This window comes from Streptomyces sp. NPDC007095 (assembly GCF_040634475.1).
Lineage (GTDB): Bacteria > Actinomycetota > Actinomycetes > Streptomycetales > Streptomycetaceae > Streptomyces.
Genome location: NZ_JBEYFS010000075.1, coordinates 1 through 48,165 on the forward strand (window position 1 = coordinate 1; position 48,165 = coordinate 48,165).

Consider the following 48,165-nt stretch of genomic DNA (forward strand, 5'->3'; position numbering starts at 1 on the left):
CCCGGCGGTGGTTGTCCCGGGGTAATGGTGTAGGGCCGGCGCACCGGGTCGTCAGCCGTTGACCCCGGAGTAGTGGCCGAGGCTCCAGCGCCACAGGAGCCGCGCGCCCAGATAGGCGAGCAGCCCCACCAGCGGTGAGGCCGCCGCCAGCCAGTACGGCACCCCCGAGTCGCCGCCGTGGCCGGTCAGCACGGCGGCCGGGAAGTAGGCGACGAAGGCCAGCGGCAGCCCGAAGGTGAGGAAACCGCCGACCGCGCGCGGCAGCACATTGAGCGGATAGCTGCCGAACGTGCCGAGCAGTTCCTCCAGCCAGCGCCCCCAGTAGTCGGCGGCCGGGAAGCGCAGCGAGGCGCAGGCCACCGCCGTGAACAGGGCCGCCTCCAGGAGCATCCCGCCCAGGACGCAGACGACGAGGTACGAGATCCGGGCCGCGTTCCAGTCCAGCTGGCTGCGGGTCAGCGCGCCCACCATCAGACCGGTCGCCACCGTCAGGTCGCCGATCGCGTTCGTGGGGAAGACGGAGAGCTGGAGTTGCCGGTGGACCGGCATCGGGCGGACCAGGTACGTGTCGATCACGCCCTCCTGGATGTGCCGGGCCAGTCCGTGCACCCGGCCCAGGAAGAGCACGAACAGACCGTGCGCCAGCATCCGCGTCGCCGCGATCAGCAGCACGTCCTGGCTCGCCCAGCCGCCCATCCCGGTGAACCGGGTGAGCAGCACCGTCGCGAACACGATCACCGACACCTGCCAGATCGCGCCGATCGCGATCATCAGCAGGAACTCGGAGCGGTACTCCAGCTGTGCGCGGAAGTTGAGACGCGTGATCCGCCACACGATCCGCAGGGATTTCAGTGATGTGCTGAGCTTGTCCGTCCTGTTCAGCCGGTCCGTCACGTTCAGTCCGTCCGTCATGCTCAGCCTCCCTGCGAGATCACGCGCCGGGCGGCCCGGCGCCACAGCAGCCGGGTGAACAGGGCGAGAGCCACCACCCACGCGGCCTGCAGGGCGAGTTGGGGACCCGCCTGCGACACCGGGATCCGGCCCACGTACAGCGACAGCGGCACACTCAGCGTCGCCTGGAAGGGCAGGAAGCGGCTGAGCGTGATGAACCAGTCGGGGAAGAACCACAGCGGCGCGTACACCCCGGACAGCAGGTTCTGCGCGAAGACCAGGATCAGGATCGCGGCGCCGTTGCGGAGCGTCCAGAAGCACAGCTGGTCGATCACCAGCATCACGTAGTACAGGACCCACTGGCCGAGCAGCACGCTCAGCCCGAACACCGCAGCCACGGCGGCCGATCCGGGCGGCTGGACGACCCCGGCGGCCAGACACACCGCGTATCCGGTCGACGCCCAGAGGAATCCGTAGAGTTGCTCGCCGAGCGCCCGCAGCGCGTAGTAGCGCTGCGGGGACAGCGGGCGCAGATACCAGTACACGATGGTGCCGAAGTGCATGTGCTGCTGGACGGTGTCCCGGCCCGAGTACTGGTCCAACGCCCGGATCCGGGTGGCCAGTACCGCGAGCACGGCATAGGTGACGGCCTGGTCGCGGGTGAGGCCCGCGGTGGTGCCGGTCGTCGCGTACAGGCCGCGCCACAGCGAGGCCACCAGCACCACCTGCACGACGAGGCGCAGCAGCGCGGCGGTCATCCGGGGCGGGGTGTGCAGCTCACCGAGCGGGGTGACCCGGGCGGCCCGCCAGCCCCCGGGGACGGTCGCGCTCACGCGGCCTCCGCCTGGACGTACGCCGCCCGCATCACGTCCTCCAGGTCCGCCTCGTCGATCGCGAGGTCGGTCACCTCGTACCGCTCGACGACCTGCTTGAGCGCCTGGTGGACCGTCGGGGCGCCCGGCCCGTCCGGCCCGAACACCACCTGGGGGCCCTCGCGGCGCAGCAGAGCGATGCCCGGCGGAGGGGCGATCGCCGCCTGCGGATCGGCGAGGGTGGCCCGCACCTGCCAGGTCGAGCCGAACCTGCGCCTGATCTCGTCCAGGGTGCCGTCGAGGACGAGCCGCCCGTGGTTGATGAGGACGACCCGCTCGGCGAGCCGCTCGACCTCCGTCATGTCGTGCGTGGTGAGCAGCACGGTCCGGCCGCGCTCCTCCACCTGGTGCTTGAGGAAGCCGCGCACCTGTTCCTTGACGACCACGTCCATCCCGATGGTGGGCTCGTCGAGGAACACCACGCGCGGGTCGTGCAGCAGCGCGGCGGCGAGGTCGCAGCGCACCCGCTGGCCGAGGGAGAGATGGCGTACGCGGGTGTCCCAGAAGGAGGAGAGGGCGAGCAGCTCGTCGAACTCGCCAAGCCGGACGCGGTGTTCTCGCTCCGGCACCCCGTAGATGTCCCGCAGGATCGCGAAGGACTCGCGCACCGGCAGGTCCCACCACAGCTGCGTGCGCTGTCCGAAGACCGCCCCGATGCTGCGCGCGTTGCGCTCGCGCTCCCGGTACGGGACGACGCCCGCGACGCGCGCCTCGCCGGAGGTCGGGGTGAGGATGCCGGTGAGCATTTTGATGGTGGTGGACTTGCCGGCACCGTTCGGGCCGAGCAGCGCGAGCAGTTCGCCGGGCGCCACCTCGAAGGTGACGTCGCAGACGGCCTCCTTCGCGACCCGCTCGGGCCTGACGAGGGACTTGAGCGCGCCCGCGAAGCCCGGGCGGCGCACGGTGGTGTGAAAGGTCCGGGAGAGCCCCCGGACCTGGATGCTGCCGCTCATACGGACGCCTTCCGGGTCAGTGCGATCAGCCACACGGTGGCCACGAGCGAGGCCGCGGACAAGGTGGTCAGCAGCCAGGGGACGGCGTGGATGCCCGACGCCTCGATGCCCACGCCGAGCAGCGGGGGAGCCGCCACCCCACCGATCATCGAGGCCGCGATCACCCATGCCCCGGCCCGCTTCGCCCGGGGGAGGGCCCGGTTGAGCCACGGCAGGCCGGTCGGGAAGACAGGCGCGATGAACAGACCCACACCGGCGTACGCCACCGGAGCCGCGCCCGGTATCAGCGCCAGCAGCAGGCAGGCGGTCATCCCGGCCGCGCAGACGGCGAGGATGCGCTCGGGTGCGTACCGCAGGGTGAGGGGGACGACGAGGAAGCGGCCCGCGGTCATCATCAGCCAGTAGAGGGAGGTGGCGGAGGCGGCGACCGTCGCGCTGTAGCCGACGGTCTCCAGGTGGGTGGGTTCCCAGCCGCCGACGCCCGCTTCGACGCCGACGTTCAGGATGTAGAGGAGCAGGAAGCCCACCAGGACGCGGGAGAGCAGGCCACCGGAAGCGGCGGGCCGCTCGGCCGGGGAGACGGGCGGTGACTCGCCGCGTACCCCTCCCGTGCACAGGACCAGCGCCCCGGCGAGCACCGCGCACAACCCGAAGGCGTACGGGTAGTCGCCGGGGCCCAGCCACGCGACCAGCGCCGGGCCGAGGACCGCGCCGATGCCGAAGTGCGCGTTGAGGACGTTCAGCATGGCCGTCGACCGGTCGCCGAATCCGACCGCGAACAGCTGGTTGAGTCCGTAGTCGATACCGCCGAAGCCGAGGCCGCCGAGGAAGGCGGCGGTGAGCGCGAGCGGCCAGTTCGGAGCGAGCGCGAAGCCCGCGCCACCCGCCGCCATCAGCGTGTAACTTGCCGACAGGAGCACCCTGTTGGAGATCCGGGAGTGGATCGCGTTGAAGGCGATGACGCCCGCGACACCACCGGTGAAGTGCAGGCTCAGACCGAGGCCCGCCGCCGAGGGGGAGAGGCCGTACTCCGCGCGCAGGCCCGGGACCGCCGGGCCGTAGAGCGCTTGCAGCATGCCGATGAGGACGAATCCGATACACGACGCGACCGCGGCCGGTCGGCTGCACCTCTTTCCGGGGGACACCCCCAGACCCCCGTGCCGACCGGCCGCGGTCCTCGTGAGCGTGTCAGCCATGGATCTCCGAGAAGAGGAACGTGAATTCGGCGGGAGCGGGCCGCAGTTGGTACTGCGGAAGCGCGCCCGGACCGCACGACTGCGAGCCGATGCCCTGCTGCCCGTGGTCGAGATTGACCCAGACCGTGTCCCCGGTCCTCAGATCGGTCGGATGCCCGGCCGCGTCGAGCTGCTCCGACGTCCAGCGGCGCGCGGTGAACCAGAACTCCGGCTCGCCCTCGACCCGCAGCCCGCCGATCTCCACCCAGCGGACGTCGGCCCGGGCGCCGTTCTCCTGCGGACGGACGTACGGCGTCTGGAGTCCGTCGATGGTCGACTCCCAACGCCCCACCATGGAGGCCGACTTGGTGTCCGGGTAGGCCTCGCCGGGGCCGCCGCCGAACCACCTCGCCCCGTCGACCGAGCCGGCGAGCCCCAGCCTGATCCCGAGCCGGGGCAGCGGCAGCGTCCAGTCGCCCTCGGGCGCCACGGAGACGGTCAGCCGCAGCCGCGTCCCGTCGGACGTCCACCGGTAGACCGTGCGCAGGGCCACCTCGCGGGCGGCGGGCGCCACCCGGGTCCGTACGGTCAGGGCGTCGTCGCCCAACTCCACCGACTCCAGCCGGTGCTGCATCCGGTGCAGGCCCAGCTCGCGCCAGAGCGGGCCGTAGCGCAGATCCGGCTGCCAGGCCGCCCCGTTGTCGTTGTCGGTCGGCGCACGCCACACGTCCAGGCGCAGCCCCCTGACATCGACCCCGCCGATCGACCGCAGCGCACCCGTACGGGCGTCGAAGGCCGCCGGGCCCAGGGTGATCTGCCCCTCGCCGAGGACCGGACCGTCGCTCTGCGCCACGGCGGTCAAGGGCCGCGCCGAGAGCGGGAACTGTGCCCAGGCCACCAGGTGGTCCTTCGGCCCCCACGCGGTGTCGGCCGCGAGCGTCGCCCGTACCGTCCACTGGGTCTCCCTGCCCCGTGAGCCGGCCGGCGGGTCCGGCAGTTTCACGTCGGCCGACGCGCCCGGGGCGAGTTCCGGCACCGACAGGACGCCGGCCTCGACCGTCTCCCCGTCGACCTGGTAGGACCACTCGAAGGCCAGCGCGGAGAGATCGGCGAAGTCGTACGCGTTGGTGACCCGCACGGTCCCGTCCGCCACTCCCCCAAGCTCTCGGCTCCGCTCGAGCAGGGGGGAGCCCCATCCGACGATCCGGACGGGCTCGATCACCTTCTTGTACTCGACCAGGCCGGGGGACGGGGTCCGGTCGGGGAAGAGCAGCCCGTCGCAGACGAAGTTCCCGTCGTGCAGCTCCTCGCCGAAGTCGCCGCCGTACGCGAACCCGAACCGCTCGTCCTTGATGCCGTGGTCGATCCACTCCCAGATGAAGCCGCCCTGGATGCGGTCGTACGACTCGAACAGGTGCTGGTAGTCGGCGATCCCGCCGGGCCCGTTGCCCATGGCGTGCCCGTACTCACAGAGGATGAAGGGGAGTTCGCGGCGCTTGTGGGTGCCGCCGTCCAACCCGCGGCCTATCCTCTCGACCTCGGCGTGGTCGGCGTACATCCGCGAGTAGACGTCCGTGTCACGGCAGTCGATGTCACCCTCGTAGTGGATGAGCCGTGAGCCGTCCCGGCCGCGGATCCACTCGGCCATCGCGGTCAGTCCCCGCCCGGTGCCGGCTTCGTTGCCGAGGGACCAGATGACGACGGAGGGGTGGTTCTTGTCGCGCTCGACCATGCGGGCCGCGCGGTCGAGCAGGGCCGGGGTCCAGCGCTCGTCGTCGACCGGGTTGTCGCGCCAGGCCTGCTCGGTGAAGCCGTGCGTCTCGAGGTCGCACTCGTCGACGACCCACAGGCCGTACTCGTCGCACAGGTCGAGGAAGGCGGGGTGCGGCGGATAGTGCGAGGTGCGCACCGCGTTGATGTTGTGCCGCTTCATCAGCAGCACGTCCTCGCGCATGGTCTCCAGGTCGAGGGCGCGGCCCCGTTCCGGGTGCCATTCGTGCCGGTTGACGCCCTTGAAGAGGAGAGCCGTGCCGTTGACCTTGATCAGGCCGTCCTCCAGGGCGACCGTGCGGAAGCCCACGCGCAGCGGGACGCGCTCGCCCTCGGTCGCGAGCACACCGTCGTACAGCCGGGGTGTCTCGGCCGTCCACGGCCGCACCGGGACGGTGACCGACTCGCCGGTCGCGACATCGATGTCGAGGGCGGGCACGGTGACCCGGCCGTCGACGTCGGAGTCGACGCGCAGGGTCCCCAGGCCTTCGACGTGGTCGTAGGAGGCGTGCACGAAGAAGTCGAGGACGCCGCCCGCCGGGCGGTGCAGGAGCGTGACGTCCCGGAAGATGCCCGGCAGCCACCACTGGTCCTGGTCTTCCAGGTACGAGCCCGCCGACCACTGGTGGACACGGACCGCCAGCACATTGCCGCCCGGTTTCAGCAGATGGCCGACCGCGAACTCGTGCGGCAGCCGCGACCCCTTGAACTCCCCGATGTCCGTGCCGTTCAGCCAGACCCGGGCACAGGACTCGACCCCGTCGAAGCGCAGCACCGCCCCGCCGTCCGAGGGCCAGTCGGACGGCAGGTCGAAGGTGTGCAGATGATCGCCGGTCGGGTTCCCGGTCGGCACGCGCGGCGGGTCGACCGGGAACGGGTAGAGGTGGTTGGTGTAGATCGGTGAGCCGTGCCCCTGGAGGACCCAGTGGCCGGGGACGGACACCCCGGCCCAGTCCCCGGCGTCGAACCCCTCCGCCGCGAACGAGTCGTCCTCGGCGTCGGCGGTGGGGGACAGACGAAAGCGCCAACTGCCGTTCAGTGACAAGGACCGCGCGTCCGAGGACGCGTACCGGGCGCGCGGCGGGAGCGCCCCGCTGCCCGGCGAGACGTCCTCGACGTAGTCAATGGCGGAAGTCGTGCGGAAAGACATCGGTCTCCTAGATCGTCCCTTGGTACCCGTCGAGCTTGTCGATCAGCCCTTGATGCCGGTCTGCGCGACCCCCTGCACCAGCCAGCGCTGGAGGAAGAGGAACACGAACACCAGGGGCAGGATGGAAATGGCGGTGGCCATGAAGATCAGGTGGTAGTTGACGGTCTGGTTGGTCATGTACGAGGAGAGCGCGATCTGCACGGTCCAGGCGCTCGGGTCCTGGCCGATGACCAGCGGCCACAGGAAGGCGTTCCAGCCGCTGATGAAGGTGATGGTCGCGATCGCGGCGAAGAAGTTCAGGGAGTTCGGTACGACGATGCGCCAGTACGCGCCCCAGTAGCCGAGCCCGTCCACGCGCGCCGCCTCCTCCAGCTCCTTGGGGAACCCCAGGAAGTACTGCCGGAAGAGGAAGCAGGCGAAACCACTGAAGAGCACCGGAATGACGAGACCCCGGTAACTGTCCACCCAGCCCAGTGAGGAGACCAGCACGAAGCTCGGCACGAAGGTGACGGCGGGCGGCACCATCAGGGTCCCCAGGACCATGTAGAAGATCTTGTTGGCGTGCTTGTACGGGATACGGGCCAGGCCGTAGCCGGCGAGCGAGCAGACCAGCAGGGTGCCCACGGTGATCAGTACGGCGACGACCGCCGAGTTGAACAGCGAACGGCCGAAATCGACCGTCGTGTCGTGGAACAGCTCGGTGAAGTTGCTCCACTGGGGGTTCGTGGGGAAGAACTTCCAGTTCTCGCCGGTGATTTCGGGATCCGTCGACAGCGCGTTGCGGGCGATCAGATAGAAGGGGACCAGGAAGAGCAGGGCGGCGACGCCGATGGAGACGTACAGGCCGGTGTTGCCGATGACGCTGCCGCGCTTGACACGGCGTGGCTTGTCGACGGGAGTGACTGGAGGCATGGCGGCGGTCACTTGTCGTCACCCCTTCCGAAGCCCAGGAACTTGCCCTGCGCCAGTGTCACGATGAGGATCAGCAGGGTGAGGATCACCGCGCCCGCGCTGCCCTCGCCGTAGTCCTGGCTCTCGCCCAGCGCGGTGTAGTACAGCTCGACGAGCGGCGGCCGGCCCCAGGTCGTCTTCGCCAGCAGGTTGAAGAACTCGTCGAAGGCCTGGTAGGCGGCGATGACCAGCAGCAGGATCACCGCGGTCGAGGTGGCCCGCAGCTGCGGCAGGGTGATGTGGCGGAAGGTCTGCCAGCCGGGCTTGGCGCCGTCGATGGCGGCGGCCTCGTACAGCTCGGGCGGGATGTTCTGCAGCGCCGCGAGGAACAGGATCATGTAGAAACCGGCCTGCAGCCACAGCCGCAGCGTCACGATGACCAGCCAGTACCAGGGCGGATCGGGGTTGGCGAGCCAGGCGATGTTCTCGACGCCGAACCAGCCGAGGATCGTGTTCATCAGGCCGAAGCGGACACCGCTGAACATCGACATCTTCCAGATCAGCGCGGCGGCGACATAACTGCACGCGGTCGGCAGGAAGAAGACGGAGCGGAAGAACGCCTTCATGAAGCGCAGCCGGTTCACCAGCAGGGCGAGACCCAGCGACAGTGCCCAGGTGGCGGGCACAATGAAGACGGCGAACACGGTGAAGGTGACGAGCGAACCGGTGAATTTGCTGTCCTGCAGCATCTGCCAGTAGTTGTCGAAGCCGACGAACTTGCTCGGCGTCACCGTGAAGCGCGCCTCGAAGAAGCTCAGCCAGAGGCTCCAGCCGATCGGCACATAGACGAAGACGGTCAGGCCGATGAGGAAAGGGCTCGTGAAGAGCCAGAAGTTGAAGGTGCTGCTGCCCCGCAGCCCCCGCCGCGGCCTGGCCGGTGAGGCCTTGGCCGAGGCGGGGCGCGCGACACCGCGCGTGGTGGTGGTCGACATGTCGCTACCCGTCCGCCTGTCTCCGTCCCGGCCTATCCGAAGAGCTTCTTGAGCTCGCGGTTGACGGTGGTGTCGGCCTTGGAGAGCTCGGCCTCCGGGTCACCGTTCTTGCGGACGCAGTTGGCGAAGACGTCCTCCAGCGCGGTGATCATGGCCTGGGTCCAGCCGATGTTGTCGAAGTGCCCGAAGTCGTTGAAGAGCTTGACGCCCTCAGCGGGCAGGCCCGTCTTGAGCTTGGTGGCGGACGCGGCGATCGAGGCGCGTGGCGGGATGTGGAAGCCGTACGACAGCGCGAAGTCCTCCTGGTACTTCTTCTGGTCGATCCACAGCCACTTCACGTACTCCTTGGCCAGGTCGACGTTCTTGCCCTTGGCGTTGACGAACATCGACCAGCCGCCGTTGACGACCGACTGCTTGCCGGAGTCGGTGACCTTCGGGAAGGGGAAGATCCCGAGGTCGTCGCCGAGCGCCTTCTGCATGACCGGCATGGCCCACATACCGCAGAACTGGATGGGGGTCAGACCCTGCACGATGGCGGAGGGGTCCCAGTAGTCGGTCGGGGCGTCGAGGAGAAGGTGGCCGCTGGTGAACAGCCGGCGCATCTTCTTGATGCCCTCCTTGACGCCCTCCGTGTGGTACGCGATCTGGTTCTTCGCGTCGAGGGTGTCGGCGCCGGACGACCAGATCAGCGGGTTGATGACGGCGTGCAGGTCGTTGCCGATGAACAGGCCCTTGACCTTGCCGGTGGTGAGCTTCGCCGCGGCCTCGATCAGCTCGTCCAGCGTGGTCGGCGGCTGGATCTTCGCCTTCTCCAGCACGGACTTGCGGTAGAAGAAGAACTGCGGGTCGTCGATCATCCGGACGCCGTATATCTTCCCGTCCACCGTGTGCGAGGCGATGTCGGCCGGGTTGAAGTCGGACTTGACCGGATCGATGATGTCGCTCAGGTCCGCCACCTGACCGCTCTTGATGAGCTGGATCTGCGGGTGGAACTCGAACACGTCGGGGGCGTTGTCGGTGAGCAGCGCGGAGAAGAGCTTGCTCTCGTAGTCCGCGCTGGTGATCCACTGCGTGTTCACCGCGGCCTTGTCGTAGCCCTTCGCATACCGCTTGAGGGCGTCCTCGACGCCGGCCTCCCCGTACGCGTGGAAGTACTGCTTGATGGACTTGCCCGAACTCCCGCCCCCGGACCGCCCGTTGTTGCTTCCACACGCGGCCAGCGGCCCCAGCGCGGCCAGCCCCGCGGCGGCCCGCAGGACGGATCGACGGTCCCAGTTGCTGCTCATTGCCGACATGGTGACGTCCTTGTCTCTTGTACGGCTGCGGCTCGAAATCGCCGTGCGGTGCGGGACGCTAACCTTCCGTTAAGGCTTCGGCAAGGGGTTGGACGAAGTCTGTTCGAAGCGTTGTCTGCGGTTCGGCGGACCGAACAGAGGTGTGGGCAGGGCGAGTTGGCGGCCCACGGCCCGGCGGCCCACGGCCCCCTAGAGGGCGGTGCGGCGCGGGACGCTCCTGCCGCCGGCGGGCTTGTGGCCCACCGAGTTCAGGGCGCCCTCCAGGGCGAAGGTCGCGGCGCCCAGGCAGACCGGGTCGGTGGGGATGGGGGAGAGGACGATCTCGGTGGCGGCCAGCGGCCGGCGCAGCGCGTGCCGGGCGACGGCCTCGCGCACCTCGCGCAGCAGCGGCTCGCCGAGCGTGGCGGCCACCCAGCTGCTGAGCACGACGACTTCGGGGTTGAGGAGGTTGATCAGGTCCGCGATGCTCGCGCCGAGATAGCGGGCGGTGTCCCGGACGACTTGGAGCGCCGCCGGGTCGCCGGCGGCGACCCCGTGGGACAGGGCGTCGATGGTGGCGGTCTGGTCGTCCGGATGCAGCAGCGGGCTGCCTGGGCTCGACTCCCGCAGGTTACGCATGATTCCGGGCGCCCCGACGTACGTCTCCACACAGCCGTGATTGCCGCAGTGGCACGGCCGCCCGTCAAGGACCAGCGTCGTATGGCCCCATTCGCCCGCGCTGTTGCTCACCCCGCGGTGCAGCCCGCCGCCGAGCGCGAGCCCGGCGCCGACCCCAGTGCCCAGGTTGACGACGACGGCGTCCCCGCGACCGCGGGCCGCGCCGAACCACAGCTCGGCGACCGCGCAGGCGCGCAGCGGGTTGTCGAGGTAGAGGGGGTAGGCGATGTACTCGGCCAGCAGGTCGAGCAGCGGCACGTCGTGCCAGTCCCAGTTCGGCGCGTACTCGGAGATGCCGGTGTCGCGGTCCACCTGGCCCGGCACGCTGACCCCGACGCCCAGGACGCGCGCGCCCTCGATCCCGGCCTGCGTGACCACCGAGCCGACGGCCGCGGCGACATGCCCGACGACCTGCTCCGGGCGGCTCTCGCCGGGGCGCATGTCCTCGGCGGCGCGGGCGAGCACGTTCAGCGCGAGGTCGAACAGCTCCACGCGGACGTACGTCTCCGCGATGTCGACGCCGATCAATGCGCCCCCCGACGCGTTGACGGCCACGAGTCCGCGGGGGCGGCCCCCCGCGGAGTCCTCGAACCCGACCTCGGTCAGCATCCCGAGGTCGAGCAGTTCACCGACGAGCGTGGCGACCGTGGCCAGGCTCAGCCCGGTGGCCGCCGCCAACTCCTGTCGTGAGGTGGGGGACGCGGCGATGATCTGACGCAGCACCTCATAGCGGTTCGCGGTGCGGATGTCGCGCGACGTCCGCTTCGCCTGCTTGGCCACCTCGGTCCTCCGTACCGCACAGCGGGGCTAGGCCCTGTCGTCAAATTCCCGTCTGCCCTGCGACGCCATGCACGCACTCTCACCGCACCAGGCACAGACCCGAGTACGTCCAGTACGAGGGCCTGTGCCCGGCACGCCGAGAGCACGCACCTGACGCCGCAGGTCCCGACCTCCGGGCGGACGACGGGAATTTGACGACAGGACCCAGGGCCTGTCCGGCGGAGCATGCCGCAGACGTGGGGATTGGCGCACATCTGCGGCGTTGTCGTCGGTTGCCGACTCCCCCGAGCTCTCGGCTTCGCTCGAGCAGGGGGGACCCCCATCGCGTCGACGCCCTCCTCCGCCTTGCAGCTGCACGCACCGATCCCCGCTCGCCGGCGTCGATGAGGCACCGCCCGTTTCCTGCGACCTGATCCGCCGGACAGGCCCTAGGCCGTCCCGGCGCGCCGCAAGGCTATGGCCTGGCGAGGAGGTTCGACAAGGGGTTAGGAAAGGGGGTGAACAAAGTCCCGGACGAAGGGGTTGGTGAACTTGCCCGCCGGGTCCATGGTTTCGGCCAGGGCCCGGAAGTCGTCCAGTCGCGGACAGCGCCCGCGCAGCACCTCCCCGGGCGTGGTGAACACCTTGCCCCAGTGCGGCCGGGGGTCGAACGGCTCCAACGCCTCCTCGACCCGACGCACCACCGGCAGGACGGCCGCCGTGTCCTCGACCCAGGTGAAGTGCAGGGCCACGGTGTCCCGGCCGTAGGCGGGGCTCAGCCACTGCCGGTCGGCGGCCACGGTGCGCACCTCGCAGATCTGGAGCAGCGGCGCGATGTGCTCGCGGATCGCGTCGAGGGCGCCCAGCGCCGCGAGCGCGTGCGGGCGTGGCAGCAGGTACTCGGACTGCAGCTCGGCCCCGCTGCTCGGGGTGAACTCCGCCCGGAAGTGCGGCAGCCGCTCGTGCCACGGTCCGGGTACTCCGAACTGCTGGGTGCAGTTCTCCGCGGGCATGCCCGGCACGGGGTGCATCGCCTCGGTGGCGGGCGCGGCCCAGGGGAAGTCGGGCAGCGGCTGGTCGGTGCGGCGCTTGAGCCACACCTGCCGGAAGCCCGGGCGCCCCCAGTCGGTGAAGAGACTCACGCTGTACGCCGTCGCCGCCACCGTCTCGAAGTCAAGTCCCGCGAGGGGGAGTTCGGTGAAGACGTGCTGGCTCACCTCGAAGTCCGGCTCCAGGTCGAGGGTGAGGGCGGTGACGACACCGAGTGCGCCGAGGGAGGTCACGGCGCCGTCGAAGCGGGTGTCGTCGCGGCCGATCGTGACGGTCGAGCCGTCCGCCGTGACGATCTCGACCTCGCGCACGGCGGAGGCGAGGGAGCCGTTCGTGACGCCTGAGCCGTGGGTGCCGGTCGCCACCGAGCCCGCCACGGAGATGTGCGGGAGGGAGGCCATGTTGTGCAGGGCGAACCCGTGCTCGTGCACCTGGCGGGCGAGTTCGGCGTACCGGACGCCGCCCGCGACCCGTACCGTACGGGCGGTCGAGTCGACGTCCACGGTCGGGGGCAGCGCGGTGAGCGAGACCAGTACGCCGTCGTCGCCGGGCTCGGCGATCTTGTTGAACGAGTGCCCGCTGCCGAGGACGCGGAGGCGTGCGCTCTGCGCGACGAGCGCCGCGAGGGCGTCGTGCGTGTGCGGGCGGTGCAGTTCCTCGGCGGTGTACGTGATGTTGCCGGCCCAGTTGGTCAGGGTCTCTGTCATCCCTGTCGTCCCTCCCCGGGAAGTCGCCGTGCGTGGCCGTGCGGTGGCCACTGCTGGAAACTACCTCGGGCGTCCTTCGGTCTGGTGTCCCGGCCCTGGCCACGCCCATCGTGGCGGTCCCACCCACGGCCTCTGTCGCGTGGTGACACCCGACGGTTACGGTAGAGAGCGCTTGCTGTTGCCGCGTCCGTAGTCACCTAGCCGGAGGGTTGACTCCTTGCCCGAGCGTCCCGTGGCGATGTTCGCCATGTCCGCCGAGAACGTGCCGCAGGTCTTTCCGCCCGAGGTCATGGCCCGACTGCGCGAGGTCGTGGACATCGATCCCGCGCTGGTGGCAGAGGACTTCTCGGAACCGCGTGTCCGTGAGGCGCTCGGCGGGACGGAGATCCTGATCACCGGCTGGGGCTGCCCGCGGCTGGATGCGGCCACGCTGGACGCGGCGCCGAAACTGCGTGCCGTGCTGCACTCCGCGGGCTCGGTGAAGGGCTTCACCACACCGGCGGTCTGGGACCGCGGCCTCCTGGTGTCCTCGGCCGCCGATGCCAACGCGCTGCCCGTGGCCGAGTACACCCTCGCCATGATCCTTCTCGCCGGCAAGGACCTCTTCGGCCACCGCGACCGCCTGCGCGCGCGGCGCTCGCTGCCCGGCTGGGCCCTCGTTCCCGGCATCGGCAACTACGGCCGCCGCGTGGGCGTCATCGGAGCGTCCCGCATCGGCCGCCGCGTGATCGAACTGCTGCGCCCCTTCGATCTGAGGGTGAGTCTCACCGACCCGTACGTCGACGAGGCCGGGGCGGCCGAGCTCGGGGTTCCGCTCCTCCCGCTCGACGACCTGCTCGCCACCAGCGACATCGTCACCGTCCACGCCCCTCAGACCCCCGAGACCCGGCACCTGCTCGGCCGCCGCGAACTCGGCCTGATGCCGGCCGGGTCGGTCCTCATCAACACCGCGCGGGGTTCGCTCGTCGACCATGACGCGCTGACCGAGGAACTGCGGGCCGAGCGGCTGAGCGCGATCCTCGACGTCACGGATCCCGAGCCGCTGCCGCCCGATTCCCCTCTCTACGACCTCCCCAACGCCTTCATCACCCCCCACCTCGCCGGCTCCCAGGGCAACGAACTCACCCGCCTGGGCCTCACGGTCCTCTCGGAGGCGGAGCGGGTCGCTGCGGGGGAGGGGGTGGAGTTCGGGGTGGATGTGGGGGTGTTGGGACGGGGGGCTTGATGTGCATTTGGGGGTGATGGGACGGGGGCGTGATGTGGATGTGGAGGGGTGTTGCAACGGGGGGCGTGACGTGGATGTGGGGGTGTTGGAACGGGGCGTGACGCGCACGCCGGGTTTTCCGCGCCCCCGCCGCCCCTACCCGTCCCATCCCCCGGGGGCTGCGCCCCCGCCCCCCGCCCCCCGCTCGGGGCTGCGCCCGTGGGACCTCGTCCGGGGCTGCGCCCCGGCCCCCGCGCTGCCGCCGGACGTGGCTCCTCCCGGGTGCGTCGCGCGCCGCGAGGGGACCCGGCACGACTGACGCGCAGGCAGGGGCATACCGTGAGGAGTCGAGCACGGAGACTTGAACGAGTCGGGAACGGGTCGGGAGCGAGGAGAACGGGATGGTCGGCAGCCGCACCGCGTTGGTCGAGGATCTGATGGAGCGGTTCCCGCACGTACCGCGGGAGGCCGTCTTCAAGGAGGACCTGCTCCGCGGAGGTGTGGCCTTCGACGAGTCGGCGCTCTCCGACAACGAGGATGGTGACGTCAAGCCGAAGTCGTACTTCATCTTCTCCTTCGACCACGGCACCCTGCCCGAGCTCGGCGAGGCCGCGCTGCGCCGCCCGCCCGAGGAGATCATCCTCACCGGCGGGCCGTACGACCTGCGGCGGACGGTCGTCTCCGTGCGGGTCAACCCCGCCTCGCCCTATCGCGTCGCCGCCGACGAGGAGGGGATGCTCGGGCTCTACCTCGACGGGAAGCGCATCGCCGACGTCGGCGTGCCGCCGATGCCCGAGTACTACCGGCACACGCTCTCCAACGGGAAGTCCGTGATGGAGGTCGCTCCCACTATCCAGTGGGGCTATCTGATCTACCTCACCGTCTTCCGGGTCTGCCAGTACTTCGGTGCCAAGGAGGAGTGCCAGTACTGCGACATCAACCACAACTGGCGCCAGCACAAGGCGGCGGGGCGCCCGTACACCGGGGTGAAGGACGTCGAGGAGGTCCTCGAAGCCCTGGAGATCATCGACCGGTACGACACGGCGAAGGTCTCCACCGCGTACACCCTCACCGGCGGTGCGATCACCTCGAAGCTGCAGGGGCGCGACGAGGCCGACTTCTACGGGCACTACGCCAAGGCCATCGAGGAGCGCTTCCCGGGGCGCTGGATCGGCAAGGTCGTCGCGCAGGCGCTGCCGCGCGACGACGTACAGCGGTTCAAGGACTACGGGGTGCAGATCTACCACCCCAACTACGAGGTGTGGGACCGGCGGCTCTTCGAGCTGTACTGCCCGGGCAAGGAGCGTTACGTCGGCCGTGACGAGTGGCACAAGCGCATCCTCGACTCCGCGGAGGTCTTCGGCGCGCGCAACGTGATCCCCAACTTCGTGGCGGGCGTGGAGATGGCGGAGCCGTTCGGCTTCACGACCGTCGACGAGGCCATCGCCTCCACCACCGAGGGGCTGCGCTTCTTCATGTCGCACGGCATCACGCCCCGCTTCACCACCTGGTGCCCGGAGCCCACGACCCCGCTCGGCAAGGCCAACCCCCAGGGCGCGCCGCTGGAGTACCACATCCGGCTGCTGGAGGCCTACCGTTCGACCATGGAGGACTTCGGGCTGTCCTCCCCGCCCGGATACGGCCCGCCCGGACCCGGCCACGCGGTCTTCTCGGTGAGCTCCTTCATGGACAGCCTCCCGGCGCGGGAACCCGCGGTGGCGGAAGCGGCCGGACCGAAGGTTCCGTAGAACCTCTTAAAAGTCGAGGGCGATCGAGACGTATCGGCCTCCCTTCCGTATCACCTTCCATACGGCGGGAGGGAGGCTGCGCGCGCTCGGACGAACGGCGAACGGCGCCGCAACCGCTTGCCACGCCGCTCGGACGAACGGCGAACGGCGCCGCAACCGCTTGCCACGCTAATTGAATACCTCGCTTGTCAGTTGTGTGGAAAGCGTGAAAGGCTCGGGCCCCGTCGTTGAGGCGGCCTCAACTCCCTTGTACAGAGCGTGAGTTGACGATCACGTTGTTCAGATGTTTCTAGACGTTGCACCTGGAAGCAGTTGATGCAGGAGCCCCCCATGCCCGACCTGCCGACCCCCCAGAACGCCGCCGAGGCCGCGCTGCTCTCGGAGTGCTGGGACGCGGTCCTGTCCTACGCCGATCTGTGCACGTCCGGTTCGGCCGCGGCCACGCTGCTGGCGACCGAGGCTTTCACGCACGGCATCGACGAACTGCGCGCCGCCACCGCGGCATCGAAGAGTACCGGTACCGGACGCAGGGCGCTCAGGCTGCCCCGCATTCCGCTGCTGCTGGCCTCGGTCCGCACCGTGGCCGGCGCCTGGGAGACGAACGGACTCGGCCACCGGCTCGACCCCGACCTGCGCCTGTGGCTCCACTCCGACAAGGCCGCCCGCTACATCGGACCGCCGCTGCACCGCCCGCTCGCGCTGCGTGGCCTCAGGGACATGCAGGAGCCGGACGCCGTTCTGCTGTGGCTGGCCGAGGTCGAGTCGCTGCCGCTGTCCGCGGTGGCCCGGCGGCTCGGTCTCGACCCGGCGGCCGCGTCCTCCGAACTCGCCCAGGTGCGGGCGCTGTTCCGGGACCGCTGCCACCGCAACCACATCGACACGCCGATGGACGCCTACTGCCGCAGCTACGCGCGGCTCCTCGACGCGGTCACCCGCTCGCCCACCGCCGAGACACCCGAGGACCTCTCCCGGCACCTGGCGCGCTGCGTCGAGTGCGCGGAGGCCGCCGCCTGTCTGCGGCTGCACGGAGGCGGGCTGCCCGCGGCGCTCTCCAGCGGTGTGATCGGCTGGGGCGGCCTCGCGTATCTCGAACGACGGCGCCGGGCCGCCGAGGCCGGCATGATCGGCGGACGCACGGACGCGGCGGTGGACACGGGGCTGAACGAGGGCAAGCCGGTCCGGCCCCGGATCGGCCGCACCGGGATCCTGGTCACGGCCGTCCTCGTGTCCGCACTGGCCCTTACGGTCTCGCTGATGCCCTTCGGCGGCTCGAAGGGCGGCGGCGTGAGCGCCGCGCAGGGCGAGTCGACGGACGGGCAGCCCGTGGCGGACCCGGGCCCCTCCTTCCCCTCGGGGTCGGAATCGGGGTCAGGGGCGGGGTCGGGGTCGAGGTCGGCGGGCTCGCCCGCGGTGGCGGACTCGACCTCGCGTCCGGCGGGCAACTCCGATCCGGAGGCCCAGGGCGAGTCCTCGTCGCCCGCCGGGAGGCAGGGCGGGGCGAAGGGCTCCACGAAGAGCGCCTCGCCCGACTGCCGGGTGAAGTACGAGATCGTCAGCGAGTGGCCGGACGGCTTCCAGGCCGCCGTCACTGTCACCTCCACCAAGGCCCTCGCCACCTGGAGCCTCGGCTGGACCTTCAAGGACGGCCAGCGCGTGGGCCAGATGTGGGACGGCACCTTCATCCAGAACGACTCCCACGTCACGGCCACCGCCGCCGACTACAACAGGACCGTCGCCGCGAACGGCACCTTCACCTTCGGCTTCCTCGGTTCCTGGACCGGCTCCAACTCGCCCGCGCGCAACTTCACCCTCAACAAGGCCAGTTGCCAGGCCGTCGGCTGAGCATCCGGCCGACCGGTGTGACGCGTGAAGAGCCGGTGTGACGCGCGAAGAAGCAGACACCGTGCCCTCACCCCGTCACCACCTCGTCAGCACCCCTCCGGCGGCGGAAACCTGATTTTTCGCCAAGTCCGCCGCCCTGGCCGGGCCCCTCATCGACGGGGCCGGCCGTTCGAGCGCCGGTCCTGACCTCAAGGTCGTCGGCGGGGCGGGAGTCGGGGCGGACGGTTCGGCCGCCGTCACTGGTGGTCGGGGGCGTCACGGGGGACGGTCCCCCGGGGTGACCCACCTGGCACTTCGTCACTTACCGGCCAGTACTGCCGATCTGGCGTAATTCACTCGCCTCAATGCTTCGCTCTGCCACCATCAACGCCTCTGAAAAGTCAGGCGGCATGATTGCGGCGGGGGGCGTGGCCATGGGACTGCTCGGCAATGAGCTGGCTTTCGCGCGCGCTCTGACCGCTCAGGAGCGCGAGAGCGTGATGGCTCTCGGCAGCCGGAAGCACTACGCGGCCGATGCCCATCTTCTGACGGAAGGTGACCGGTCAAGTCATGTCCTGATCATCATTCAGGGCTGGGTAACCGTTTCCGTGGTGACGGACCGGGGTGCCACCCGGCTGATACTCGGACTGCGGGGTCCCGGTGAACTGCTCGGCGAGATGGCCGCCCTGGACCCGCATCCCCGCAGCGCCACCGTGCGCGCGCTGGGTCCGACCGAGACCCAGGTCATATCCGGGGACGCGTTCCGCCGTTTCCTCGCCCTGCACCCCCGCGTCAGCGGTCTGGTGATCCGCCAGCTCACCTTCCGGCTGCGCAGCGCCGACCAGGAGCGGTCCGCGCTCGCCTCGCTCACCGTGCTGCAGCGGCTGGCCAGCCGGCTCACCGAACTCTCGAGAGCCGAGCCCTCCGGCCCCTACAACCCGGCCGTACCGGGCGTCACGCACACGGGCACCGTCGTCCAGCTGGCCCAGGACGAACTGGCCGCCACCATCGGAGCCACCCGGGAAGCCGTCGCCAAGGCACTGAAGCTGCTGCGCACCCAGCACGTCGTGCGCACCGGCAACCGGATGGTGGAGATCCTCGACCCCGAGCTGCTCGCCCTCCTCGCGGACGGTCATCAGGAGTAGACCCACGCCTTGTCGTAACCCACGCCTCGTCGTGTGTAAACGGCTACAGACGGCCTTCGTCCCGGGCCCGACGCTGAGGGGGACGGCAAGCGGAGAGAACAAGGGGGCACGGGGTGGACCACGACGCGATGGATCTCACCGAAGCACGCTACGAGTTGGTGATCAGCGTCGACGCCCGGCGTTCCGGGGAGTACGACGACGTCGACAAACAGCGCATGCGCGAGCGGATCTACCGGGTGCTGGAAGCGGCTTTCACCCACGCCAAGGTGGCGCGGGACGCCGTACACATGGAGGACCGCGGCGACGGTGTGCTGCTGTCGGTGGCCGGCCGGATCGCGGTCACCCGGCTGCTCGGCCTGTGGATGGTCGAGGTGCACGAGAACCTGCGGGACGAGAACCGCGGCCTGCGCGTCCCCCTCGGGCTTCGGGTGGGCATGCACGTCGGGCCTGTCCGGCACGACGGCCGGGGCATCAGCGGGCGCGCGGTCGACCTCGCGTGCCGGCTGGCCGACTCGCCCCTCGCCCGGCGGCTGCTGGACGCCGAGCGGGCCGACCTCGTGCTGGTGACCTCCCAGTCGCTCTACGAGGACGTGGTCAGCAGCGGCGGCAAGTTCATCGAGCCCGCGCACTACTCCTCCGCCCGCCTGGAGCTCAAGGAGGGCGAGGTCACCGCCTGGTTCCACCTTCCCGGCCGACCCGCTCCCGAGATCCCCGCCGCCGCACCGCCAGCACCAGACGCCGACCGCGCCGATGACGCCCGTGATGTCAATGACGCCCGTGGTGGCGATGACGTCCGTGACGTCGATGCCCCCCATGGCGCCCACGGCGAGGACCGGGCCGACGGCTCCGGTGCCCGGTACACCGTCCACGGCGACATGTCGCAGCACAGCGACAACGTCTACCAGCAGCCCGTGCACATCGGGCGGATCACCGGCGACGCCGGCCGACGGAAGGGCTGATCGCGGTGACCGACGATCAGCAGGCGGGCGGCGCCGCCGAGCCCGCACCCCAGAAGGGGGCCGACGCCCGTTCGCCCGAGGCCGACGGGAAGGCCAGGAACGACCCGCCCCGTGCCGACGAGGGCAAGGCCGGCGGCGACGAGGGTGCCGCCGGGAACGACGCCCCGGAAGAGGGCGACGTCAAGAAGGACCAGGAGAAGAAGCAGGAGGAGGAACGCGAACGCGCCGCGGGGCGGTTCAAGGAGCACACCCGCGACCCCCTCGCCGAGGAGCAGGGCGAGGACGGGACCACCGACCTCGCCGCCGCCTCACGGGCCCGCCGGGCCACCCGGATGCTGTTCGACACCGGCCGGGACCTGAACAGCTTCGACCGCTCGTTCTTCCAGAGCGCCCACATCGGCGACATCCACCTGCGGATGGACGCCCGCCACTCCGGTGCGGGGATGCGCAGCGGACCCGTGCCCGACGAGGAACTGCGCAGGCTCCGCCGCGTCCATGTGGAACCGCGGGGATACGTACAGCTGCGCAAGGCCCTCGGCACCCGTCGGCTGCTGGTGCTCGTCGCCGCCCCCGGCACCGGACGCACCAGCACCGCACTCTCGCTCCTCGACGAGGTCACCGGCCCCGCGGCGGACGCCACGGGCACGGAGCCCGGGGCCGGATCCCGGGTGCGCCGGGTCGACCCGGACGGTGGGGTGAGGAAGCTGGCGGGTTCCCTGGCCGGCGAGGGCGAGGAGGCGCGGCGCGGCACCGGGTACCTGCTGGAGCTCTCCCTCACCGGGCCCGTTGCGCTGCCACCGGACGAGATGGACCTCGACGGGCTCGCCGCGGTCCTGGCCCGGTGCGATTCGTACGCGGTGGTCGTCGTCACGGTCGGGTCGGCGGCCAACCCGCTGCTGGCCGGGCGGTACGGCAAGCTCTGCCCTCCCGCGCCCACTCAGGAACTGCTCACCACCCGGTTACGGGAGCGGCTGGAGGAGCATGTCGCCGCCGCCCCGGACGCCGGTGTCCGGCTGGAGGACCTGCTCGCAGGGGCGGAGGAACTGGCGGTCCGCCAGGACGTCAAGGACGCGGTCGGGCTGGAGGATCTGCGCCCCGCCGAGGCCGAGTTGCTCGCCTCGCTGCTGGCCGCACACCAGCTGGGGGAGGTCTCCCGGGACGAGCTGCTGGCCGGATGCCGCAGCCTCGCCGCCGACCAGGCCCAGGAGTGGTTCGCCGGGGTGGACCGGGCGCTGACGGCGCCGCCCGCCGAGCCGGAGGGCGGCGCGGGACGGCCGGGTACGGCGGCCCTGTTCCACCCGGTGGCGTTCCGTATCGCGCTCGCCGTACTGGGCGGCGCCTCGCACAGCGCCGTGGCCGCCGCCGCCCATCTGCTGACCTGGGAACTGTCCGTACAGTGCGATCCGGACCACACCCCGGCCCGCCCGCTGTTCTGCGACGACCCGGAAGCCGATCTCGCCCTCTCGCGCGCCGAGCTGACCGACGGCCGGCTCGAGGTGGCCGGGACCGAGGTTCCGGCCCGGCTGATCTGGTACCGGGGGTCGGCCCTGCCTTCGGCGGTGCTGACGGAGATCTGGGACCGGCACTTCCCCGTCCGGGCACCGATCGTGCGCTGGCTGCGGCTGCTCGCGGACGATCCCCGCCCCCAGGTGTGGATGCGCGCCGCGGTGGCCGCCGGGGAGCTGTGCGCACGGGACTTCGACCACGGATACGCGGAACTGATCCGGCCGCTCGCCGAGGCGGCCACGCCCCGCCGCAGGATCTTCGCGGCCACCACGCTGGACCAGGCGGCCGGTCACGCATCGCACCGCAAGGCGGTGCGCAAACTGGTCGACGACTGGAGCAGGTACGGGACGAAGTCGCTGCGCTGGACCGCGGCGATGGCTCTGGGCTACGGGAACGCCGCGGACACGACGGAAGACGCCCTGGACGCCCTGGCCCGGATCGGGGCCCGCGACGACGGGGAGCAGCTGGCGGTCGCCTCGTTCAACGCCGTACGGCTGCTGGCGCTCCCGGACGGTGCCAAGGTGCTGCGGCGGATGGCCGAGTGGACCCACCACAAGCGCGAGGCGTACCAGGACCTCGGTCTGGTCACCTCCGTGCGGCTCGCCCTGACCTCGGTGGACGAGGTGCTGTCCGACGAGCCCGACTCCCCGTTGGCCGACCGCGCCGACTGGCCGCTGCCGCTCGCCCTCGCCGTCACCCGCCCCGAACTCGTGCTCCCCATGGCCGACTTGATGTGGACCGCGCTGAACACGGCGCGCTCGAAGGACGTGGCCCTGGACGCGCTGGAGTCCCTGCTGCGTTCGGCGGTGCGCAGGGACGGCGCCGAAGGGACCCGGCCGGGGCTGGCGGCGCTGCTGCCCGCGCTGGCGACCGAGCAGAACGACCGGCGGCGGCTGGACTGGCTGCTGCGCCGAATGATGAACGATCCGGAGAATCCGCTCCCCGACGCGCAGGCGCGCTCCCTGTGGTGGCTCGCCGTCCCGCCGAAGGAGAGGACGGGCGAGGAGGACAGCCATGGCTGAGGACCAGGACGCGAGGGCGAAGGCGAGGGAGCGGCTGAGGGCGCGGAAGGCGGCCGCGGGGCCCGCGGGTCCCTTCCTGCGGGAGTACGCGCCGACGGGCGGGTTCCCGCAGGTGAGCGCCCAGAAGGCCTCGGTGCTGTTCTACCGCAACGGCGGCTACAGCGTGGTCACCGTCTCCGGTGTCCGGCACGTCGACAAGCGGGCGCTGGCCCGGCCGTACACCGTCTGCGAGGTCGCGCTCGGCACCTATGTGACGACGCTTCAGATGGAGCTGCCGGCCGCCGGCGGCACCACCTTCTTCAAGGCCGAGGTGGACATCCACTGGACGGTGACCGATCCCCATCTGGCCGCCACCGAGGTCGTCACCGACGTCGCCCAGCGGCTCACCGCCCCGGTGCTGGAGCGGCTGCGCGAGGTGTCCTCGGCCTACCGGGTGACCCAGGCCGAGCAGGCCGACCGCGCCATCACCCTGGAGTGTGCCGGCGGACGCTGGGCGGAGCTGGGCACCGAACTCGGCCTGCGGGTGCGGCTGTACGTCCGCCTGCGGGTGGACGACCGGACGATCGAGCACATGGACGGCATCCGGGACGCGCACGCCTCGGCCGAGGTGACCCGGGTGCATCAGGCCGCGTTCCGCAAGATGCTGCAGGGCGGCGAGCTGGAACAGCTCAGCTACATGCTGGCGGCCGAGCCCGAGGCGGCCAAGGACTTCCTGGAGAAGATCCGTCAGGAAGGGCGGCAGGACGAGAAGGAACGCGTCGACCGGCTCTTCGCCATGGTCGCCAGCGGCCAGATCCAGTCCAACGACATGGAGACACAGGCCCTGAACCTCCTCAACCAGGGCCGCCACCCCCTCCAGGGGCCCATCGGCTCGCTGCCCGCCCGCCGCGAGACCCCGCAGCTGGCTCCGGCCGCCGACGAGCCGTTCACCCCGGACTGGGTGGCGGACGAACCGGCCTCCAGGGCGGACCGGGGGCCACGCGTGAGAGAGCCCTACCCAGGCGACCCCCAGGACGCCGAACCCGAACCGCCGCGCCGCCGCACACGCTCCCGGGACGACGGATGGTCCTGGGCGGAGGAGGACCGGTGACCGGCGACGGCCCGGCGCGCACCTCCTGCGACCCGGTCGGGCCCGTGCCGGACGGGGGTCCGCACGGGTCCGACCGGGGGGAGCGCATCGCCGAACGACTGCTGAGCACGGTCAGGGAGGACCTCGGCCGCGCCGACGCGAAGGCGGCCGTACTGCTCTCCGGAACGCTGGCGCTGCCCGCTTTCCTGATCGGGCGGCACGGCCCGCCCGACTGGCGCGGGCTCGCCGACGTGACACTGATCCTCGCGAGCGTGCTCTGGGCGGTCGCGGTGACCGCGCTGGTCGGGGCGCTCATGCCGCGCACCCGCACGGTCCGCGGCCGGGACGGGGTGACGTACTTCGGCGACCTGCTGGCCCCCCGCGACCTCGCGGGGCTGTCCGCCGACGTCACCGACGCCGGACGCGATCCCGCCGGATGGCTGCTCGTCCAGGCCGTGGACGTCAGCTCGATCCTGTCCGCCAAGTACCGGGCCATCCGCTGGGGAGTGGGCTCGCTCGCCCCTTCGACGGCGCTGGCCCTGGCCTGGAGCCTGACCGCCCGCTGACACGCGGCACAGCACGTACCGACACAGAGACGAACCAAGAAAGCAGGGGGACGGCCGTGGGAAGAGTCAGGGCAAGAGGGCGGACAGGAAAGGGACGGGTGCGCCGCGCCGCGGTCGGCGCGCTCGGCGGCATGGCGGTGCTCGTGTCCCTGCTGGCACCCGTCGGTCATGATCCGGTGCCGGCGGCGGATTCCGAACCCGCCTTCCCGGCGGTCAACTACTCCATCGCCGTGGACGAGTCCGCCAGCCTCGCGCCCGAGGACATGAAGGCCGAGAAGGCCGCCGCCGCACGCATCGCGCTCGGCGACGTCTCCTCGTCCTCCCACGCCACCGTCTTCGGGTTCGCCGCCGCCGAGTCCGCCGCACAGCGAGCGGTGGACCCGGTCTGTCCGCGCACCACGCTGGACGCGGCGGGCCGCGAGACGATCGGCACCTGTGTCGGCAAGCTGCGCAGCCGCACGAAGAACGAGGGCACCGGCACCGACTTCCCGAGCGCGATACGCCAGGGAGTCCACGACCTCACCACCGGCACCGACGCTTCGCAGCCCCGCGTGCTGTTCCTGCTCACCGACGGAAAGCTGGACGTCCAGGACAGCCCCAAGTACGGCGACCCCGCGCACCGCAAGGACGAGGGCGAACGGCAGCTGACGCAGGAGCTCGAGAACGCCGCCACCCAGCACGTACAGATCTGGCCGCTCGGCTTCGGATCCGACCCGGACAAGGCGCAGCTCGACCGGATCGCCGCCGGTGGATACCAGAAGGGCTGCGTCGAACTGCCCTCCGCCCGCCCGAGCGCGGGCAAGGTCTCCGGGGCCGAGGACGTCGGCCCCATGCTGGAGAAGATCTTCGCCGCCGCCCACTGCCTGCGCCACGAACAGGGCCCCAGCAAGCGGCCGCCCGCCACCCTGGAGATCGGCATCTCCCCGCTGGCGACCGTGGGCAGCATCGTCGTCGACAAGGGCGACCCCCAGGTGAAGATCACCTACCTCGACCCCAACGGCCACCAGGTCCCCACCACGGGGACGTACCGCAAGTCGAGTTTCGAGCTGGCGGGCGGCAGCGGCACGGTCGAGGCGCTGAAGATCGTCGACCCGGTGCCCGGCACCTGGCGCGTGAAGGCCGAGGCCCCGGAAGGCCACCGTTCCCTGCCCGTCGCCGTCAGTGTGCTGTGGCAGGGCGAGTTGCGCGGCGCGATCACCATGGACCCGCCGTCCCCGCAGGCCGGCGACAAGGTCACGGTGACCATGCGCCTGCAGACCCGCGAGGGCTACGAGATCAAGGACGCGCGCGACTACGAGGGGCTGCGCGTCCGCAGCGAACTGACCGGCGACGGGTTCGACCCGCTGGCGCTGCGCCTCACCGACGACGGCCAGGGGCCCGACTCCAAGGCGAGCGACGGCTCCTTCACCGGTTCCGTCGAGATCCCCAAGAGCGCCGACGGGGCACTGAAGGTGAGCGGCACACTGACGGCCTCGGGGCTGAGCGCCGACACCCGCAGCGAGGGCGGCCAGATCGCGCCCGGCGCACTCCCGGTCACCACCGCGCTCGAACTGCCCACCGCGAACACCCACCCCGGCTCCACCGTCACCGGCACGCTGGCCGTCCACAACGCCAGCGACACCGCACACACCCTGCGGCTGTCCGTCACCGACCTCAAATCCGGGCTGCTCACGGTCACCCCGGCCGAGATCCAGGTGAAGCCCGGCGAGTCCGGCACCCGGAAGATCACGGTCGAAGTCGCCCCCCGCGACGTCTTCGGCGACCGCCTCGGCGACGGCGGACTACGACTCGGCGGCACCGTCACGGTCGCCGACACCACCGACCACGACCGGACGCTCGTGCGCACCCCGCTCTCGGTGCGGGTGACACCCGAGCCGGGCATCTGGGCGAAGTACTGGTGGGCGTTCGTGTCCACTGCCGCACTGATCGCGCTGGTCACCGCGGCGGTACTCGCCTGGCTGCGCCAGCGCCGCACCCGCAGGGACCCGTTCGGCCTGGTGCTGCGGCTGGTCTCCGCGGAGGGCGACGTCCTCGGCGAGCACCTCGCCGGACACGGACACAAGCAGTGGTACGAGTTCGCCGTCGCCGAACCCCACCGCAGCCCGCGCATCGAGCGGCGCGCCCACGGCCCGTACGCCGTCCAGCGCAGCCCCGAGGGCGGAGCGGTCCTGCGCAAGCGCGGCGGCGGCCGGACCCCGCTGCCCGCCCGCGGCCAGGTCCAGCTGACCGACACGCTGAGCCTGGCCCTGGGCGAGGACACCCGCGCCTCGAAGGTCCGCCGACCGCGGCCCTCCGCGCGGACGACCGCGGGCTCCACCACCTCCGCGACCGGTACCGGCGAGAGCGGGAGCTCGTACGGGTCGTACCTGTGACGCCAGGGGGCGGGCCCGAGGCGCCACCGGGCCGCCCCCACGCACCGCAGCGCGGCCGTGCCGCGCGCACTCCACGGACGTACCGAGCACGCACCGGCCGCCGCGACGGCCGTAAGCGGGGAGGAAACCCATGAAGATCTTCCAGCCGATGCTCTTCGTCGGCCTGGGCGGCACCGGTGGTCTGGTCGGCGCCGAACTCGAACGCAAACTGCGCGCCGAGCTGTGCGGGCCGGACGGCGTCGCGCTCAGCCACCTCAGCGGACACGCCCCCTACCAGCTGCCCGACTGCCTCCAGTTCGTCTACGCGGACTACAGCGAGTCCGACCTCCAGCGGCTGCCCCAGTTCAACGTGGACCCCTCGCTGCGGGCCGCGTACGCCCGTACCTCCCGGGCCACCCACAACCTGCTGCCGAACTTCGACGCGTCACCCGAACTGACCAAGATGCTCCGGGCGAGCCTGCGCGACGAGGTCGCCGACTGGCTGCCGCCGCGCATCGACGAACCGAAGGTCACCCCACTGCACAACGGCGCGGGCCAACTGCCCACCGTCGGACGTGCCGCCCTCTTCGCCACGCTCCGGCACAGCCTCGCCCCCGTCCTCGAACCGCTGCTCCAGGCGATCGACGCGATCGCCAAGTCGGCCGGTGAACTGGCCGAGCTCGGCGGCGGCAAGGTCAACGGCTGCGACGTGTTCGTCGCCTTCTCGGTGGCCGGCGGCACCGGCGCCGGGATCTTCCTCGACTATCTGCACCTGATCAACCACGCCTTCCAGCTGCGCCGCTTCGACGGCGTGAAGATCTACCCGCTGGTCGTGATGCCGTCCTCGTTCTCCTCGGCGGGCGGCGGCGGACGGGAGGCGGAGCTCAACGCGGCCCGCGCGCTGGTCGACCTGTTCCGGCTGGTCGACGCGCAGAACGCGCCGAGCGAGGGAACGGAGATCGGTGACCTCGACCTCGACTCCGGGCTCGGCATCCGCTACCCGGGCACGACACCGATCCGGCTGCGTACCGGCATCCTGCCCACGGCCTTCCTGTTCAGCCCGACCGCCGGCATCCGCCAGGACGACCTGCGCCGCTCCATCGTCTCCCTGGTGATGTCGCTGATCGGCACCGAACTGGGCGACAGCCGCCCCCGGGGCCGGGCGACGGCCACCGACGACGACTTCCAGACCTTCGCCGCGAGCTTCATCAACCGGGGCGTGCACCGCAGCGCCGTCTCCCCGACCGGGATCGGCCGGCAGGGCGTCTCCACCAGCCTGGTGGCCTCCATGACCGCCCCCATGGACCAACTGGCCGACCTGGTGGCGGGCCGGCTGCTGCGGGAGGCGGTCACCGACCTGGTGGAGCGGCCCCGTACCGCGCTGCGCGACAACGCGGTGCCGCTGATCCGGCAGTTGTTCGCCGACTCCCACCTCGAAGAGCTGTGGGAGCGCAAGCAGTTGGACCTCCCGGAGCCCGATCCGCTGCCACGCGGTGGCAAGGCCATCGAGCAGGCGCTCGGTGAACGCCTCACGGACATGCAGCGGCTGCTGTCCGACCTCCAGTCCTTCGCGGACCGGCAGGCCGCCTCGATGGCCGACCGTTTCGCCCCGCGCCCCGCCATCGACAAACTCCTCCAGAGCGTGGACCCCTTCCTCGCCGAACGCATCGTCAGAGGCGTCCCGGGCAGCGACGAACCGATCGCCCGGCTCGGCTTCCTCGGCATGCTCGACAGCCGCTCGCGCGCCCCGCAGCGCCCGCCGGGCGTGACCGACCAGCCGCCCAAGACCCCCAGGATCAAGGGCCGGCTGGCCGGTATGTCACCGGCCCGCTGGGGCGACGACGACGTGCAGGCGGCGCTCCAGGAGCAGGACCTCTGGTACCAGTGGCGAAGCCGGACCGTGTGGCACGAGGCCTGGCGGGAACAGCAGCAGCAGTGGCAGCCCCCGGCGGCCACCGCCGGGGCCGACCTCGGACGCCTGGTCAACGCCTTCCGCAAACACTCCGACCAGGAACGCAAGGTCTCCGCGCAGAAGGGCCTCGAACTGTACGAGGACCGCACCGGGATCTCGTATCTGCTGCCGCCGCAGCGCACCCTCAACCACTTCTACGAGGACGTCGTCACCCGGCTGATCCGCCGGGAGGGAATGCGCGAGAACGACGACGAGGCCGCGCTCCTGCTCAGGATGATCGACGGGGACACCTGGCGCGAGGTCCACACCCTCAGCCGCCGCAATCCGGACAACGCGGTCGCGGTCGTCAAGGCACAACTGGAGGGCCGTATCACCCGGCTGTTCGCGGAGAGCGGCGAACACCTGGAGGAACGCCCGCTGCTGCCGGCCATGGGCACCCTGCTGGCCGCCGCGGCGGGCGACGCGGACGCCGCCGACCAGGTCAGCAAGGAGGCGCTCGACCTGTTCGGCCGCAAGCTGACCGGGCTGCTGCCGGTGGGCTTCACCCCGGAGGGCACCGGACCGCTGCGGGTCCTCGTCACCCACCCGCGCGTGCAGGCCGTGGAGGAGGTGCAGGAGTACCTCGGCAAGGCGCTGCGGCTGCCGTCCGACGCCAAGAACTCCGTGGAGTACCGCGGAGTGGAGAGCGACTCCGTCACCGTGGTCCTCTTCCGCAGCGAGATGAGCCTCACCCAGGTCCCCGAAGCCCGCAAGGTGCTGCGCCAGTGGGCCAGGGCGAAGGACTCCGAGCAGGCCCAGGACGTACTGCGCTGGCGGCAGCGGCTCGGCTACCGGGACAGCTGGATGGTCAGCAGCGAGGAGGACCGCCGCGTCATCCTGCACCGGCTGCTGTGCTGCATGTGGAACGGCCAGGTCGACGTGGTGGACGGCGACGCGGCGTCGCCGGAGCGGCTGAGGCTGCGGCTGTTCCCCGAGAAGGGCGCCCATGTGCCCGGCGTCCGGCTGCGGCTCGGGGACTTCCCCGGCGGGGTGTCGAGCTGGGCGGAGCTGCTGCGGTCGTACGAACGCTGGACCGTTCTCGACGACGAACGGACCGTGGAGGACTACTGCCGCGAACTGATGGGGACTCAGCCGCTGGGTCTCGCCAGGAGTGCGAGCGAACCGCATCCGCTCTTCGTCGAACTCGTCGAGAAGACCGCCCCGCGTCAGCTGGAGCTGCTGGCCGACCGCCGGGAGCGCGGCGGCGAGCGGGTCGAGGGATGGGTGCGCCCGCTGTGGGAGTTCTGGGCGAAGACACTGCCGGCCGCGCTGGACACCGAGTTCGGGGACCAGCGTGCCGTCCAGCCGACCCTGCGCACGCTGCTGGAGCACGTACGCGGCGGAACTCCCGCGCCGCGCGTCCGCAAGGAGTTCCCCGAACCCCGGCGTGCCGTGCCCGATGACGACGACTGGGGCACCGCACCGCGCGCCTCCTTCGACAAGTACCCGAGCGGCACGGAGGAACGTCCGCGCCGCGCGTCCGTGGACGACTACGACGACGGGTACGACGACAGGTACGACGCCGAACGCGGTGAACGCGGTGAACGGGGTGAACGGGGCGATCGGGGTGACCGCGCCGACCGGGCCGGTCGCGGTGACCGGGGCGACCGTGTCAACGGGCGCTCCGGCGGCGCCGACCGGCCCTCGGTGCCCTGGGACGAGCCCGGTGACCCCGGCCCGTACGGCGACGAAGGCGAGCGCGAGCGCTCCCGCCGCAACCCCTGGGACGGTGACCCGGAGTGAAGACGTCCGAAGACCTCGGTACCGTCATCCAGCTGGACCTGCGCAGCGGCGCGGCGGAACTCGACACCGCCAAGGCCCTGCGGGCCAGTGTCGCCCGGCAGTTGGGCCGGGCCGGGCTGCCCGAACCCGACGACCCGCTGTTCCTGGTGGTCGACACCCCGGCCGGGCTGACCGACCACCAGCGGCAGTACGAACTGCTCACCGCCTACCGGGCCGTGGGCGAGGTCAGGATCCTGGTCCTGCTGGTGGGCAGCGCACCCGGTTCGTACGCGGGTGAGGACGAGGCCTTCCAGCCCGACCGGCGCCTGGTGCGGCCCGCGGTGCTGCGGGCCTCGGGCACCGCCCTGCTGTGGGCGGGCGATCTGCGCTCCGCGCGCACGGCGCTCGAACAGCCCGAGCCCGACGCCCCGGAGGCGCTCGCCGTCCTGGTGGACGTGCTGTCGGTCCCGGACGTCTATCTGAAGGTCCTCGACGGCCTCGGGGCGCTGCCCGACGCCGTCGCCGCGCCCGGCGTGCGGCTGCTGGAGCAGGACCTGCCGCTGGAGGTGCGCGACCGGGCGTGGCGCGACGCGCTCCTCAGGTTCGCGGGCGAGGACAGCGAGCTCGCCCCCGACCTGCTGGTGACCGCCTCCTCCGGCGCCGATCTGCCGGAGCCGCTGCGGAGTCTGGTGGCGGGCCGGGGCGGCCGCGACCAACGGCACCGGGAGCCGGGCGGCGTGGCGGACAGCACGTACGCCGCCTGCGCGCAGGCCCTCGACTACGCCGAGGACGCGCTGGCCGGACTGCGGTCCCTGCCCGGGCTGTTGTGGGCCTCCCGCAGGCAGGCGTTCGAGGCGGACCTCGACCAGGCGCACCAGGCGCTCGACGAGTACCGGGACCTCGTCGGCACGGCCCTGCGCGGCGGCGGCTCCGGTACGGCGCCGTCCGCCGCCGAGACGGCGGCCCGGCTCGGGGCCCTCGGTCTGCGGGTGCCCTCGGCCGAGGGGATGGGGGAGCGGATCGGCGAGGGACTGCGGGAGTTCGCCGGAAAGCTGCTGGGACAGGGGCTCGCCCTGCGGTCCGTGGCCCAGCGCTTCACCGGGCTGGCCGGGCGGGTGGAGCCCGTACCGGGTTCGGCACTGGTGCGCAAACTCGCCGACCACTCCACCGAAGCGGTGTCCCGGCGGCCCGCCGTGGGCAACGGCCCCGTGGCCACAGGGCGCGGCGCCCTGTCCGCGGCGGCCGCGGCGGGGCTTTTCGGTGCTCTGTGGCGGGGGCCCCTGGCGGCGCTGGCGATCGTCGTCCCGCTGGTGTTCGTCGCGGTGGCGCCGCTCGGCGCGTCCAGGCTGCGGGGCGCGGGACGCCCCGGCCGCTGGGGCTGGGGACCCCGGGCCGCGGCACTCGGCGGCGCCGCGGCCGGTGTGGCGATCGCGTACGCGGTCGAGCCCCCGCTCTGGCTGAGCGCCGTCGGTCTCCTGGCGGGCCTCGGTGTCGCGGTGGAGACGGCACGCCGGCTGTGGCGCGCCGCGATCGACTCCTGGGCGGCCTTCCACGCCATCACCGTGCTGCGCAAGGCCCTGGACGGGCTCGACGCGCTGCTGGCCGAGGCGGTCCGCGAACACTGGGCCGTCGAGGAGCGCCTGCACTGCGCCGACGCCGCCCGGTCCGTCGCCGGCATGCTGCGGGCGACGGCCCCCGCCGCGGCCGCCGAGGCGGTGCCCGAGCCCGAGCGGCCCACGGTCACCGGCGCGTCCGCCTCCGAGCCGCTCGACGCGGACGACTGGCTGACCAGCGCCTCGGTCCTGGAGACAGACACGTTCACGGTGTCCGACGACGGGGACAGCGACTGGGCGAGCGCGTACGCCTGGCAGGAGGGGGCTTCCTGGAGCGAGCCCGGCGCGCGGGGTGAGTTCGCGGAGTCCGCAGGGCCCGCCGACCCGTGGGCGGACCGCACAGCGGGGGTTCCGCGCTGGCTGGACCGCGAGAACGGGGAGGGCGGGCCGGAGCTCGTCGCGGCCCTGGCCGGTGACCTGACGGACGCCGCCATGGTGGCGATGGAGCCCTACTGGGGTGCCGTCGAGCGCGGCCAGGCCGGCGCCCTCGCCGTCCGGCGCACCGAGGAACGGGTCCGCGACCTGCTCTCGACGGCCCGCCGCCACCTCCAGCACAACGGCGTACTGGCGCCGCCCCCGTTCGCCGCCGACCACCGCACCCGGGCCGGCTCGGCGAACCTGCTGGGCACCGACCCGCGCCGGGTGGCCGACCTGGTCGGCACGGAGGCGGACCGGCAGGCCGTGGTCCAACTCTCCTCACCCGAACAGGGAACGCTGCTCAGCCGGGACCCGGCGGCCGCGGTGTGGATCAGGTTCGCGCCGGAGGCCGTGCGCGACGAGGTCGAGAAGACCTGGCGGACCACCGGCTGCGTACCGCCGGAGCACACGCTGTGGACCTCGTCGGGACGCTACGCCGGCCTTGTCCGGCTCACCCCGCTGCGGATGGGCGTGGTGGACACCGTCCGCTCCCGCCAGAACTCCCCGGCCGACGGGCTCGACCCCTACGACCGCGAGGACGCGTACGACCGCGAGGACGCGTACGACCGCGAGGACGCGTACGACCACGAGGACGGCGACAGCTGGTGACCCGCACCCCGCATCCCGGCCCGGCGCACCCGTACGACCGAGCCGACGGGCTCGACCCCTACGACCGCGAGGACGCGTACGACCACGAAGACGCGTACGACCACGAGGACGGCGACAGCTGGTGACCCGCACCCCGCATCCCGGCCCGGCGCACCCGGCCGACGGGCTCGACCCCTACGACCGCGAGGACGCGTACGACCGCGAAGACGCGTACGACCACGAGGACGGCGACAGCTGGTGACCCGCACCCCGCATCCCGGCCCGGCGCACCCGTACGACCGAGAGGACGGCAACCGCTGGTGACCAGCACCTCGCACCCCCAGCTGACGGAGCCGGACGGTCCGCGCTGGAAGACGCTCGCGTTCACCGTCCCCTCGGGCCGGCGCCGGGTCGCCCCCGTCCGCTTCGGCCCCGAGTCCCGCCGCGATCCGCTGCTGCCCCAGCTGATCCGCAACGGACTGCTCGACGACGAGGGGCAGCAGTGCGTCCAGGTCCGCCTGAACGCCGCCGACGCGGCGAACCCGGCCGCGCGCGCCCTGCTCGACGCGGAGGCGGGCACCGCCCTGCAGCTGCACCGGGCGCTCGACGACACGGAGTACACGGCGCTCTTCCCGAGGATCGTCGGCTACGAACTGGACGCGGCCGAGCCGTTCCTGCTGTACGCCGCGCCGCGCGGCACCGCCATCGCACGTACCCACGTGATGTCCGCGACCGACCAACGGGTCCTCACCCGCGACCTGATGCTCGCTCTGTGCCTGCTCGACAGCCAGGAGCTGGTGCTGCGGGGCATCTCGCCCGCCACCGTGCTCTGGGACGGCGCCTCGGTCCAGCTCTGGGGACTGGAGGGGGCGGCCCGCACCGGACGGCCGAGGAGCCGGTGGGGCCGGGCGCCGTACTGCTCGCCCGAACAGCGCCGGGGTGAGGGGCTCGTCGACTCCCGGGACGCGGTGTGGAGCGCCGCCCAGGTGCTCTACCAGCTGGTGACGGGCAGGCCCGGCCCCGGTGACCGGGCACCCACCGACCTCGGCGAACACCGGGTGCTCGCCGAGACGTTGCGGGGCGCCTTCGCCCCGCTGGCCGCCGACCGGCCGACCCCCGCCGAACTGCTCGACCTGCTGGCACCGGGGGCCGCCCGGCGTGTCACGCTCACCGTGCCCGCCGACGAGACCCGCGCGCACCGGGAGGCGTTCGAGCAGGCGCTGCGCCTCAAGCAGCAGGCACCCGTCACCCACCAGGAGTCCAGGACACCGGCCGGGCGCAGCAGCGACGGCCAGGTGCTGTGCCCGTACTGCCTGGAGCACATCCAGCTCGATCTCGCCTCACTCTTCGTCACCGACAGCAGGATGCAGTACAAGCCGCTGGACGTCTCGACGATCGGCAACGCCCTGCGCCGCCAGGACGTCATGCGCGGTGCCGTCCAGAAGTGCACCGCGGACCGGGACTTCCCCGAGCACTTCATCCCGGTGCCCTACCTCACCTACGGCCGCCCGCTGACCGTCGCGATGGTCGGCCAGTCGTCCACCGGCAAGAGCCATCTGCTGACCCAGATGATCGCGGAGATCACCGACGGCGGCCTGGAGCCGTTCGGTCTGAAGTGGCAGTCCGTCAACCCGGAGCAGCACGCCCGGTTCGTACGGGAACGGGTGCAGCCGCTGCGCAACGGCAAGGTTCTCGACCACACCGGCGCCCTCGGCCTGGACGGCTTCGCCCGCTTCGTGGAGTCCCTCCTGATCACCGACGCCCACGGGCAGGTACGTCCGGTCGCCTTCTTCGACCTCGGCGGCGAGGACCTCGTACGGACCGACGCCGCGCTGCGCTTCCTGCTCGGGATCGACGCCCTGATCTTCGTCGTCGACCCGGCGCTGGCCCTTCCGCTGCCGCATCTGGACCACGCCAGGGAACGCTGGGGTGTCGAGGTGAACCGGGACGGCGACCTCGCCTTCGGCACCGTCCTCGACCGGCTGCCGAAGAACGGACCGTATCTGGACGTGGCCGCCGCGATGGTGCTCGGCAAGGCGGACCTCCTGCGGTTCCAGCCGCCCGTCGACCGGTGGCTCGGCCAGGCACCGGCCACCTCCCTGGACCCCGAACGGATGCGTGAGGAGAGCCGGGACGTGTACGGGCTGCTGCGACAGCACGCCGGGCCGGCCTGGCTGCGTCCCTTCGACGCGATCCGCCGGTGCACCCTGCATGTCGCGTCGGCCACCGGCGGCCAGGAGGACCAGGGCCGTTACCCGGCGGGGGCGGGGCCCCGGCGGGTGCTGGAGCCGCTGCTCGCGCTGCTGGCGCTGCACGGGATGGTCGAAGTGCCGGGCGGCGCCGAGGCGTTCGCCGTGGGAGAGGCGCCCGCGTTCGAGGCGGTGCCGTCAGGGAGGGCCGGACGAACCGGGGAAGCGGTGGGGACTGTGAGGGAGACGAAGTGAGTGACTTCGGGGATCGGAGGAGTCCGGCCGCCCACGGGGAACAGGCCGGCGCGCACGGGCCGGGCGATGGCGGCACCGGAGGCTCGGTGCACCAGGTCGTCTTCCGGTGGGACGGCAACCAGGGCCGCCAGGGCACCGGCATGAAGGCCGTCGCCCATTCCTGCTCGGCCGGGCGCGCCGAGGAACTGGGGCGGGAACTGGGACCGCTGCTGTGGGTGTCCGGTACGGCCGCCTCGCGGCAGAGCGTCGTACGCACCCTGTCCCGCGACGGCGACGTCATGCTCGTCCAGCGCTGGCCCACCACCGACCGTGGCGGCCGGTCCAGCACGATCAGCCATGTCCTGATCGGTGACCCCGGAACCCTGAAGACCCGCCAGTGCCTCGGCCTCTCCTACGGCGGCTGGGGCAGCCGGGAGTCCGCCGAGAAGGCCTCCGGACGCCAGCGCGTGATCGAGTGCGCGCAGCTCGACGCGCTGGCGCGCAAGCGGCTCCCGACGATGCTGGAGCTGCTGCCGGCGGTCAAGCGCGCGCTGATCCTGGTCGCCGCGGAGTGGCTGCGCGATCCGGCGCAGCGGGTGTCGCTGCTCGCGGAGGAGAAGGGGCAGCCCGGCTGGCCGGACCAGGAGGCCGTGCCGGTGGCGTATCTGGGGCTGTTCCTGCTCTTCGGGCCCTGGCTGGGGCAGGAGTGGACGTTCGCCACCCACGACACGGTGGACACCCATCAGCTGCGTCTGACGTGCGTCCCGCGCTGGGAGCCGGACGCGGGCGGGGCCGGTCCGCTGGCCCGGGTCATGGGCCGTCGGGTCACCCCCCAGTTCGAGCACAAGGCGGCGGCCCGACTGGTGGACCACCTCCTCGACCACCTTCTCGCGCACCCCGACGCCGCCCCCGGGGTGCCCCAGCTGGTCGAGGAGCTGGCCGGCGGCGCGGAGCTGGAGTGGACGCGGCGGCGCGTCCTGCTGAACGAGATCCTCAGCACCGACCGCCGAACCGGCACGCGTACCGACGCGCCCGCGCCCCGCTCTGCGGAGCCGGGCCCGGTCGGGGAGGGGGACGAGGACCAGGAGCGGGCCGAGACGACACCCGCGCCGAGGCCCCCGAAGCCGTACGCGTACCCCGACCCGTACCTCGACCCGCACCCGGACTCGTACTCGGACCCGTATCCGGACCCGTATGGAGACCCGCATTCGAACGCGTATGCGGACCCGGCGCCCGCGGGCTCTCCCCCCGCGGATTCTTCCCCCACGGCCCCTGAGCGACCCCTGCGGACGCCGGTCCGGATGCCTGTCCAGACGCCGGTCCAGACTCCCGTCCACGAGGCGTACGGGCTCCACGAGGACCTCCGTGACCATCGGCGCGGGAGCCACATGCAACGCAGTCTCCTGGCGGCGCGCCTGCGGACCCTGCCCGACGAGTTGCTCCTGGGCGAGCTGCGCTCCGCCGATCTGCCGGTGGAGTCCGTGGAACTCCTGCTCGACGAGCTGGGGAACGACCACCGCGTCCAGGAGCGCCGACCGGAGATGCGCCACGACCTGTGCGCGGAGGTGCTCCACAACGGCCTGTACTTCACGCCGTACGGACAGGGACCGGAACCCGTCTCCCGGACGGCCATGGTCACCCGGGCCGCCGACCTCTTCACCTGGGCCGTCGCCCCGCTGGCCCGGGACGAACGCTATCTGCGCGATCTGCGCGAGCTGCTCCACCGCATGACCCGGGACAGCCACCCCACCGGGGGCAACTGGCTCCGCCAGAGCATCATCGCCCCGGCGAACGGCGAGGCCCCCGACCTGCCGCCCGTCCTGTGGCAACAGATCCTGCGAGACGTGCTCAGCCGGGGCGAGCGAGTCCCCTCCGCCCTTCAGCCGCCCCACGCCGTCCCAGCGCTCACGACGGCCCCGGAACCCTCCTCCACCCCGCCGAGACCCCCCACCCGCACGTCCCGGCTCTCCGACCTGGCGAACAACCCGGGCTGTGTGATGGGAGCCGGCTTCGGCGTGATCGCCGTACTCCTCACGATCGTCCTGATCGCCCTGTGAAACACGGGTCGAAGCCGGGGTCCGGCAGCGGCTGCATGAGCCGCTGCCGCCCTGGCTGCCTCACCTGATCACTGACGTGTGTCTGCCATGGGGCGTCTCCAAGCTACGGAAACGCCACATCGTGCTCGCGTTCACACCCGGCTGCCTCACCTGATCACTGACGTGTGTCTGCCATGGGGCGTCTCCAAGCTACGGAAACGCCACATCGTGCTCGCGTTCACACCCGTCGTGCTGGAGGTGGAGTCGGCGGAGGTCCTGCAGGGCGGCGACGGGAAACGGGTGCTGGACCCACTTCGCCAGATAGCCGTCCTCGCCGTGGAGCCGCAGCACTGATTGAGCGGCCTCCATGACGACGTGCCCGAGGAGGGCGCGGGTCTGCGTGGAGGCCCAGAAGGGTGTTCCTTCCCGGTCGGGCACATCGAAGCTCGTGGACATGTCGGGAAACCGGTAGATCGCGATGCCGACGTCCGGGCCGCTGCTTCGGAGGACCCACCTCGCTTCGGCCGGTTCGAGGTCGAAGGAGAAGCGCTGGACGGCGATGGTGCCGTAGAGGCCCGCGACACCATGGAGCAGGTCGGCAAGGGCATCGGTGCAGTAGCTGACGATCTCCTGGTGCTCCGAAGAGCCGTCCGCGATGCGGCAGATCGCCCAACCGCTGCCATCCAGCGTCCAGCTCAACTGGAGATCGTTCGTCATCCCGCCCCTCCCGGTGATCGTCTCCGGACACGGTACTGCGGAGAGATGCCGCCGGTTCCGCTCGTGCCCCGCCCTGGTGTGCGCGTCCCCGGGCGATCATGCGTCACGCGTGGGCCATGGCCGCTCGGGATCACCAGTGCTAGAAAGGTCACATGGCGAATCGTTTCGCCGGTTTTCGACGCTTTTCTCTCAGGCCACTGGTGAGCAGGAGCCCGCGGAGCGTAGCCGGGCAGGTGTTCGTTGTTCAGGTGGCCCTGGTCGTGCTGCTCGTGGCCTGTGGTGTGTTCGCCCTCGCGCTGCAGTCGGAGCGGGACACCACCGCCGAGGCCAAGCGCCGCTCCATAGCCACGGCGGAGACCTTCGCGCACTCGCCCGGGCTCGTGGCGGCAATGCGGAGCCCCGACCCGAGCAAGATCCTCCAGCCGCTCACCGAGGCGGCCCGCAAGGCCGCCGGGGTCGATTTCATCGTGGTCATGAACACCAAGGGCATCCGCTACACCCACCCCCTGCCGAGCCGGATCGGAAAGCGGTTCGTGGGCACGATCGGGCCGTCGCTGGCGGGGAAGGTCTACACGGAAAGCGTCCACGGCCCGCTCGGCCACGAGGTGCAGGCCACCGTCCCCGTCGACGACGCCGGGGGCAAGGTGGTGGGCCTGGTGTCGGCCGGTCTGAAGGTCAAGAACGTGACCAATCAGGTGGACCGGCAACTACCGATCATCCTGGGCGCCGGGGCCGGGGCACTCGTGGTGTCCACCGGGGTGACGGCACTGGTGGGCAGACGGCTGCGACGGCAGACCCACAGCCTGGCCCCGGACGAGATGACGCGCATGTACGACCACCACGACACGGTGCTGCACTCCGTACGCGAAGGAGTGCTCATCGTCGCCGGCGACGGGCGGCTGCTGCTGGCGAACGACGAGGCCAGACGGCTGCTGGAGCTGCCCCCCGACGCCGAGGGGCGGCTCGTGTCGCAGCTGTCGAACCTCGAATCCGAGACGGTGGAGCTGCTCGTCTCCGGGCGCGAGGCCACCGACGAGGTGCACTTCGCCGGGGAGCGGCTGCTGGCGGTCAACCAGCGGCCCACGGGGCGCGACGGAGGCATCGAGGGAACGGTGGTGACGCTGCGCGACTCCACCGAGCTCCAGGCGGTCACCGGCAGGGCGGAGGTCGCACGGGAGCGGCTCAAGCTGCTGTACGACGCCGGACTCGGCGTCGGCACCACCCTGGACGTGCGGCGCACCGCCGACGAGCTGGCGAGGGTCGCCGTCCCCCGCTTCGCCGACTTCGTCACCGTCGACCTGGCCGACGCCGTGCTGCACGGCGAGGAGCCGGCCCCCACGGCGACGGACCTGCGGCGCATCGCCGTGTGCGGCATCCGGAAAGACCATCCGCTCTACGAACGGGGCCGACTGATCGACTTCGTGCCCTCGACGCCCCAGGCGCGCGGCTACGGCAGCGGCCACTCCGAACTGGTGACGGACCTGTCGACCGCCGTGGGCTGGCACGCGCAGGACCCGGAGCGCACCAAGGAGATCATCGACTACGGCATCCACTCCCTCATCGCCGCCCCGATCCAGGCCGGCGGTGTCGTGCTGGGCGTGGCCAACTTCTGGCGCGCCAAGCAGCACGAGCCCTTCGACGAGGAGGAGCTGTCGCTGGCGGAGGAACTGGTGGCCCGTGCCGCGGTCAGCATCGACAACGCCCGTCGCTACACCCGCGAGCACGCGCTGGCGGTCACCCTCCAGCGCAGCCTGCTGCCGCGGGCCCTGCCCGAGCAGAGCGCCCTCGACGTCGGCTACCGCTACCTGCCCGCCCAGTCGGGCGTGAGCGGGGACTGGTTCGATGTGATCCCCCTGCCGGGCAGCCGGGTGGCGCTGGCCGTCGGCGACGTGGTCGGCCACGGCCTGCACGCCGCCGCCACGATGGGGCGGCTGCGGACCGCGGTGCACAACTTCTCCACCCTCGACCTGCCCCCTGACGAGCTGCTGAGCCATCTGGACGACCTGGTCGCCCGCATCGACCAGGACGAGCAGGGCACGGACAGTGCCGCGGGCGTCGTGGGCGCCACCTGCCTGTACGCGATCTACGACCCCGTGACGCGTCGCTGCGTCATGGCACGTGCGGGCCACCTGGCGCCCGCGCTGGTCCACCCCGACGGAACCGTCACCTTCGTGGACGTGCCGACAGGGCCTCCCCTCGGCCTGGGCGGCCTGCCGTTCCAGACCGCCGAACTGGACATCGCGGAGGGCGCCCAGCTCGTCCTGTACACCGACGGCCTCATCGAGGACCGCAGACGCGACCTGGATGTGGGCATGGAACTGCTGCGCGAAGCACTGGCGGGGCACCCCGACCGGTCTCCCGAGGAGAGCTGCCAGGCCGTGCTGGACGAGCTGCTGCCCGGGCGTCCCAAGGACGACGTCGCCCTGCTCATCGCCCGCACCCAGGGGCTGCCGCCCGACCGGATCGCCGACTGGGACGTGCCGCTCGACCCGGCCGCCGTCGCCGGGATGCGCGACACCGTGTCCCGGAAGCTCGACGAGTGGGGCCTGTCCGAGCTCGGCTTCAGCATGGAACTCATCCTGAGCGAGCTCATCACCAACGCCATCCGCTACGGCTCCGAGCCGATCCACGTACGGCTGATCCACGACCGTACGCTCATCTGCGAGGTGGCCGACAGCAGCAGCACCTCGCCGCATCTGCGGTACGCGGCGACCATGGACGAGGGAGGCCGGGGCCTGTTCCTGGTATCGCAGATGGCCGAGCGCTGGGGCACCCGGTACACCCCCCAGGGCAAGGTCATCTGGGCCGAACAGGCACTGCCGCAGGTCACCGGGCAGCCCCGCCCGTGAACGCTGTCGGCAAGGATCAGGCCGGGCGCCCGGGCCGCGCTCAGGCGTGAGGAACCAGGTCCTCTTCCGTGCCGAGGTGATCCATGCCGGTGTCGACGTACATCGCCGTCACGTCGTCTCACCATCGGACCAGCGCACCATGAGCTCGAACCGGTTTGAAACGGTTCGAGCTCATTCGAGCCGGTGAAGTCGCCCGCGGTGATGGTCTCTGTGCCCGGTTGACAGAGCGGTCAGACCAAGATCAGAGCAAGAGGGGCGTTGGCCGGTGTGACCGGGTGGCAGTGCAGTGCCCGCCTGAAGAGCTCTCTCCGGATGTGGCCGAGCTGGGCGGGGAAGCCGTTTGCGGCCTCCCCGCCCGATGTCTGGATCAGTTCCAGGTCATGTTGATCGCGCGTTCGAAGTTGACGTATCCGGCGCGCTGGAAGGCGTTCGCCATGGGAGTGTTGCTGAGATCCGTGGACGCCCGGATGCGCGGGACCTTTTGCTCGGCGAGGACACGGGTGCCTTCGGCGAGGATCTCGTCGATGTAGCCGTTGCCGCGGTGCGCGGGCAGAACGGCCAGGTAGGCGATGATCGAGTTGTAGTCATTGCGGGCCGGGATGACGAACCCCACCGGATCACCACCGGGGAGCATCGCGATCCGCCACCAGTCCCGCGGGCTCGTGTAGCGTGCGAGCTCTTCCTCGTACTGGCTGAGCGCCGCTTCGCGGGCGGGCATCCGGGTCAGATCGCGCCGGCTGTGAGCGTCCAGAGTCCCGTCCAGGACCAGGGTCATCAGGGCGAGGATCTCCTCGGAGTCGCGGACCGGCCGGAATGCCAGGCGTCCGCTGGGCTCGGGAACGGGCGTCCCTGGGCGCCACTCCAGACGCAACCGTTCCACGAACAGCCGGGCACCGGTCCGTTCCAGGATCGTCATTCGGTCCTTCACGGCGCGCTCGGTCGCCTCGCTGTCACGCCAGTTGGACGGGACGAGGCGGCTGTAGTCGGGCGGGCTGGTCCCCGCGGGAAGGGTCTTGGCCATGGCGGTGTGCAGCAGTCGTCCGCCGACGTCCACGCGGTCGAAAGCCGCGCAGCTGTCGTCGAGGTCGAGGATGTCCAGGAGAAGCGGTGTGTCGTCTCCGGCCCGGCCCCACCACGCCGCCCTGGCCAGCAGGTGGTCGCCGCGCAGGGCGACCCACATCCATTCCGGCCGACGACGGCCGGCTGCGAGATCGTCCGCCAATTCCTCGTTGAAGGCGTAGGGAAGTCGGGAGAAGAGGTCGAGTTCGTCGCGCCCGGTGATCGGGCGTATGGTCAGGTCGTTCTGTTCCACGGTCAAGGTGGACTGCCCCTCTCGGCTGACCGCGTCGAGCAGCAGCTTCGCCGCCACGGTCGCCCCGTCGGTGCGGAACGTGTCGGCCACGGCCCTCGCCCGCGCGCCGGTCTCGGGGGTCAGGGCCTCCTCGAGCGCCGCCGAGAGGGACTCGAAGGTCGGAGTCGGACCGTCATGTGCCGCGCCGATGCCCAGGGCAGCCACCCGGCCGGCGAAATATGGCTGGTCCCCCCCTTGGGGTACCACGACCTGAGGCGTGCCGGCCCAGGTGGCCGTCGTGGTGGTGCCCGCGCCGCCGTGGTGCACGACGGCGGCTGCCCGGCGGAACAGTGCCTGATGGTTGGCCTCGCCGACGACGAAGCAGTCGTCCTGGTCGTCGATCAGGGCCAGGTCGGCCCAGCCGCGGGAGACGACCGCCCGCCGGCCCTGCGCGCGGATCGCCTTGATGACCGCCCGGGCGACGCCCTCCGGATCGCGCATGGGAACGCTGCCGAAGCCCACGTACACCGGTGGTGTGCCGGCGTCCAGGAACGCCACCAACTCGGCGGGCAGCGGGCGTTCGTCGGGCAGGACCCACGCGCCGGTCTGCACCACGTCGAGGTCCGCCGGCTGCTGCCACGGGGCCAGGACCGGGTCCGTGGCCAGCCACGGCTGGTCGGTGAAGACGTGGTCGCGGACGTTGTCCACCGGTGACAGGCCGATCGACGCCCGGTGGGTGTTGATGGCCTCGCCGAACACCGCCTGCGCGTCCTGGGCGTCCCGGTCCCACAGCACTCGATTGTCGGTCACATCAGGTGGGAGCGGCCGACCCGGCCGCGGCATCGGCGGGTGGTGCGGCGACGGCAGGCTGACCGGCTGGTAACTCGCGTACACGTAGCGGATGCCCAGTTTCTCGGCGACCGACCTCACGCCAGCCACGGCCGGCAGGAGGCCGGTCGCCACCAGCACGTCGCATCCCTCGGCTGCCGCGGTGACGTTGTCATAAAACGCGGCGACCAAATCGGCCGCGCGCCGGGGCACGCCTGCCGCCGACGGCGGCGTCTTCCCGGTCACCAACTCGCGCACCGACCGGCCGGTCGGCACCATCTCCACGTCGACCCCGGCCAGCCGCTTCGCGAACTCCTCGTCCGGTGGCGCGCACACCCGCACCTCCGCGCCCAATTCCCGTAACCGCACCGCGAGTCCCACCAGCGGTTCGATTCCCCCGCGCGAGTCATACCCCGACAACACCACACGCATTTAGTGGCTCTCGCTTCCGTAGATCCTGGCTTCGGTGGCAGATTCTGCGGTATGGCCGGGGCCTTGCCGCAAGCCCCCCGGTGCGCTATACGTTGATCACGGAGAGGAGTGAGCATTCCCCTTTCCCTTCTCCCTTCATCGTCCGCAGTGGACGGACAACCTCCCCGCGAAGCCGCGGCGCACCGCGTACGGCGGTACCGTCGGCCCAGGAGGACCTTCCATGAGCCACACGCCGTCTCAAGAACGCCTGTCGCAGTGAGTTCAGGCGTCGCCATCGCCCTTGCGGGACTCCGTGCGGACCGCTGTCAGGTGCGCCGTAAATCGATGGCGTCGTGGCCCGCGTACCTCTAGAGTCGGAACCGTTCGAGCGGCGACCTCGGGTTGTCGCGGGTGATTTGGCTTGTTCGGGAGGTGTGACCGATGGCTGTCGTTGAGATGGGCGCTGCCCGCATCCGGAAGTTCATCAAGTCCACCTCCGTGGCCTCCGGCTGACCTCTCTCTTCTCCCGCGCCAGCGAGCGCGGTGCCGGGGCCACCCTTGTGAAGGGTCACCCCTTGTCTTTCTCTTCCTTTCAGCTTCCTGCTTCGCATCCTCTCGCCCTGTACGGCTGGGATGGGGATTGGGAGGCCGAGTTCGCCCCGTACGCGGAGCAGGGTCTGTTGCCCGGTCGTGTCGTACGTGTCGACCGTGGTCAGTGCGATGTCGTCACTCCGACAGGCGTCATCCGTGCCGATACCGAGTTCGTTGTGCCCCGCGACCCGATGAAGGTCGTGTGTACGGGTGACTGGGTCGCCGTCGACCCCGAAGGTGACGATCCGCGGTATGTGCGGACGCTGTTGCCTCGCCGCACCGCTTTTGTACGTTCGACCTCGTCGAAGCGTTCCGAGGGTCAGGTGCTGGCCACCAACGTCGATCACGTTGTCATCTGTGTGTCGCTCGCGCTTGAACTGGACCTCGGGCGGATCGAGCGGTTCCTCGCGCTTGCGATGTCCTGCTCCAGTGGTGAGGTACTCCTGCATGAGTCGGCACTCTCCTGGGAGTCCGGAGCGCAGCCCCTGGTCGTCCTCACCAAGGCCGACCTCGTGCCCGACGAGGCGACGCTCGGACACCTCGTCCAGGACGTCGAGACGGCGGCGCCCGGGGTCCCGGTGCTGCCGGTCAGCTCCAGCGCCGGGGAGGGTCTGGATGTGCTCGCGGCGGTGCTGTCGGGTGGCACGTCCGTCCTCCTCGGACAGTCCGGCGCGGGCAAGTCGACCCTCGCCAACGCACTGATCGGCGAGGACGTGATGGACGTACGGGCCGCGCGTGACGTGGACGGCAAGGGCCGCCACACCACGACGACCCGCAACCTTCTCGCCCTCCCCGGCGGGGGTGTCCTCATCGACACGCCCGGACTGCGCGGGGTCGGCCTCTGGGACGCCGAGACCGGCGTCGGGCAGGTCTTCTCCGAGATCGAGGAACTGGCCGCCGGCTGTCGCTTCCACGACTGCGCGCACGACGCGGAGCCCGGCTGCGCGGTTCTCGCCGCCGTCGGCTCCGGCGTCCTTCCCGAACGCCGCCTCGACAGCTATCGCAAGCTGCTGCGCGAGAACCAGCGGATCGTCGCCAAGACGGACGCGCGGGTGCGGGCGGAGATTCGACGGGACTGGAAGCGGAAGGGGGCGGAGGGGAGGGCGGCGATGGACGCCAAACGGGGTCGTTGGCACTGAGCCTGCGCGGAACGGGGGTCCGGGGCTGCGCCCCAGGCCCCCGGGTGTGTTCTTCGGCTGCGGACGGGTGGCGGTTGGCCGCGCAGTTTCCCGCGCCCCTGAGCGCGGGGCTTCGCCCCGCGTTCGGGGTGGCGCAGTTCCCCACGCCCCTTGGGAGCACCGGCGCGCATCTTTTGGCCCGTCCGGAGTCTGAGGACCGGGGGCTGGGGGCGGAGCACCCGGTGGGGTGGAAGGGGCGGAGCCCCTGGGACGGGACGGGTAGGGGCGGCGGGGGCGGGATCAGGGTTTCTGGGTTGAGCGTCGTGTCTGAAAGCCGCCAGTCGAAGGGCGGACGGTGGCGCAGACTGGTAGGTGTGATTGACGCGGAGACCAGGTACGAGGCGGTGCGGAGCAGGGACGCCCGGTTTGACGGGGAGTTCTTCTTCGCGGTGGAGACGACCGGGATCTACTGCCGGCCCAGCTGCCCGGCAGTGACGCCGAAGCGGCAGAACGTGCGGTACTACACGACGGCCGCCGCGGCGCAGAGCTCGGGCTTCCGAGCCTGCCGCAGATGCCGCCCGGACGCCGTCCCCGGCTCCGCGGAGTGGAACGTGCGGGCCGACGTCGTAGGGCGCGCCATGCGACTCATCGGGGATGGCGTGGTCGACCGGGAGGGCGTCGGAGGGCTCGCCGTCCGGCTCGGATACAGCGCCCGCCAGGTGCAGCGGCAGCTCACCGCGGAGGTCGGCGCGGGCCCCGTCGCCCTCGCCCGCGCCCAGCGCGCCCACACCGCCCGCGTCCTGCTCCAGACCACCGGCCTGCCGATCACGGAGATCGCGTTCGCGGCCGGTTTCGCCAGCGTCCGGCAGTTCAACGACACGATCCGCGCGGTGTACGCCTCGACGCCGAGCGAACTGCGCGCGGCCGCCGCACCACGGGGCGGGACCGGAGCCCGGCGCACCCTCACCCCCACCGCCGGGATCCCGCTGCGCCTCGCCCACCGAGGCCCCTACCAGTCCGCCGCCGTCTTCGACCTGCTCGCCCACGAGGCGGTCCCCGGGGTGGAGGACATCGACGGCGCCCCCGGCCGCCGTACCTACCGACGCACCCTGCGCCTCCCGTACGGCACCGGAATCGTCGCGGTGGACGAACGCTCGCGCGGCTGGCTCGACGCCCGGCTCCACCTCACCGACCTGCGCGACCTCACCACCGCCGTCCAACGCCTGCGCCGGCTGTTCGACCTCGACGCCGATCCGTACGCCGTCGACGAGCGGCTGGGCGCTGACCCCCGGCTGGCCCCGCTGGTCGCCGCGCGCCCCGGCCTGCGCTCGCCGGGTGCCGCCGATCCGGACGAGCTGGCCGTGCGCGCGCTGGTGGGGCGGGCGGAGGCCGAGCGGCTGGTGCGGCGGTACGGGAAGGCGCTGGACGCCCCGAGCGGCACGCTCACCCATGTGTTCCCGGAGCCGGCCGTCCTCGCCGAGGCCGAGCCCGACGGCCCCCTCGGCGCGCTCGCCACCGCCCTCGCCGACGGCACCCTGCGGCTGGACGCGGGCGCGGAGCGCGAGGAGGCGCAGGAGGCGCTGCTGGCGTTGCCGGGACTGGACGGCCGTTCCGCCGCTGAAATCCGTACGCGCGCGCTCGGCGACCCCGACGTGGTGCCGCCGGGGGTGGATGTGCCGGACGCGTGGCGCCCGTGGCGCTCGTACGCCGTTCAACACCTCAGGGTGGCTGGGGAGTTGGAGTGAAGCACCCGGGTTGCCGTCGGGAACGTCAGTGTCGTGGTGCCGGGAGCAGGCGCGGTTCCAGGCGCTCCTCGACCGCCCGGTCCCCCTCGCGCCGGACGACGTACGCCCCCTTGCCCGGCGTCTCGCTGACGGTCTCGACGAGTTCGGTACCGCGGTAGACCAGGCCCACGCCGTCGTCGGTGCAGTGGCTGAGCGGCAGCGTGCCCTCGGCGACGAGCCGGTGGACCAGGGGGCGGCGGCCGGGGTCGGTGTCGTAGTGGACGCCGTTTCCGTACGGGAGGAAGCCGAGACCGTTGGTGAGCGGGCGCAGTTCGGGGCCGAAGGAGTCGGTGGTGCCACCCTGGAACCAGCAGATCGATCCGGCGCTCACCCCGCTGAGGACGACCCCGGCCTGCCACGCACGACGGAGGATCGCGTCCAGTCCGTGTACGCGCCACACGGCGAGCAGGTTCGCCACCGAACCGCCCATCACCCACACCACGTCCTGCTCCAGCACCGCCGCCTCGATGTCATCGAGGTTGGGCATGGGGAAGAGGTGCAGCGGCGTCAGGTCGAAGCCCGCCACGCGCGCCGCCTCGCTCATCCGGGTGGTGAAGTGCTCGGCGTCGCCGATCGCGGTGCCGACGTACATGACCCGGGGCCGGCGTCCGTGCACGCCCGACAGTTCGACTGCGTGGTGGACGAGCGCGTCGAAGGTCAGCCGGGTGCGGCCGCCGACTCGGTGACCACCCGATGTGGCCAGGACGGTGGGTTCCGTGGCGGTCATGGTCGGTGACCCTACCAAGCGCCGTCGGGGCTCCGGTCAGTCCTCCAGGCCCCAGCTGTGGATGCGCCGGGGATGGATGCGGATCAGTTCCTCGCTGAAGTGCGGCCCCAAGTCGTGGGGGCCGGTGAGGAGTTCGGCCTCGCCCCGGATGTCGATGCCGCGCACTTTCCACGGCTGCCGGCTGACGATGTCGTCGACGACGAGCGCCACCTTCGGGTTCTTCCGCAGGTTGCGCCACTTCTTCGTGGTGCCCATCGCGTAACCGCCGATCAGGATCGTCCCGTCGTCCTGCGGGAAGAAGCCGACAGGGTTCGCCTGCGGCTGCCCGTGGGCGTCTACGGTGGCCAGCCGGCCCAGTCGCTGTGTGGTGAGGTAGGCGCGTTCCGCCTCACTGAATTCGGTCATGGCAGCAGCCAAACACGCCCGTGCGCGGACCGCATCGGGTCCTGGTCCTAGGTCCTGTCGTCAAATTCCCGTCGTCCGCCCGGAGGGCGGGCCCTGCGGCGTCAGGTGCGTGCTCTCGGCGTGCCGGGCACAGGCCCTCGT

Annotated in this window: 31 protein-coding genes and 1 pseudogene; 17 read left to right on the top strand and 15 right to left on the bottom strand. The window is 71.5% G+C overall.

All coding sequences use genetic code 11. The features are described 5' to 3' along the window. Positions 1-51: 51 nt before the first annotated feature. From ABZ656_RS25155 to ABZ656_RS25200, 10 genes are all read right to left on the bottom strand, one after another. Entirely contained in the window at positions 52-852 is an 801-nt protein-coding gene (locus ABZ656_RS25155) for an ABC-2 family transporter protein (RefSeq protein WP_060901066.1), read from the bottom strand. Positions 853-914: 62 nt separating this feature from the next. Next, positions 915-1,649, bottom strand: coding sequence for an ABC-2 family transporter protein (locus tag ABZ656_RS25160; RefSeq protein ID WP_360270632.1), 735 nt, complete (start codon positions 1,647-1,649; stop codon positions 915-917). A 71-nt stretch (positions 1,650-1,720) separates the two neighbouring features. After that, the gene (locus ABZ656_RS25165; RefSeq protein WP_360270599.1) at positions 1,721-2,716 is read right to left on the bottom strand and encodes an ATP-binding cassette domain-containing protein; all 996 of its coding nucleotides are present in this window, start codon (positions 2,714-2,716) and stop codon (positions 1,721-1,723) included. After that, complete coding sequence (locus ABZ656_RS25170) at positions 2,713-3,867, bottom strand: MFS transporter (protein ID WP_360270634.1); 1,155 nt, start codon at positions 3,865-3,867, stop codon at positions 2,713-2,715. The genes ABZ656_RS25165 and ABZ656_RS25170 overlap by 4 nt, the downstream gene beginning before the upstream one ends. A 37-nt stretch (positions 3,868-3,904) precedes the next feature. Further along, positions 3,905-6,811, bottom strand: coding sequence for a glycoside hydrolase family 2 TIM barrel-domain containing protein (locus ABZ656_RS25175; RefSeq protein WP_360270601.1), 2,907 nt, complete (start codon positions 6,809-6,811; stop codon positions 3,905-3,907). A 42-nt stretch (positions 6,812-6,853) separates the two neighbouring features. Continuing rightward, entirely contained in the window at positions 6,854-7,723 is an 870-nt protein-coding gene (locus ABZ656_RS25180; RefSeq protein WP_101403845.1) for a carbohydrate ABC transporter permease, read from the bottom strand. A gap of 8 nt (positions 7,724-7,731) precedes the next feature. Further along, a complete protein-coding gene (locus tag ABZ656_RS25185) occupies positions 7,732-8,694 on the bottom strand; it encodes a sugar ABC transporter permease (protein ID WP_101401624.1) in 963 nt (320 codons plus the stop codon). Between the two features lie 32 nt (positions 8,695-8,726). Beyond that, positions 8,727-9,989 (bottom strand): extracellular solute-binding protein, encoded by a 1,263-nt coding sequence (locus ABZ656_RS25190; protein ID WP_101401625.1) that lies wholly within the window; start codon positions 9,987-9,989, stop codon positions 8,727-8,729. A gap of 189 nt (positions 9,990-10,178) precedes the next feature. Continuing rightward, on the bottom strand, positions 10,179-11,426 hold the full coding sequence (locus tag ABZ656_RS25195; protein ID WP_360270604.1) for an ROK family transcriptional regulator: 1,248 nt from the start codon (positions 11,424-11,426) through the stop codon (positions 10,179-10,181). 485 nt (positions 11,427-11,911) lie between these two features. Then, positions 11,912-13,162, bottom strand: coding sequence for an FAD-binding protein (locus tag ABZ656_RS25200; RefSeq protein ID WP_360270606.1), 1,251 nt, complete (start codon positions 13,160-13,162; stop codon positions 11,912-11,914). 217 nt (positions 13,163-13,379) lie between these two features. Between ABZ656_RS25200 and ABZ656_RS25205 the strand changes: the two genes are divergently transcribed. From ABZ656_RS25205 to ABZ656_RS25270, 14 genes are all read left to right on the top strand, one after another. Continuing rightward, complete coding sequence (locus ABZ656_RS25205; protein ID WP_360270608.1) at positions 13,380-14,387, top strand: hydroxyacid dehydrogenase; 1,008 nt, start codon at positions 13,380-13,382, stop codon at positions 14,385-14,387. A gap of 380 nt (positions 14,388-14,767) precedes the next feature. After that, positions 14,768-16,114: a radical SAM protein gene (locus ABZ656_RS25210; RefSeq protein ID WP_101401629.1), complete on the top strand. Its 1,347-nt coding sequence runs from the start codon at positions 14,768-14,770 to the stop codon at positions 16,112-16,114. Between the two features lie 330 nt (positions 16,115-16,444). Next, positions 16,445-17,956 carry a cellulose-binding domain-containing protein gene (locus ABZ656_RS25215; RefSeq protein ID WP_360270610.1) on the top strand — a complete coding sequence of 504 codons (1,512 nt, stop codon included), beginning with the start codon at positions 16,445-16,447 and terminating at the stop codon, positions 17,954-17,956. A gap of 413 nt (positions 17,957-18,369) precedes the next feature. Continuing rightward, entirely contained in the window at positions 18,370-19,080 is a 711-nt protein-coding gene (locus ABZ656_RS25220; RefSeq protein WP_101403846.1) for a Crp/Fnr family transcriptional regulator, read from the top strand. A 113-nt stretch (positions 19,081-19,193) separates the two neighbouring features. Next, positions 19,194-20,039 (top strand): hypothetical protein, encoded by an 846-nt coding sequence (locus tag ABZ656_RS25225; protein ID WP_360270612.1) that lies wholly within the window; start codon positions 19,194-19,196, stop codon positions 20,037-20,039. A 5-nt stretch (positions 20,040-20,044) separates the two neighbouring features. Then, positions 20,045-22,567 carry a hypothetical protein gene (locus ABZ656_RS25230; RefSeq protein WP_360270614.1) on the top strand — a complete coding sequence of 841 codons (2,523 nt, stop codon included), beginning with the start codon at positions 20,045-20,047 and terminating at the stop codon, positions 22,565-22,567. Then, positions 22,560-23,657 carry a hypothetical protein gene (locus ABZ656_RS25235; RefSeq protein ID WP_360270616.1) on the top strand — a complete coding sequence of 366 codons (1,098 nt, stop codon included), beginning with the start codon at positions 22,560-22,562 and terminating at the stop codon, positions 23,655-23,657. The genes ABZ656_RS25230 and ABZ656_RS25235 overlap by 8 nt, the downstream gene beginning before the upstream one ends. After that, positions 23,654-24,202: a Pycsar system effector family protein gene (locus tag ABZ656_RS25240; RefSeq protein WP_101401633.1), complete on the top strand. Its 549-nt coding sequence runs from the start codon at positions 23,654-23,656 to the stop codon at positions 24,200-24,202. The genes ABZ656_RS25235 and ABZ656_RS25240 overlap by 4 nt, the downstream gene beginning before the upstream one ends. A 98-nt stretch (positions 24,203-24,300) precedes the next feature. Next, positions 24,301-26,574 (top strand): VWA domain-containing protein, encoded by a 2,274-nt coding sequence (locus ABZ656_RS25245; protein ID WP_360270618.1) that lies wholly within the window; start codon positions 24,301-24,303, stop codon positions 26,572-26,574. A gap of 130 nt (positions 26,575-26,704) precedes the next feature. Beyond that, positions 26,705-30,247 carry a tubulin-like doman-containing protein gene (locus ABZ656_RS25250; protein WP_360270620.1) on the top strand — a complete coding sequence of 1,181 codons (3,543 nt, stop codon included), beginning with the start codon at positions 26,705-26,707 and terminating at the stop codon, positions 30,245-30,247. Then, positions 30,244-32,865, top strand: coding sequence for a hypothetical protein (locus tag ABZ656_RS25255; protein WP_360270622.1), 2,622 nt, complete (start codon positions 30,244-30,246; stop codon positions 32,863-32,865). The genes ABZ656_RS25250 and ABZ656_RS25255 overlap by 4 nt, the downstream gene beginning before the upstream one ends. After that, positions 32,862-32,990 carry a hypothetical protein gene (locus tag ABZ656_RS25260; RefSeq protein WP_360270624.1) on the top strand — a complete coding sequence of 43 codons (129 nt, stop codon included), beginning with the start codon at positions 32,862-32,864 and terminating at the stop codon, positions 32,988-32,990. The genes ABZ656_RS25255 and ABZ656_RS25260 overlap by 4 nt, the downstream gene beginning before the upstream one ends. A gap of 174 nt (positions 32,991-33,164) precedes the next feature. Continuing rightward, positions 33,165-35,288 (top strand): hypothetical protein, encoded by a 2,124-nt coding sequence (locus tag ABZ656_RS25265; RefSeq protein ID WP_360270626.1) that lies wholly within the window; start codon positions 33,165-33,167, stop codon positions 35,286-35,288. Further along, positions 35,285-37,324 carry a hypothetical protein gene (locus ABZ656_RS25270; RefSeq protein ID WP_360270628.1) on the top strand — a complete coding sequence of 680 codons (2,040 nt, stop codon included), beginning with the start codon at positions 35,285-35,287 and terminating at the stop codon, positions 37,322-37,324. The genes ABZ656_RS25265 and ABZ656_RS25270 overlap by 4 nt, the downstream gene beginning before the upstream one ends. 189 nt (positions 37,325-37,513) lie before the next feature. Here the strand turns inward: ABZ656_RS25270 and ABZ656_RS25275 are convergent, their stop codons facing one another. After that, positions 37,514-38,020 carry a hypothetical protein gene (locus ABZ656_RS25275; RefSeq protein WP_101401638.1) on the bottom strand — a complete coding sequence of 169 codons (507 nt, stop codon included), beginning with the start codon at positions 38,018-38,020 and terminating at the stop codon, positions 37,514-37,516. Between the two features lie 152 nt (positions 38,021-38,172). Here ABZ656_RS25275 and ABZ656_RS25280 point away from each other — a divergent pair, with 152 nt between their 5' ends. After that, the gene (locus tag ABZ656_RS25280; protein ID WP_101401639.1) at positions 38,173-40,869 is read left to right on the top strand and encodes a SpoIIE family protein phosphatase; all 2,697 of its coding nucleotides are present in this window, start codon (positions 38,173-38,175) and stop codon (positions 40,867-40,869) included. A 367-nt stretch (positions 40,870-41,236) separates the two neighbouring features. On the opposite strand, the gene ABZ656_RS25285 is transcribed toward ABZ656_RS25280, so the two are convergent. Then, entirely contained in the window at positions 41,237-42,187 is a 951-nt protein-coding gene (locus tag ABZ656_RS25285) for a GNAT family N-acetyltransferase (protein ID WP_360270637.1), read from the bottom strand. Between the two features lie 21 nt (positions 42,188-42,208). Further along, a pseudogene (locus ABZ656_RS25290) lies at positions 42,209-43,420 on the bottom strand (glycosyltransferase); the annotation flags it as partial. Positions 43,421-43,959: 539 nt separating this feature from the next. Between ABZ656_RS25290 and rsgA the strand changes: the two are divergent. Further along, complete coding sequence (gene rsgA / locus ABZ656_RS25295) at positions 43,960-45,129, top strand: ribosome small subunit-dependent GTPase A (RefSeq protein ID WP_101401640.1); 1,170 nt, start codon at positions 43,960-43,962, stop codon at positions 45,127-45,129. Positions 45,130-45,485: 356 nt separating this feature from the next. After that, positions 45,486-46,853, top strand: a complete 1,368-nt coding sequence (locus tag ABZ656_RS25300) for an AlkA N-terminal domain-containing protein (protein WP_360270639.1) — start codon at positions 45,486-45,488, stop codon at positions 46,851-46,853. A gap of 25 nt (positions 46,854-46,878) precedes the next feature. On the opposite strand, the gene ABZ656_RS25305 is transcribed toward ABZ656_RS25300, so the two are convergent. Both ABZ656_RS25305 and ABZ656_RS25310 read right to left on the bottom strand, forming a co-directional pair. Beyond that, complete coding sequence (locus tag ABZ656_RS25305; protein WP_168512418.1) at positions 46,879-47,619, bottom strand: peptidase E; 741 nt, start codon at positions 47,617-47,619, stop codon at positions 46,879-46,881. 36 nt (positions 47,620-47,655) lie between these two features. Further along, entirely contained in the window at positions 47,656-48,024 is a 369-nt protein-coding gene (locus tag ABZ656_RS25310; RefSeq protein ID WP_101401642.1) for a PPOX class F420-dependent oxidoreductase, read from the bottom strand. Positions 48,025-48,165 lie beyond the last annotated feature (141 nt).

Coding starts and splice junctions, on each gene's coding strand:
- ABZ656_RS25160 (WP_360270632.1), bottom strand. CDS start 1,649: ATGACCGCCGCGCTGCTGCGCCTCGTCGTGCAGGTGGTGCTGGTGGCC.
- ABZ656_RS25165 (WP_360270599.1), bottom strand. CDS start 2,716: ATGAGCGGCAGCATCCAGGTCCGGGGGCTCTCCCGGACCTTTCACACC.
- ABZ656_RS25175 (WP_360270601.1), bottom strand. CDS start 6,811: ATGTCTTTCCGCACGACTTCCGCCATTGACTACGTCGAGGACGTCTCG.
- ABZ656_RS25180 (WP_101403845.1), bottom strand. CDS start 7,723: ATGCCTCCAGTCACTCCCGTCGACAAGCCACGCCGTGTCAAGCGCGGC.
- ABZ656_RS25185 (WP_101401624.1), bottom strand. CDS start 8,694: ATGTCGACCACCACCACGCGCGGTGTCGCGCGCCCCGCCTCGGCCAAG.
- ABZ656_RS25190 (WP_101401625.1), bottom strand. CDS start 9,989: ATGTCGGCAATGAGCAGCAACTGGGACCGTCGATCCGTCCTGCGGGCC.
- ABZ656_RS25200 (WP_360270606.1), bottom strand. CDS start 13,162: ATGACAGAGACCCTGACCAACTGGGCCGGCAACATCACGTACACCGCC.
- ABZ656_RS25210 (WP_101401629.1), top strand. CDS start 14,768: ATGGTCGGCAGCCGCACCGCGTTGGTCGAGGATCTGATGGAGCGGTTC.
- ABZ656_RS25215 (WP_360270610.1), top strand. CDS start 16,445: ATGCCCGACCTGCCGACCCCCCAGAACGCCGCCGAGGCCGCGCTGCTC.
- ABZ656_RS25220 (WP_101403846.1), top strand. CDS start 18,370: ATGGGACTGCTCGGCAATGAGCTGGCTTTCGCGCGCGCTCTGACCGCT.
- ABZ656_RS25235 (WP_360270616.1), top strand. CDS start 22,560: ATGGCTGAGGACCAGGACGCGAGGGCGAAGGCGAGGGAGCGGCTGAGG.
- ABZ656_RS25250 (WP_360270620.1), top strand. CDS start 26,705: ATGAAGATCTTCCAGCCGATGCTCTTCGTCGGCCTGGGCGGCACCGGT.
- ABZ656_RS25275 (WP_101401638.1), bottom strand. CDS start 38,020: ATGACGAACGATCTCCAGTTGAGCTGGACGCTGGATGGCAGCGGTTGG.
- ABZ656_RS25280 (WP_101401639.1), top strand. CDS start 38,173: ATGGCGAATCGTTTCGCCGGTTTTCGACGCTTTTCTCTCAGGCCACTG.
- ABZ656_RS25305 (WP_168512418.1), bottom strand. CDS start 47,619: ATGACCGCCACGGAACCCACCGTCCTGGCCACATCGGGTGGTCACCGA.
- ABZ656_RS25310 (WP_101401642.1), bottom strand. CDS start 48,024: ATGACCGAATTCAGTGAGGCGGAACGCGCCTACCTCACCACACAGCGA.